At 40.1% G+C, this 57,671-nt stretch carries 62 protein-coding genes (1 of these 62 cut by a window edge); 14 read left to right on the forward strand and 48 right to left on the reverse strand.

The features are described from left to right. Positions 1-265: 265 nt before the first annotated feature. The 11 genes from AC3WTL_RS08230 to AC3WTL_RS08280 all read right to left on the reverse strand — a co-directional run bounded on the left by AC3WTL_RS08230 (position 266) and on the right by AC3WTL_RS08280 (position 13,388). Positions 266-2,182 (reverse strand): stage V sporulation protein D, encoded by a 1,917-nt coding sequence (locus AC3WTL_RS08230; protein WP_252221438.1) that lies wholly within the window; start codon positions 2,180-2,182, stop codon positions 266-268. 98 nt (positions 2,183-2,280) lie between these two features. After that, positions 2,281-4,503, reverse strand: a complete 2,223-nt coding sequence (locus tag AC3WTL_RS08235; RefSeq protein ID WP_252221436.1) for a penicillin-binding protein — start codon at positions 4,501-4,503, stop codon at positions 2,281-2,283. Continuing rightward, complete coding sequence (gene ftsL, locus AC3WTL_RS08240) at positions 4,503-4,868, reverse strand: cell division protein FtsL (protein WP_248346872.1); 366 nt, start codon at positions 4,866-4,868, stop codon at positions 4,503-4,505. Before ftsL ends, AC3WTL_RS08235 begins: the two co-directional genes overlap by 1 nt. A 34-nt stretch (positions 4,869-4,902) precedes the next feature. After that, positions 4,903-5,835 (reverse strand): 16S rRNA (cytosine(1402)-N(4))-methyltransferase RsmH, encoded by a 933-nt coding sequence (gene rsmH / locus AC3WTL_RS08245; RefSeq protein ID WP_048011615.1) that lies wholly within the window; start codon positions 5,833-5,835, stop codon positions 4,903-4,905. Positions 5,836-5,946: 111 nt separating this feature from the next. Continuing rightward, a complete protein-coding gene (mraZ, locus tag AC3WTL_RS08250; protein ID WP_048011616.1) occupies positions 5,947-6,378 on the reverse strand; it encodes a division/cell wall cluster transcriptional repressor MraZ in 432 nt (143 codons plus the stop codon). Positions 6,379-6,656: 278 nt separating this feature from the next. Beyond that, a complete protein-coding gene (bshC, locus tag AC3WTL_RS08255; protein WP_492369277.1) occupies positions 6,657-8,291 on the reverse strand; it encodes a bacillithiol biosynthesis cysteine-adding enzyme BshC in 1,635 nt (544 codons plus the stop codon). 142 nt (positions 8,292-8,433) lie between these two features. Beyond that, the gene (locus tag AC3WTL_RS08260) at positions 8,434-8,820 is read right to left on the reverse strand and encodes a DUF3397 domain-containing protein (protein WP_309486291.1); all 387 of its coding nucleotides are present in this window, start codon (positions 8,818-8,820) and stop codon (positions 8,434-8,436) included. A gap of 10 nt (positions 8,821-8,830) precedes the next feature. Beyond that, the gene (locus tag AC3WTL_RS08265; protein ID WP_197247942.1) at positions 8,831-9,724 is read right to left on the reverse strand and encodes a 2-dehydropantoate 2-reductase; all 894 of its coding nucleotides are present in this window, start codon (positions 9,722-9,724) and stop codon (positions 8,831-8,833) included. Between the two features lie 183 nt (positions 9,725-9,907). Further along, entirely contained in the window at positions 9,908-11,449 is a 1,542-nt protein-coding gene (locus AC3WTL_RS08270; RefSeq protein ID WP_492369278.1) for an acyl-CoA carboxylase subunit beta, read from the reverse strand. 367 nt (positions 11,450-11,816) lie between these two features. Next, positions 11,817-12,029 carry an acetyl-CoA carboxylase biotin carboxyl carrier protein subunit gene (locus AC3WTL_RS08275; RefSeq protein WP_076261491.1) on the reverse strand — a complete coding sequence of 71 codons (213 nt, stop codon included), beginning with the start codon at positions 12,027-12,029 and terminating at the stop codon, positions 11,817-11,819. A 15-nt stretch (positions 12,030-12,044) separates the two neighbouring features. After that, positions 12,045-13,388 carry an acetyl-CoA carboxylase biotin carboxylase subunit gene (locus AC3WTL_RS08280; protein WP_222497091.1) on the reverse strand — a complete coding sequence of 448 codons (1,344 nt, stop codon included), beginning with the start codon at positions 13,386-13,388 and terminating at the stop codon, positions 12,045-12,047. 263 nt (positions 13,389-13,651) lie between these two features. On the opposite strand from AC3WTL_RS08280, the gene AC3WTL_RS08285 reads away from it, so the two are divergent. After that, entirely contained in the window at positions 13,652-14,125 is a 474-nt protein-coding gene (locus AC3WTL_RS08285; RefSeq protein WP_035328746.1) for an N-acetyltransferase, read from the forward strand. 78 nt (positions 14,126-14,203) lie between these two features. Here AC3WTL_RS08285 and AC3WTL_RS08290 read toward each other — a convergent pair whose 3' ends face one another. From AC3WTL_RS08290 to AC3WTL_RS08305, 4 genes are all read right to left on the reverse strand, one after another. After that, on the reverse strand, positions 14,204-14,833 hold the full coding sequence (locus AC3WTL_RS08290; RefSeq protein ID WP_197214799.1) for an RsfA family transcriptional regulator: 630 nt from the start codon (positions 14,831-14,833) through the stop codon (positions 14,204-14,206). A gap of 108 nt (positions 14,834-14,941) precedes the next feature. After that, entirely contained in the window at positions 14,942-15,700 is a 759-nt protein-coding gene (locus AC3WTL_RS08295) for an enoyl-CoA hydratase/isomerase family protein (protein WP_248346867.1), read from the reverse strand. Positions 15,701-15,839: 139 nt separating this feature from the next. After that, the gene (gene rpmF / locus AC3WTL_RS08300; protein WP_009791160.1) at positions 15,840-16,013 is read right to left on the reverse strand and encodes a 50S ribosomal protein L32; all 174 of its coding nucleotides are present in this window, start codon (positions 16,011-16,013) and stop codon (positions 15,840-15,842) included. 118 nt (positions 16,014-16,131) lie between these two features. Then, the gene (locus AC3WTL_RS08305; RefSeq protein WP_048011377.1) at positions 16,132-16,656 is read right to left on the reverse strand and encodes a YceD family protein; all 525 of its coding nucleotides are present in this window, start codon (positions 16,654-16,656) and stop codon (positions 16,132-16,134) included. A 228-nt stretch (positions 16,657-16,884) separates the two neighbouring features. On the opposite strand from AC3WTL_RS08305, the gene AC3WTL_RS08310 reads away from it, so the two are divergent. Beyond that, positions 16,885-18,099 (forward strand): nucleotidyltransferase, encoded by a 1,215-nt coding sequence (locus tag AC3WTL_RS08310; protein WP_248346865.1) that lies wholly within the window; start codon positions 16,885-16,887, stop codon positions 18,097-18,099. A gap of 107 nt (positions 18,100-18,206) precedes the next feature. Here AC3WTL_RS08310 and AC3WTL_RS08315 read toward each other — a convergent pair whose 3' ends face one another. Both AC3WTL_RS08315 and AC3WTL_RS08320 read right to left on the reverse strand, forming a co-directional pair. Further along, positions 18,207-19,217, reverse strand: a complete 1,011-nt coding sequence (locus AC3WTL_RS08315) for a SepM family pheromone-processing serine protease (protein ID WP_163143059.1) — start codon at positions 19,215-19,217, stop codon at positions 18,207-18,209. Beyond that, positions 19,214-20,005 carry a patatin-like phospholipase family protein gene (locus AC3WTL_RS08320; protein WP_197247938.1) on the reverse strand — a complete coding sequence of 264 codons (792 nt, stop codon included), beginning with the start codon at positions 20,003-20,005 and terminating at the stop codon, positions 19,214-19,216. The genes AC3WTL_RS08315 and AC3WTL_RS08320 overlap by 4 nt, the downstream gene beginning before the upstream one ends. Positions 20,006-20,332: 327 nt before the next feature. Here AC3WTL_RS08320 and ylbJ point away from each other — a divergent pair, with 327 nt between their 5' ends. Further along, complete coding sequence (gene ylbJ / locus AC3WTL_RS08325) at positions 20,333-21,550, forward strand: sporulation integral membrane protein YlbJ (RefSeq protein ID WP_048011381.1); 1,218 nt, start codon at positions 20,333-20,335, stop codon at positions 21,548-21,550. A 78-nt stretch (positions 21,551-21,628) separates the two neighbouring features. Here the strand turns inward: ylbJ and coaD are convergent, their stop codons facing one another. The 3 genes from coaD to AC3WTL_RS08340 all read right to left on the reverse strand — a co-directional run bounded on the left by coaD (position 21,629) and on the right by AC3WTL_RS08340 (position 24,480). Next, positions 21,629-22,108: a pantetheine-phosphate adenylyltransferase gene (coaD, locus tag AC3WTL_RS08330; RefSeq protein ID WP_048011382.1), complete on the reverse strand. Its 480-nt coding sequence runs from the start codon at positions 22,106-22,108 to the stop codon at positions 21,629-21,631. 59 nt (positions 22,109-22,167) lie between these two features. Further along, positions 22,168-22,722, reverse strand: a complete 555-nt coding sequence (gene rsmD, locus AC3WTL_RS08335) for a 16S rRNA (guanine(966)-N(2))-methyltransferase RsmD (RefSeq protein WP_163143053.1) — start codon at positions 22,720-22,722, stop codon at positions 22,168-22,170. 354 nt (positions 22,723-23,076) lie between these two features. After that, positions 23,077-24,480 (reverse strand): stalk domain-containing protein, encoded by a 1,404-nt coding sequence (locus AC3WTL_RS08340; protein WP_492369279.1) that lies wholly within the window; start codon positions 24,478-24,480, stop codon positions 23,077-23,079. A 185-nt stretch (positions 24,481-24,665) separates the two neighbouring features. Between AC3WTL_RS08340 and AC3WTL_RS08345 the strand changes: the two genes are divergently transcribed. Further along, entirely contained in the window at positions 24,666-25,055 is a 390-nt protein-coding gene (locus AC3WTL_RS08345) for a DUF7147 family protein (protein ID WP_226619997.1), read from the forward strand. A 38-nt stretch (positions 25,056-25,093) separates the two neighbouring features. Here AC3WTL_RS08345 and AC3WTL_RS08350 read toward each other — a convergent pair whose 3' ends face one another. The 5 genes from AC3WTL_RS08350 to AC3WTL_RS08370 all read right to left on the reverse strand — a co-directional run bounded on the left by AC3WTL_RS08350 (position 25,094) and on the right by AC3WTL_RS08370 (position 27,237). After that, entirely contained in the window at positions 25,094-25,369 is a 276-nt protein-coding gene (locus AC3WTL_RS08350) for a YlbG family protein (RefSeq protein WP_009330926.1), read from the reverse strand. 160 nt (positions 25,370-25,529) lie between these two features. Continuing rightward, entirely contained in the window at positions 25,530-25,967 is a 438-nt protein-coding gene (locus AC3WTL_RS08355; RefSeq protein ID WP_163143047.1) for a YlbF/YmcA family competence regulator, read from the reverse strand. A 59-nt stretch (positions 25,968-26,026) separates the two neighbouring features. Next, positions 26,027-26,458, reverse strand: a complete 432-nt coding sequence (locus AC3WTL_RS08360) for a hypothetical protein (protein WP_226619998.1) — start codon at positions 26,456-26,458, stop codon at positions 26,027-26,029. A 116-nt stretch (positions 26,459-26,574) separates the two neighbouring features. Beyond that, positions 26,575-26,817: a YlbE-like family protein gene (locus tag AC3WTL_RS08365; RefSeq protein ID WP_048011183.1), complete on the reverse strand. Its 243-nt coding sequence runs from the start codon at positions 26,815-26,817 to the stop codon at positions 26,575-26,577. Positions 26,818-26,829: 12 nt separating this feature from the next. Continuing rightward, positions 26,830-27,237: a YlbD family protein gene (locus tag AC3WTL_RS08370; RefSeq protein ID WP_252221429.1), complete on the reverse strand. Its 408-nt coding sequence runs from the start codon at positions 27,235-27,237 to the stop codon at positions 26,830-26,832. 160 nt (positions 27,238-27,397) lie between these two features. On the opposite strand from AC3WTL_RS08370, the gene AC3WTL_RS08375 reads away from it, so the two are divergent. Continuing rightward, complete coding sequence (locus tag AC3WTL_RS08375; protein ID WP_197214790.1) at positions 27,398-27,895, forward strand: PaaI family thioesterase; 498 nt, start codon at positions 27,398-27,400, stop codon at positions 27,893-27,895. A 14-nt stretch (positions 27,896-27,909) separates the two neighbouring features. Further along, entirely contained in the window at positions 27,910-28,284 is a 375-nt protein-coding gene (locus tag AC3WTL_RS08380; RefSeq protein WP_248346855.1) for a hypothetical protein, read from the forward strand. Positions 28,285-28,296: 12 nt separating this feature from the next. Here AC3WTL_RS08380 and AC3WTL_RS08385 read toward each other — a convergent pair whose 3' ends face one another. From AC3WTL_RS08385 to AC3WTL_RS08395, 3 genes are all read right to left on the reverse strand, one after another. After that, a complete protein-coding gene (locus tag AC3WTL_RS08385; protein ID WP_248346853.1) occupies positions 28,297-29,337 on the reverse strand; it encodes a CAP domain-containing protein in 1,041 nt (346 codons plus the stop codon). Between the two features lie 208 nt (positions 29,338-29,545). Further along, positions 29,546-29,977, reverse strand: coding sequence for a CBS domain-containing protein (locus tag AC3WTL_RS08390; RefSeq protein WP_048011188.1), 432 nt, complete (start codon positions 29,975-29,977; stop codon positions 29,546-29,548). Positions 29,978-29,990: 13 nt separating this feature from the next. Then, entirely contained in the window at positions 29,991-30,620 is a 630-nt protein-coding gene (locus tag AC3WTL_RS08395; protein WP_163143023.1) for a CAP domain-containing protein, read from the reverse strand. Positions 30,621-30,853: 233 nt separating this feature from the next. Here AC3WTL_RS08395 and AC3WTL_RS08400 point away from each other — a divergent pair, with 233 nt between their 5' ends. Beyond that, positions 30,854-31,213: a YugN family protein gene (locus AC3WTL_RS08400; protein ID WP_048011190.1), complete on the forward strand. Its 360-nt coding sequence runs from the start codon at positions 30,854-30,856 to the stop codon at positions 31,211-31,213. Positions 31,214-31,307: 94 nt separating this feature from the next. Here AC3WTL_RS08400 and AC3WTL_RS08405 read toward each other — a convergent pair whose 3' ends face one another. Further along, positions 31,308-31,658 (reverse strand): Asp23/Gls24 family envelope stress response protein, encoded by a 351-nt coding sequence (locus tag AC3WTL_RS08405; protein ID WP_163143020.1) that lies wholly within the window; start codon positions 31,656-31,658, stop codon positions 31,308-31,310. A 156-nt stretch (positions 31,659-31,814) separates the two neighbouring features. Between AC3WTL_RS08405 and ytvI the strand changes: the two genes are divergently transcribed. Next, positions 31,815-32,873: a sporulation integral membrane protein YtvI gene (ytvI, locus tag AC3WTL_RS08410; protein WP_248346847.1), complete on the forward strand. Its 1,059-nt coding sequence runs from the start codon at positions 31,815-31,817 to the stop codon at positions 32,871-32,873. A gap of 72 nt (positions 32,874-32,945) precedes the next feature. Here the strand turns inward: ytvI and AC3WTL_RS08415 are convergent, their stop codons facing one another. From AC3WTL_RS08415 to cyoE, 8 genes are all read right to left on the reverse strand, one after another. After that, positions 32,946-34,118, reverse strand: coding sequence for a GNAT family N-acetyltransferase (locus AC3WTL_RS08415; RefSeq protein ID WP_492369280.1), 1,173 nt, complete (start codon positions 34,116-34,118; stop codon positions 32,946-32,948). Between the two features lie 131 nt (positions 34,119-34,249). Then, complete coding sequence (locus AC3WTL_RS08420; protein WP_226620006.1) at positions 34,250-34,717, reverse strand: DUF420 domain-containing protein; 468 nt, start codon at positions 34,715-34,717, stop codon at positions 34,250-34,252. A 228-nt stretch (positions 34,718-34,945) separates the two neighbouring features. Beyond that, complete coding sequence (gene ctaG / locus AC3WTL_RS08425) at positions 34,946-35,848, reverse strand: cytochrome c oxidase assembly factor CtaG (protein WP_197207458.1); 903 nt, start codon at positions 35,846-35,848, stop codon at positions 34,946-34,948. A 180-nt stretch (positions 35,849-36,028) separates the two neighbouring features. Then, positions 36,029-36,364, reverse strand: coding sequence for a cytochrome c oxidase subunit IVB (ctaF, locus tag AC3WTL_RS08430; RefSeq protein WP_048011869.1), 336 nt, complete (start codon positions 36,362-36,364; stop codon positions 36,029-36,031). Positions 36,365-36,368: 4 nt separating this feature from the next. Beyond that, positions 36,369-36,998, reverse strand: a complete 630-nt coding sequence (locus AC3WTL_RS08435) for a cytochrome (ubi)quinol oxidase subunit III (RefSeq protein WP_035328684.1) — start codon at positions 36,996-36,998, stop codon at positions 36,369-36,371. Beyond that, positions 36,998-38,866, reverse strand: a complete 1,869-nt coding sequence (ctaD, locus tag AC3WTL_RS08440) for a cytochrome c oxidase subunit I (protein WP_035328682.1) — start codon at positions 38,864-38,866, stop codon at positions 36,998-37,000. Before ctaD ends, AC3WTL_RS08435 begins: the two co-directional genes overlap by 1 nt. 28 nt (positions 38,867-38,894) lie before the next feature. After that, positions 38,895-39,971 (reverse strand): cytochrome c oxidase subunit II, encoded by a 1,077-nt coding sequence (gene coxB / locus AC3WTL_RS08445; protein ID WP_048011868.1) that lies wholly within the window; start codon positions 39,969-39,971, stop codon positions 38,895-38,897. Positions 39,972-40,082: 111 nt separating this feature from the next. Beyond that, positions 40,083-41,021 (reverse strand): heme o synthase, encoded by a 939-nt coding sequence (gene cyoE / locus AC3WTL_RS08450; RefSeq protein WP_248346843.1) that lies wholly within the window; start codon positions 41,019-41,021, stop codon positions 40,083-40,085. A gap of 634 nt (positions 41,022-41,655) precedes the next feature. Here cyoE and AC3WTL_RS08455 point away from each other — a divergent pair. Further along, positions 41,656-42,633, forward strand: a complete 978-nt coding sequence (locus AC3WTL_RS08455; RefSeq protein WP_163143002.1) for a COX15/CtaA family protein — start codon at positions 41,656-41,658, stop codon at positions 42,631-42,633. Positions 42,634-42,908: 275 nt separating this feature from the next. Here the strand turns inward: AC3WTL_RS08455 and pyc are convergent, their stop codons facing one another. The 3 genes from pyc to AC3WTL_RS08470 all read right to left on the reverse strand — a co-directional run bounded on the left by pyc (position 42,909) and on the right by AC3WTL_RS08470 (position 48,269). Then, entirely contained in the window at positions 42,909-46,349 is a 3,441-nt protein-coding gene (pyc, locus tag AC3WTL_RS08460; protein ID WP_248346841.1) for a pyruvate carboxylase, read from the reverse strand. Positions 46,350-46,528: 179 nt separating this feature from the next. Next, positions 46,529-47,731 (reverse strand): FtsW/RodA/SpoVE family cell cycle protein, encoded by a 1,203-nt coding sequence (locus AC3WTL_RS08465; RefSeq protein ID WP_492369281.1) that lies wholly within the window; start codon positions 47,729-47,731, stop codon positions 46,529-46,531. Positions 47,732-47,987: 256 nt separating this feature from the next. Further along, positions 47,988-48,269: an Fpa/YlaN family protein gene (locus AC3WTL_RS08470; RefSeq protein ID WP_048010616.1), complete on the reverse strand. Its 282-nt coding sequence runs from the start codon at positions 48,267-48,269 to the stop codon at positions 47,988-47,990. A gap of 273 nt (positions 48,270-48,542) precedes the next feature. Between AC3WTL_RS08470 and AC3WTL_RS08475 the strand changes: the two genes are divergently transcribed. Next, positions 48,543-49,040, forward strand: coding sequence for a molybdopterin-binding protein (locus tag AC3WTL_RS08475; RefSeq protein ID WP_222497117.1), 498 nt, complete (start codon positions 48,543-48,545; stop codon positions 49,038-49,040). Positions 49,041-49,128: 88 nt separating this feature from the next. Here AC3WTL_RS08475 and AC3WTL_RS08480 read toward each other — a convergent pair whose 3' ends face one another. Beyond that, positions 49,129-50,460 carry a PhoH family protein gene (locus tag AC3WTL_RS08480; protein ID WP_175609154.1) on the reverse strand — a complete coding sequence of 444 codons (1,332 nt, stop codon included), beginning with the start codon at positions 50,458-50,460 and terminating at the stop codon, positions 49,129-49,131. Between the two features lie 336 nt (positions 50,461-50,796). On the opposite strand from AC3WTL_RS08480, the gene AC3WTL_RS08485 reads away from it, so the two are divergent. Beyond that, positions 50,797-51,402, forward strand: a complete 606-nt coding sequence (locus AC3WTL_RS08485) for a YhcN/YlaJ family sporulation lipoprotein (protein ID WP_197207463.1) — start codon at positions 50,797-50,799, stop codon at positions 51,400-51,402. 77 nt (positions 51,403-51,479) lie between these two features. Here AC3WTL_RS08485 and AC3WTL_RS08490 read toward each other — a convergent pair whose 3' ends face one another. Next, the gene (locus tag AC3WTL_RS08490) at positions 51,480-51,935 is read right to left on the reverse strand and encodes a pyridoxamine 5'-phosphate oxidase family protein (protein ID WP_222497120.1); all 456 of its coding nucleotides are present in this window, start codon (positions 51,933-51,935) and stop codon (positions 51,480-51,482) included. Positions 51,936-52,171: 236 nt separating this feature from the next. Here AC3WTL_RS08490 and AC3WTL_RS08495 point away from each other — a divergent pair, with 236 nt between their 5' ends. After that, positions 52,172-52,372, forward strand: a complete 201-nt coding sequence (locus tag AC3WTL_RS08495) for a YlaI family protein (protein WP_035328651.1) — start codon at positions 52,172-52,174, stop codon at positions 52,370-52,372. 65 nt (positions 52,373-52,437) lie between these two features. Here AC3WTL_RS08495 and AC3WTL_RS08500 read toward each other — a convergent pair whose 3' ends face one another. Genes AC3WTL_RS08500 through typA form a run of 3 tightly spaced genes read right to left on the reverse strand, consistent with a single transcriptional unit; the run spans position 52,438 to position 54,924 of the window. Further along, on the reverse strand, positions 52,438-52,728 hold the full coding sequence (locus AC3WTL_RS08500; RefSeq protein ID WP_492369282.1) for a hypothetical protein: 291 nt from the start codon (positions 52,726-52,728) through the stop codon (positions 52,438-52,440). A 15-nt stretch (positions 52,729-52,743) separates the two neighbouring features. Beyond that, positions 52,744-53,058 (reverse strand): YlaH-like family protein, encoded by a 315-nt coding sequence (locus AC3WTL_RS08505; RefSeq protein WP_035328645.1) that lies wholly within the window; start codon positions 53,056-53,058, stop codon positions 52,744-52,746. Between the two features lie 27 nt (positions 53,059-53,085). Next, a complete protein-coding gene (gene typA, locus AC3WTL_RS08510) occupies positions 53,086-54,924 on the reverse strand; it encodes a translational GTPase TypA (protein ID WP_035328642.1) in 1,839 nt (612 codons plus the stop codon). A gap of 218 nt (positions 54,925-55,142) precedes the next feature. Here typA and AC3WTL_RS08515 point away from each other — a divergent pair, with 218 nt between their 5' ends. Then, positions 55,143-55,328, forward strand: coding sequence for a YlaF family protein (locus AC3WTL_RS08515; RefSeq protein WP_048010622.1), 186 nt, complete (start codon positions 55,143-55,145; stop codon positions 55,326-55,328). 33 nt (positions 55,329-55,361) lie between these two features. On the opposite strand, the gene AC3WTL_RS08520 is transcribed toward AC3WTL_RS08515, so the two are convergent. The 3 genes from AC3WTL_RS08520 to AC3WTL_RS08530 form a co-directional block, all read right to left on the reverse strand. Then, positions 55,362-55,832 (reverse strand): GNAT family N-acetyltransferase, encoded by a 471-nt coding sequence (locus AC3WTL_RS08520; protein WP_492369283.1) that lies wholly within the window; start codon positions 55,830-55,832, stop codon positions 55,362-55,364. Next, positions 55,819-56,619: an inositol monophosphatase family protein gene (locus tag AC3WTL_RS08525; RefSeq protein ID WP_492369284.1), complete on the reverse strand. Its 801-nt coding sequence runs from the start codon at positions 56,617-56,619 to the stop codon at positions 55,819-55,821. Before AC3WTL_RS08525 ends, AC3WTL_RS08520 begins: the two co-directional genes overlap by 14 nt. Before the next feature lie 526 nt (positions 56,620-57,145). After that, the gene (locus AC3WTL_RS08530; protein WP_035328635.1) at positions 57,146-57,340 is read right to left on the reverse strand and encodes a YkzI domain-containing protein; all 195 of its coding nucleotides are present in this window, start codon (positions 57,338-57,340) and stop codon (positions 57,146-57,148) included. A gap of 195 nt (positions 57,341-57,535) precedes the next feature. Here AC3WTL_RS08530 and AC3WTL_RS08535 point away from each other — a divergent pair, with 195 nt between their 5' ends. Next, a protein-coding gene (locus AC3WTL_RS08535) for a YktB family protein (RefSeq protein ID WP_048010625.1) crosses the window boundary here: on the forward strand, positions 57,536-57,671 show its 5' end (the start). 485 nt of this gene lie beyond the right edge of the window; the window shows 136 of its 621 coding nt (coding positions 1-136); it begins with the start codon at positions 57,536-57,538; its stop codon lies beyond the right edge, outside the window.

Consider the following 57,671-nt stretch of genomic DNA (forward strand, 5'->3'; position numbering starts at 1 on the left):
AACCAATCGGGCCTTTACGGGCAGTTTGACCCCCTTATCACCTTTGGTTCCGCTGAGTCTTGAAGTGGGGTCTTACTGCCCGTTAGACTGCGATAAATAAATATAATCAAAACAACATTCTAAATGATGGCGATATATATTGTACAGGATAATTGCTTTTTTAGCTATTTTATATATAGAAGAAGAACCCTGAAAGTATGTTACAGTTTCCTTACAAACAAAAAAAATTCAGGCGGCGCAGAGGAAGCCGCCCTCATTCCTTATCTTATTTATTATCAAAATACAGGCGGATCGTTGAACCTTCTTTTAACTTAATGCCCGGCTGAGGCGTTTGTTTTACCACCGTATCCCCTATCCCGCTGGCATCAATTTTCAGGTTAAGATATAGTTCCCCAAGGTCTTTCTTTGTCATACCTACCATATCAGGAACCTCAATCATTGGGGAATCCATCCATGTCAGCTCTTTTTCAATTTGATTTTTGCGGGGCTTTACACCCATCGCCCGCAGGCTGTCCCCCATGATTTCTCCTACAATCGGAGCAGCTACAACACCCCCAAATTGAACGGTTCCTTTTGGATTATCCACAGCCACATACACGACGAGCTGAGGATCATCAGCAGGTGCAAACCCTATGAATGATACGATATGGTTATTTTCCAGGTACCTGCCATTTTGCGCTTTCTGTGCAGTCCCCGTTTTTCCCCCAACACGATATCCATCAACGAACGCTTTTTTTCCTGATCCTTTTGCCACAACTGACTCAAGCGCTTTGCGGATTTCATCAGATGTTTCCTTTGAAATTACTTTTCTCTTTGCATCAGGCGATTTTTTCATCAATACTTCACCTGTAGCCGGATTTATAAGCTCTTTTGCTATATAAGGCGTATATAATGTTCCGCCATTAACCGCAGCTGAAATGGCTGCTACCTGCTGAATCGGGGTAACGGAAACCCCCTGACCAAAAGCAGTGGTTGCCTGCTCGACTGGACCAACCCGATCGAGATTAAATAGAATCCCTTTCCCCTCGCCCTGAAGGTCGATGCCGGTCTTTTCGCCGAACCCGAAGTCGCGAATATATTTAAATAGAGACTCCTTGCCTAATCTCTCACCCAGCTCTACAAAGCCTGGGTTGCAGGAATTCTGTACTACTTCAAGATAAGTCTGACTGCCATGTCCACCCTTTTTCCAGCATCTCAGTCTGGCACCGCCCACTTCAACAGATCCCGGGTCGTGGAAATGATCCTTTTCCAAATTTACCTTTCCCTCTTCTAATGCAGCTGCCAGAGTAATGATTTTAAATGTGGAACCAGGCTCGTATGTACTCCATATCGGCAGATTGCGGTTGTAGATCTCCGGAGGAACATTTTTAAAATTCGCGGGGTCAAAATCCGGTCTGCTGGACATGGCAAGAACCTCTCCATTATTTGGATTCATGGCAATTGCGATTATTCCATCAGGGTTATATTCCGCCTGAGCTATATCAAGCTCCCTTTCTACAATAGTCTGTATCTTTGAATCGATGGTAAGCTTTAAATCCATTCCATCAACCGGCGGCTTATAGTCATCCGCCATATCGTTCATCCGCTCTCCCTTTGCATTCGCATAAAACTTAACAGATCCCTTTTTCCCTTTTAACTTTTCATCATAATATAACTCAAGGCCCATAAGACCCTGATTATCAATTCCTGCAAACCCCAGAACATGCGATAGGTAATTACCGAAAGGATAATGGCGTTTTGAATCTTCACCAATGTATACTCCTTCAATACCCAATGCACGGATTTCTTTCGCTTTTTCATGGGAAATCTTTCTGCCTTGAGGAATTTTCACACTTGATGCCCTTTTGGTGATAAGCTCATAGGCTTTTTCTTTTGGCATATTCAGTACTGCAGCCAATTTCTCTGCAGCATCTGCAGGATCCTTGATTTGTCTGGGTACAACATAGACAGTTGGAGCACTGACATTTGTAGCCAGCGGAACACCATTTCGGTCAACGATTTCTCCTCTTTCCGGTTCGAAGGGGATATCTCTGCTCCAGAGCTCCTTTGCGCCATCAGTAAGCATATTCCCCAGAAAAAACTGAACATATCCCAGACGCAAATCAATTATAAAAAAGACGAGAATACCAACAAACAACGCTGCAGTCAGCCTTTTTCGAACGGTTACATTAGAAACACGCATGTACGGACGAACCTCCTTAAATTATGGCTCGTTCCAATATATGCTTGTACCAAAACGAATAGAACGCACTGCCGCACATCCGGCAGTACGTTCCCCATTTAATCAAGCACTGCTTCCTCTTCTTCTTGCTGCTCTTCTGATTTGAGGTTCTCCTCATTATATTTCTCAGCAGGGTGCTCAAGTTCGACTATTAAATAGTCACCTTCCCTAAGTACAGAACCGGCTTTCAGATTTTGTTTCATCACATACCCGCTTCCAACAGTATTAAGCTTCAAGTCAGCAAGCTTTGCCACCTTCATGACGTCCCTTAACGACCAGCCAGACATATCAGGCACTGTTAATTCACCATCTGTCTTTAAGATCACTCGTTCGCCTTCAAGCAAATTATACATATTGCCAGGGACCTGCCTTTGTACCTTGGTGCCCTTTCCCAGCACAATAGCTTCAAATCCGGATTTTTTCAATTGTGCCTTCGCTTCTTCAACTGTTTTTCCTTCCACTTCAGGCGCTTGTTCCGAATTTGCCTTTAGTTCTTTTGCCGGTTCTATATTTAAATATTGCAGACTGCTTTTCATTACCGGAGTAAAAATCTTAGCAACAGGTTCTGCACCATTTGTACTGAGGTCAATATCCGGCTGCTGGACCGCTACATAGATGATCAGTTCAGGATCATCTTTTGGCGCCATGCCTAAAAACGAGAAGATAAAATTTTCATGACCTGTTAAATATCCCCCGCCATTTGGATCGGGGATTTGGGCAGTCCCCGTTTTTCCCGCAACTTCATAGCCTTCGATATTATACCTTTTATACCCTGTTCCTTTTTCAGAAGAAACAACTGTTTCCAGGATATCCCTGGCTTTCTTTGCCGTTTCTGCAGAAATGGGATTACCCTTCACCTTCGGCTTTGTTTTTTTCACGACTTCCTTTTTATCGCTATCAACAATACTGCTGATGACATGTGGCTGCATCATTTTGCCGTCATTCGCGATGGCGGTAGCTGCCTGTATCTGCTGAATAGGCGTAATGGCCGAACCTTGTCCGAATCCCGTAGTTACCTTATCAAGCGGCCACTCATAAGCGATCTTTCCGCCCGTTTCATTCGGCAGGTCAATCCCCGTCGGATTTTCAAAGCCGAACTTTGTTATATATTCCCTGTATTTTTCATACCCGAGCTTTTCTTTCACTATCTTCGCAAAAGCCACATTCGATGAACGCTGCACACCTTCAAGGTAAGTAATCGATCCCCAGCCGCGTCCCTGATTATGGTCTCGTATAGCCGGTGAATTTTCCGTCACTTTATAACTTCCTGATTTATACCATTCATTCGGATTAAACTCACCCTCCTCAATGGCAGCAGCCAAAGTAAAAATCTTCATGGTTGATCCGGGCTCAAATGAGTTTTCAATCACTTCATTATGCCAAGTGTCTTCGATGCCTTCCTTTGTTTTCGGATGAAAGGACGGCCTCTGTCCCATAGCCAAAATTTCACCTGTTTTAGCATCAGCGACTACTGCAACCATTTTTTTCGGCTTATACTCCTCGTCTACTTTATTCATAGAATCTTCGAGGAAGGTCTGGATCTTCTTATCGATCGTCAGATACACATCTTTGCCATTTTGAGCAGGCTGGATTTTTTGATCTCCATTAGGAAGCAGATAGCCCCATATATCACTTTCATAGCTGAATTTCCCATCTTTTCCTGTGAGCACCTTATTTAAGCTCTGCTCGAGGCCCAGCATCCCGACTGCATCGGTCTTATTTGTTTTTGATTTTTTCTTTTCAACATACCCGACTAAATGTGAGGCGAAGACTCCATTGGGATAAAACCGCTTGGAATCTGTTATGAAGGTAATCCCGGGCAATTTCATATCTTCTATTTCTCTTTTTGTCTTTAACGGAAGATCGCGGCCCTCTTTTCCAAATTCAACCTGGAATGGTTTTTCTCCATCTTTTGTTTTCTTTGTTAAAATCCTGTAAATCTCTGACTCTTCCAGGTCAATGGCTTTCGAAAGCGCCGCTGCTGTTTTTCCGGGGTCTTTCACATAGTCAGGTTTCATGCTTTTGTCCAGGATTGCTACAAGCTTGTAAGAAATAGTATCCTCGGCAATGACTTCTCCATTTCGGTCATAAATGGTACCCCTTTTGGCCTGAATGGTCTTTTCGCGTTCATATTTCTGCTGAGCCTTAGCTGCAAGTGCGTGGCCTGCTGCCTCACCTGTTGCCTGAATAGAAACAAAGCGAAAAATTAATACAAAAAAGAGCAGGCTGAATATTAAAAATAATATCGCTGCTCCAAAATTGATATTTGGCTGTTTCTTCATTAATCTTCCACGACCTTGACATTATTTCCGCTGAATTTGAGACCCATAGCTTCAGCTTTCGCTTTAATGCGTTCGTATGTACTTAATTCGCTCACTTGCATACTAAGATCTGTATTCACTTTGTTCTGCGTTTGGATTGCTTCTTCTGTTTGCTGAATTTCTTTGTTTACTTCGTAAATGGCCGCCTGATTTGAAACCATTTGCACTGCACCAAAACAAACAATGCCAGTGAAAGCAAGTCCCAGTATTTTCTCGCCGGGGGATAGCCAGGACTTTTTTGTTTTTAATTTCTTCGGGGCCTGTACGGGCTGGGTTTGACCATTAAATTGTTTTTCTTCCTGTATTTTTCGGGCTAAATTGCTCATAATTCCCCTCCTGTAATTTATTTTCTCTATTCGATTAAAGCTTTTCTGCTATTCTCAGCTTTGCGGACCTTGCTCGATTATTATGTTCCAGCTCTTCCTCTGAAGGCAGAATCGGCTTTCTGTTAATTAACTTTAAGATTGGCTTATATTCATCAGGAATAATCGGCAGGCCGGGAGGCAGATTTGGTGTTTCGCTGGCTTTTTTAAAGGCAGCTTTACAAATTCGGTCCTCCAGTGAGTGAAACGTAATTACGCTGATTCTTCCATTGGGATTTAATATGTCAATAGCCTGGTGCAGAGAATCTTCAAATACACCCAGTTCATCATTAACAGCTATTCTAATTGCCTGAAAAACACGCTTGGCGGGATGTCCGCCTTTTCGCCTGGCAGGTGCAGGAATGGCCTCTTTAATAATTTCTACCAGCTGGCCTGTTGTTTCTATTGGAGAAACTTCCCTGGCCGCTTCAATTTTCCTCGCAATTTGCTTTGAGAATTTCTCTTCTCCATATCTGAAGAAGATTTTTACAAGTTCACCATATTCCCAGCTGTTTACTACATCATAAGCGGAAATATCAGCAGCAGTATCCATTCTCATATCAAGCGGGGCATCATTATGATAGCTGAATCCTCTTTCAGGTGTATCCAGCTGAGGTGAAGAAACGCCAAGATCATATAAAACACCATCCACTTTAGAAACACCAAGGTTTTCAAGCTCTTCCTGTAGATACTTGAAATTACTTTTGATAATCGTGATTCTGTCGCCATATTCAGCCAGCTTTTCTTTTGCGTGTGCGATTGCTGTGTCATCCTGGTCAAATGCGTATAGCTTTCCTTTTTCAGACAGCTGGGAAAGAATTAATTTACTGTGGCCTGCTCCGCCCAGTGTACAATCCACATACACACCATCAGGATGGATGTTTAAGCCTTCTACTGTTTCCTTTAATAGTACTGTTGTATGTTCAAACATTGTTGAATGAATCCACCTTTCCAATCAGAGAAGCACAAGACGCATTTTAAGCATCTGGAGCTAAACAAGTATCTTTGTTTCATGGGAAATTATATTACTAAAACATTCCCATTATATATCAAACCCAATCATATTTTCCGCAATATCAGCAAAAGATTCCTCTGATTCTGCAAAATAATCTTCCCAAAGATTTTTGCTCCATATCTCGATCCGATTGGAAACGCCCAGCACTACACATTCTTTTTCCAATTTTGCATATTGCAGAAGAGGGGAAGCTATATTTATTCTTCCTTGCTTATCTATTTCACATTCAGTGGCACCTGAAAAGAAAAAACGGGTAAATGCACGGGCATCTTTTTTAGTTAGCGGCAGGCCTTTTAATTTCTCTTCAAGCTGCCTCCACTCATCCAATGGGTAGCCAAACAAACATTGATCAAGTCCGCGTGTCAAAACAAATGTTTCACCCAGGTTATCACGAAACTTGGATGGCACGATGAGACGGCCTTTATTATCAACGTTGTGATGGAACTCACCCATGAACATACCCACTGCACCCACTTTCTAACTCAAATGTACCACAATCCCCCACTTTCCTCCACATGTTTTTAATTATTCTACCACTACATTTAAAATCCTGCTTCCTATAAGATATTTGCTTTTTATCCGTTCGTCTTTTTATTACATTTTCTTTAAACTCTTTACTGTTTTTACACATGGTTTTTTAAAGGGGAAATCACAGGTAATAAAGAGGTTTCACCTTCTTTTTTATATAAAAAAGGACCTTATCCAAATGGATAAGGTCCGAAGAATAATGGCGAATATTAAATTTTTATGACTTTGTGTGTCCCATCAAAATCAAACGAGAAATGGAGTAATTCTTCAAGAAAATCTGTCCCATATTTATTAAGGTAATACAGAATATTCCACACTCTCTCCTGAGGAATTCCGCCCGGTCTCAGGGAGTTTTCCGCTTTTTCATATTTTTTTATGACCACATCATATTTTTGCTGTATGGATTTCTGGATTTTATTCTCCATGAATTCTATCTGCTTTAATAACAGCTCTTCATTTTTTTTCAACAGTGGAAGAAGGGCACTAACATCTTTTAATGTAAGCTCTTCAATAAGCTTATAATTTTGTATTAACTGATCCTTTGTTTTACGGAACTGGTCTTCTATGCTTTCATTTTTAATACTCTTTAAATAAACTTCCTTCATTGCTTCCGTTCCTGATATGAGCACAGACTGCAAATCAAGTCCTAATTCGCCAAAATCACTTTCTACAGACCGTTCTAAAAAGGTTATATTTAAACGTGGCATAATAGGAGGCATTTTCATCCCAAACCATTCAAATGCCATTTTAAGTTCAGCCCAATAGGCAATTTCTCCAGGCCCGGCTATAAAGGCAAGAACCGGAAACAGGCATTCCTGAGTGATGGGTCTTGTCACCACATTATTGCTCAGTCTTTCCGGATGATTTTCAGCAATCTCCAGAAGCTCACTCATGGTAAACTCATGGAAGCACTCCTTCCCCGTAAATACCTTTTTCTCCTGATTGAACTCCAAAAGAACCCTTTCTTTATGCTTTTCGTCATAATAGAACAGGTTGGCAGCATTTTCACTTAAATCAATGGCATTTGGAAATCCCGCATTCTTCAGGTTATGCTGCTGGCTTTTCACACGGTTTGTAATTTCTTCAAAGCCTTTAATCTGTTTGCCAAAAATACTGCTTTCAAGTTTGCGGAGCCTTGGGTCACCGGAATCAACCAGAAGAAGCCCTGTTTCTTTAAATAAATGCATGATAATGCCGGCAAAGAAATCCACATAGGTTTGGGAATGCATAATTTTTTCTTCCAATATCAAAAGGAGATTTTTTGTATGTTCTGTCTCTCCAAAAGTTTCAATGATGTCTTCCACCCATGCCCTGCACTTTTCACGGTTCAAAGGGATATTTGAAACCATTTTCTTCTCTAATACTTTTTCAGGATAAGTCATTTTTTCCATTTTATTATTCTTCTCGATAAAAATGTGATTTACTTCCTGATAGTCATGATCCTCGCCGGCAATCCAGAAAACAGGTACAACGGGAATGCCCAGCTTACTTTCCTGCTGTTTTGCAAGATGAATGATTGAGATGATTTTATGTATAGTATAAAGAGGTCCCGTCAAAATCCCTGCCTGCTGCCCTCCGATAATCACTGCACTATTTTCTTGCTTAAGCTTATTTAGCGAGTCATAAACTGCTGGGGAAGAAGGAAAACGATTCATAAACTCTCCAATATATTGAGAAAGTTCATTTCTCATAAACGAACGGCCCTTTAGTTCAGCTAACCTTGCTTTATAATCAGAATCCGAATTATAACGATAGTGAAAAAACTGCATAAGTTCTTCTGTTTGTGCAATATAATCTGTTGCAAACCGGTTTGTTGCCGGTAATGAGAGATTAAGAATCTCCATTAATGAACTTCCTTTCTCATAGCTGATCATTTTGATTTTCATCTTATGAGTATAGCATTGTCTTAATTGAAAAGAAAAAAACTTTGCTTACCTAAAGGCTTCAATTCTAAATGTTAAATTATAATATTTATAAACCTGTTTATTAAGGTATGAAAACAACGGAAGTTACCCTTTGAACCAGACCGATTAGCATCAAGATAATATAAGCTGTTAGATAGAGCAGGAAATTAAATCTCCAGAATCCTTTAAATAAGACACGCATATTAATTTCATGCTTAATTCTCCAATGAATGATAATAAAAATGACAGCTGTAATGAGCAGGGATAGAATAATCATCCATAGAAAAGATTTATCCCAGATAACGATAATTAAGTAGTGAACCGACAATATAAATAAAAAAGTGCTGACATCCAAGGCAATATGTACCGACTTTTTATGTTTTTTTGTAATTTGTTTGCTGATAATAAAAACAGCCAGATACCCGAGCAGCGGTATGGTCACCAGCGTTGCAATCAGGCTTGAGAACACAGTGTTCAACTTATTTCCCCCTCTCCCTGCCTTTAATCTGACAATAAAGACTTTCTGTATAAGGAGCAGACATCTTCTTCATTTCAGCTTCCTTGAGGATATAGCCTAAAATAGCATCTATCTCTGTTTCCCTGCCTTCTTCAATATCCTTAAGCATTGAGGATCTGTTCATCCCTGTTTCCTCACAGACACTTTTCACATGGCTTAAAGCAGCTGCTTTATCAGTGATATTTAATATGGCACTTACTTCGTCAAACAACTTTAAAAACAGCTGATAATAATATTTATTCGAAAGCAGTTCACCATTTCTAACACGGAGAACTGCAGTGAGAGGGTTTATCAGACTGTTGACGATTAATTTTTGAATTAGCATTTCCAAATAATCCCCAGCGAAAACAAATGGAAAAAAACAAGATGCCGAATCGGATATTTTCTTCAAAAAATCCATATCTCCCTTTAATGCTGCCACTTTTGTGACTCCTACCCCAGTATGTATCACAGTGTCAGGCGCTGTCTTTAAGGCACCATGCTCAACACTGCCCACAAAAAGGTTATCAGCTTCCAGCATTTCTGCCCACTTCAAGTGCCCCATCCCATTTTGCAGAAACAAAAATGATCCGGATTTGCAAGCATCCATCTTCAATAAATCTATTGTCAAATCGGGAATACTGTATTGCTTAACTGCAACGATTGTTAAATCCTCTTCCCCCTTCCACTCACTAAAATGGCATGACTTAACGCGGGTACTGCTGCGGATTCCATTTCTCTCGATTGTAAGTCCGTTTTTGCGCAGCTTATTCAGCTGAATGCTGTTTCTCACATAGATACGCACATCATGATTTTCATTTAAGTAATGGGCAAACAGAAGGCCGACAGCGCCTCCTCCGATAATAGCTATTTTCATAACAGACTCCACCATTTTTACTTTTTAAACATATTTTAACAAAATAAGATAAATTCATGGGTAAAAAGGAATATTTTTAACATGAAATCTAATAGTTATTTCTTAATTCCATTTTCCATCAGCTAAATCCTTTAAAAAAATCCCTTTTTCGAAAATCGAAAAAGGGATTTTTAATGATGAGTATTAAACCGGATAAACCGGATGTTTCCGGACACTAAATGTCAGTTCTTTAGTCTCATAAAGTGTAAATCGATTAATTAAAACATTTCTTAAATCTGAAGGTGCAATAATATCGTCAACAATTAATTCAGAGGCAAGCTTGTAGATATCAATTGTTTCTTTATATTCCTGCTGTTTTTCCTGAACATACTTAATCTTTTCTTTTGGATCTTCAATCGCATTGATTTTATTGGAATAAACAGCATTTACTGCTGCTTCAGGTCCCATTACTGCAATTTGTGCTGTTGGCAATGCTATGCAGCAATCAGGCTCAAATGCCGGACCAGCCATTGCATACAATCCGGCTCCATATGCCTTTCTGACAACAACAGAGATTTTCGGAACTGTTGCAGAACTCATGGCAGCAATAAGCTTGGCACCATGACGGATAATTCCGGCTCTTTCAACCTTCGTCCCGATCATGAATCCAGGGACATCCGCCAGGAATAACAGCGGAATATGGAAAGCATCACAAAGCTGAATAAACTTCGCTGCTTTGTCCGCAGAATCCACAAATAAAACGCCGCCTTTAACCTTTGGCTGGTTGGCAATAATTCCTACTGGCCTTCCGCCTATTCGGGCAAGTCCGGTAATCAGTTCCGCAGCAAAAAGCTTCTTAATTTCAAAAAAGCTGCCTTCATCAATCAAGGAATCAATACACTCATACATGTCAAATGGGGCATTTTGATTTTTTGGGATGATTTCTTCAAGGGCACGGCCGGATTTTGGCATGACGGCTTCCAGCCTCGCAGGTTTTTCTTTAAAGCTTGCCGGGAAATATGCCAAATACCTTCTTGCTGACTCAATAGCCTCTTCCTCACTATAAGCAAGGACATCACCACATCCGCTGACAGAACAATGCATGCGGGCGCCGCCCATTTCTTCCAGGGTTACCTTCTCCCCGATAACCTTTTCTGCCATCCTTGGTGATCCAAGATACATAGAAGCATTTTGATCTACCATAATAACAATATCACAAAATGCAGGTATATAAGCTCCGCCGGCCGCAGATGGTCCAAAAAGGAGGCAAATCTGCGGTATCATGCCTGAAAGCTTTACCTGGTTATAAAAAATTCTTCCTGCTCCGCGTCTATTCGGAAACATTTCAAGCTGATCCGTAATACGGGCACCGGCAGAGTCAACCAGGTATAGAATCGGAACTTTCAACTTCTCTGCTGTCTCCTGAATACGGATGATCTTTTCAACCGTCCTCGCACCCCAGGAGCCGGCTTTTACTGTTGAATCATTCGCCATTACGCAAACAGTCTGTCCGTTTATCTTTCCAACTGCAGTAACAACTCCATCTGCAGGAAGGTCATTTTCCTGGCAGTTCGCAAATTTTCCATCTTCCTCATAGAATCCGTCATCAAGCAAAAGCTCAAGCCGTCTTCTGACAAACAGTTTATTTTGTGCTTCGTTCTTTTCATGATATTTTGGATGTCCGCCCGCTTCTATTACCCTGCTTCTTTCCTGGAGCGTCTCAGTTAATGTCTTTGCAGTAGTCATTCCCATCCTCCTCAAATATAAAGTGAAACTTCAATCAGGGAGGCCTTATCCCCTGATTGTTAGTCGCGTTCTAGTGTCGCTAAGATCTCCGCTAGCGCTTCGATCAATCGACACTACGAACCCGATTGGTTCAACTAAGCCTCTGCCTGCGCGTCGGCAAGTTTCACTGTATCTCACCAATCGGGCCTTTACGGGCAGTTTGACCCCCACTTATCCTCCTTTGATTCCTCTGAATCTTGAAGCGGGGGTCTTACTGCCCGTTAGACTGCGATAAATTTCAAATATAGCCAATAACCTGAATTGCAGATAGTTACACGGAGCAGACGGGGCTTAGCTGCAGCCCCTTGCCATGTATGTCCCTTCTTACTTATTCAAATACAACCAGCACATCGCCTTCATTCACAAAATCACCTATGCTGACCTTCACTTCAGCAACTTTCCCAGCAGTTTCGCTTTCGACTGGAATTTCCATTTTCATGGACTCAAGCATTAGTACTTCCTGTCCTGCATTAACCTCCTGGCCCGCTTCGACCAACACATTTAATACAGTACCTGCCATTGATGATGTAATTTCTTTCATTGTAATTTCCTCCTTTTAGTTAACGGCAAAAGCCTTCTGGGTTAGATAGGATGTAGAATAATTTCCATTACGGAAATCTTCATCTTTTAAAATTTCCTTAAATAATGGGCCATTCGTTTTAATACCTTCAATTTTCAGTCCATCAAAGAATTGCAGTGCATTTTTGATTGCTTCATCCCTTGATTGGCCATAGATAATGCATTTTGCGATCATAGGATCATAAAATGGGCTGACTGCCGTATTTGAAGCATATCCGTAATCTACTCGTATTCCCGGAGTATCTGCCCATTCAAATTTTGACAATTTTCCAGGAGAAGGCATGAAGCTTACAGGATCCTCTGCATACAGTCTAAATTCAATCGAATGGCCCTGCTGCTCTATACTGTTCTGTTCAAGTGGAAGCTTTTCCCCTCTTGCTGCAAGGAGCTGCCATTCGACAAGATCAAGTCCGGTTACTTGTTCAGTTACGGGATGCTCAACTTGAAGTCTTGTATTCATTTCAAGAAAATAAAAATTCTCCTGTTCATCTACAATGAACTCAATAGTACCGGCATTCTTATAATTGACTGCTCTGGCAGCAGTCAAAGCTGTATCAAACATCTTTTGCTTTGTTTGCTCTGAAAGGAAAGGAGATGGTGACTCCTCCACTACCTTCTGATGTCTCCTCTGTATAGAGCAATCCCTTTCAAATAAGTGGACGATATTCCCATGATGATCACCAAACACCTGTATTTCAACATGTCTGGCATTCTCTATATACTTTTCTACAAAAACCTCATCAGAACCAAAATAAGCTTTAGCACGGGCCTTGGTTGAGGCAAAGGACTTAGCGAGCGCTTGCTCATTTTCACAGCGCACCATACCAATTCCCCCGCCCCCACTACTTGCCTTCAGCATGACTGGGTAACCCATATCATCAGCAAGCCTGCATGCTTCCTCGAGGGTGGAGGTTCCCTCTCCGCTACCGGGGACAACCGGCACTCCTGCTTCCTTCATTGTTTTGCGGGATACAATTTTATCCCCCATCAATTCAATCGTTTCCGGATCCGGTCCAATAAAAGCAATCCCTGCATCAATTACGGCTCTTGCAAAGCCGGCGTTTTCGGACAAAAAACCATATCCCGGATGAATTCCATCTGCCTTTTCCCTTTTGGCAATCTCTAGAATGGCATCTGTTTTTAAATAAGATTTACTGACAGGCGGTTCACCGATATGGAAAGCATATGTAGCTTCTTTAACAAATGGCAGGTCTTTATCTGCATCAGAATATATGGCAATAGTTTCAATTTCCATTTCACGGCAGGTTTTTATGATTCTTAAAGCAATTTCTCCCCTGTTGGCAATCAGAATTTTTCGCACAATCTGGCCCCTTTCTACTTGTATTAATCCTGCAATAATATATATTTCTACAATCTTCTGCTTATTTCCTGCTATTTTTGTAAACGCTTTCTGATTTTTATAAAAAAACTAAAAATATATTAAGTTTTCCATATGTGCAGAATTTTTTGTTTACTTGTTATATAATAATAGACAAAGAAGAAACCTTTCAACTTTAAGGAAGGTATTATAAAGCGTTTACATCCGCAGATGTCCTACACACCGATGGCTAAGGGGGAGATTTTATGAACTATAAGGTTGAAAAATTAAAGGTAAATTATAAAACTCTGGAAGAGTTTAAGAAATTTAAAGAATATGGATTGCAGGAGCTTTCCATGCTTGAAGACCTTGAAGCTAATATTATCGAAAACGACAGTGAGTCTCCATTTTATGGTATTTATTTTGGGGATAAGCTTGTTGCACGCATGAGCCTTTACCAGATCGAAGCAAGATTCGACCGCTATTTCGAACCTGCACAGGATTATTTAGAGCTATGGAAGCTTGAGGTTTTGCCTGACTATCAAAACAAAGGCTATGGGCAATCACTTGTAGAATTTGCAAAAGGATTTGGACTTCCTATTAAAACAAATCCGCGTGTGAAATCAAAGGCCTTTTGGGAAAAGATGGGATTTGAACCCGTTCATTATGATATGGAACGCGACCTGGGAGAGAACCCGCTTGCCTGGTTCCCTGCTGGTGTTAAAGAACAAACTCATTAAGCAGCTGTCTTCTACTATAAATGCATAAAAATAAGCGGACAAATTTCTGTCCGCTTATTTTTATGCATTTACAAGCATCTATTTCTCAACCTTTTCAGGCTTTATTTCGGGATTTACAGTAAAATTCAAGTTTTTGTGGCGGCTGACGTCCTTATGCCCAACAAGCTTTCTTGCACTTTCCATAATCTCTACCAGTGCTTTGTAATCCTGTTCCAGCGTATTCAACTCATTAATTAATTTCTCATTTTCCGCAGCCAGATAGTACATTTGCTTCTCCAGCTCCTGAATGCGTTTCAAAGCACAGGGATCTTCTGCAGGTGCAGGTTTCTGAGCATTCTCATATAAGGCTTTTAGAAAGCCCACTAATTCATTAAACTCGATTTTCCTATTAATTGCCTGAACTGTGTTTTCGCTTTTTTCCGCCTTTTCCTCAGGAACTGCATGAAGATCTTGTTCACTTCCAGCAGCCTGCGGGTTTTTCTTCATTTCTTTTCTCTGCTTTTTTGCCAATTCAATACCTGATTTATATTGTTTTCTTACATAAGAATTCCAGCGAAATCCGCAGGCAGCCGCGGTTCTGCTTAACTGTTTGCCAACTTCTTCAAATGCCTGAAGCTGAGTTCCTCCTTCACGTATATGACGGAGCACAACTTCTGCAAGAAGCAAATCTTCATCTTGAGACCAAGCATCCTGACGGGTTGAAGACATCAGTGTATCCCTCCTAGTGTTTTTCTTTATACATATGCCAATGCTAGAAAAGATAGACTGATATCATATTATAAAATGTAACTTTATTCATCCCCGCAAAGAATACGCTTATGGCTTATTCAGGAAGCTGTCAACTTTGGCATGGTGTGCTTCTCCTTCCCATAAAACCGAACAGCGGCGCACTTCCTGGTCAATTCTCTCTTCTAAGCCTGCATTCGCCCACTTATTTACAAGAAGATCTTTATAAGCTTCCAATACCGCACTCTCAAGTCTGAGCATTCTTTCCAGAAAACTCAGACACCCATCGGTTGAATCCCCTTGAAAGACTGAATGTACGAAACCTAATTCTTTTAATTCCCCTTCAGTATATAATTTTCCTTCCATCAGCATTCTCATCGCATTGGCAGGAAGCATCTTTTCCATAATAATGGAACCGCCGCCCCAGCCGGTTGTAATGGCTAAAGTTCCCTGAATGAAACCTGCTTTTATTCCCGCTTTAGCAATTCGGTAATCACATGCAGCAGCCAGCTCACAGCCTCCGCCGACAGCTGTTCCATTCAATATGGCAATAGTTGGTTTACGCAAGAATAGCAATTTTTTTAAAAGAGCAGCCATTCTGCTTAGCATTCCAAAGGCTTCATTTTCTGTCTTTAAACTGTGAAAGGAAGATAGATCCCCTCCTGAGCAAAAAGCCTGGTCTCCCTCACCCGTAATCGCAAGCACCTTAACTGATTGCTTACCAGCCATATGAATTGCGGTCTCCAGACCATCCATAACCTCATAGTTTATGGCATTTCTTTTTTCAGGCCTGTTAATCCTGAAAATTAACAGTCCATTCTCATATTCTTCAATTATGTAAGGTTTCATGGGTGCCCCCTTAAATTTTGATTAAACTATTTTTAATATTAGCAAAAAAATAGACAGGCTTGTACTTATAATGATTATATCGATGCTTTAAAACGACAAAAGCACAAGAACTAAGTTCTTGTGCTTTGTATCTAAAGGATTAGTCGTTAACTACTTCTTTTCCTTTGTAAGTTCCGCAAGCTTTGCAAACGCGGTGAGCAAGTTTCATTTCACCACAGTTTGGGCATTCCACCATACCAGGAACCTGTAATTTAAAATGGGTACGACGTTTTCTCTTCGCAGTTTTAGATGTTCTTCTAAAAGGTACAGCCATTCTTCCCACCTCCTTAAAGAGTATTAGAGGATGTCCATAGGAATTGGACAAACCCATTAAGAAAGTTATGAAGGCCAGAGCAAGCTGGTGTCTTCAAGTGCTTCTTGTTTTTCTTCCGTTATGAATCGGAAGAAGGATCATTCTGATCAAAAAATTGAGCAAGTCCGGCAAGACGAGGATCTACTTTATCCTGTTTATCCTGCTCATGAATGACCTCCCAATCCTTACCGGATTGCGGAGCTCCCTCTTCACTGCTGTCTTCGCAGAAAACTTGCATTGGGACTTCGAGTAAAAGGATCTCATGAAGGATCGGATTTAAATCAATCACATCCCCTTTTACCTGGTGAACTTCCTCTTCAGTCTCATAATCGGGACCTTTTAAGAGGAAAGTTTCAGTTGTTTCAACATTAATTGGATAATTTACGTCAACTAAAGTACGAGAACAAGGCAGTATTAAATGACCCTTTATAGTTAAATGAAAGGTCACTTTGGCAGAATCGATATCCGCACGGCCAGTCACATGCATTGGTGATGCACCGCGTATTTCCGGATTCAATTTCATGACCTCATCAGCATTGACAGTTTCATCAATGGGAAAGTCCTTGCTTCGATATTTTTGTAACTGACTTAAAGTCCATTTCATACGAATCACCCCAAGGCAACAAAGGTAATTATAGCCTTCCTATAATTATTTGTCAATATTTTTTCTTTACACTATAATGTAGCTAATATCATACTATTGAAGGCTTCTTTAGTAAAAGTTTTTTTGCGGGATTTAGAGACTTTGTCTACTGTGCAAGGCGCTCCCGCTTTTCTTTTAATACTTTTTCCAATACATATCTTTTTAAACCTTTTCGAGGAGTATGTCAATATGAAAGCAACAGGTGTAATTGTAGAATATAATCCTTTTCATAATGGCCATGCCTTCCATTTGGAGCAGGCCAAAAATATTTCAGGTGCAGAAACCATTATTGCGGTCATGAGCGGCAACTTTCTGCAGCGAGGAGAACCAGCGTTAGTTTCAAAATGGAAACGGGCAGAAATGGCACTAAAAGCGGGTGCAGATATTGTATTTGAACTTCCCTACCAGTTTGCTGTTCAGCAGGCAGATATTTTCGCAAGCGGAGCAGTATCCATACTCGAAGCAGCCGGCTGCAGCAGCTTATGCTTCGGGAGTGAATCCGGCAATATGGAAAGCTTTCACCAAACGCTGTCATTTCTCGGAAAACATCATGTTGCCTACCAGGAAAAGGTCAGAGTACACCTTGATGCAGGAGTCAGCTATCCAAAAGCAGCATCCTCGGCATTCCTTGATTTGAACCCAGAAGATGAATTGGTTGACCTTTCAAAACCGAATAACATTCTTGGGTTTCAATATTTAAATTCAGCCCGCAGGATCAATTCATCTATGCAGCTGTTTACAGTTGCAAGAAAAAGCGCAGGATATCATGACGAACAATTTTCTTCTGAATCTATAGCAAGTGCGACAAGCATAAGAAAAGCACTTTTTACCGGGAAAGGAGAAATCGAAGGCATTCGCCAATATGTTCCGGAAACTACATATCAGGGTTTACTTCAATATAAAAAAGAGTTTGGTGCATTTAATCAATGGGAACAATACTGGCCATTTTTAAAATTCCGCCTGATTCATCTAAAGCCGAAACAGTTAAGATGCATTTATGAAATGGAAGAAGGCCTGGAGCATAGGTTTTTATCAGCAGCAATTCAGGCAGAAAGCTTTCAGCAATTCATGGAAAAGATCAAAACAAAGAGGTACACATGGACAAGGCTGCAACGGGCTTGTGTACATATCCTTACGAATACAGAAAAAACAGAGATGCCCAATAAACCATTAAAAGCCGAATATCTTCGTCTTTTGGGGATGTCCAAGAATGGCAGGAAGTATTTAAACAAGTATAAGTCTGACTTAAAGCTTCCGCTGATATCAAGAATTTCATCACACGCTGCACAGCAGCTGCATTTGGATATCAAAGCCTCACGGGTATATGCAATGGGCATAAATGCTCCTGAGGAACGAAATCTTATGCAGCAGGAATTTAACCAGCCTCCCATTATGGCTGACTAAATTCTGATGTGCCTTCTCTTTTCAAGACGAATAGCTGAAGATAAAAAAGAAAAGCCAGCGGCATCTCTCGATTGCCGCTGGCTTTTTGCTGCCGGCTGCAAGTTTTTTTAATCCAGGTTTCTTAAATATTCCACTGCATCATCAAAAGTATCCACCGGAACGATTTTCATATCGGTCTTAATATCCCTTGCTGTTGCAGCAGCTGCTTTGTAATTGGAGTCTTCTGCACCATTTTCATTAGGCGCAAGGAAAATTTCTGCTCCTGCTTTGTCTGCTGCTACTATTTTTTGCTCGATCCCGCCTATTCTCCCGACTGTCCCTTCGGAATTGATTGTTCCGGTACCGGCTATTTTATAGCCTCCCGTCAAATCTTCTTTTATTAGCTGATTGTAAATTTCAAGAGAAAACATCAGTCCGGCAGAAGGGCCGCCAATTTCTTCACTGTCAATATTTACAGCCGGTTCGACCTCTATTTCTTTGTCGTCAACGAGAGTGATCCCCACGCCAGGTTTTCCTGTTTCTTCAAGTGTTATTAAAGGAATCGAGGTTTCCATCGTTTTATCCTGCCGTTCAAAAGTTAGTGTTATTTCACTGCCCTCCTGCTTATTGGAGACAGCGCTGATAAATTCATCTGAGGATTTGAACTCCCTGCCGTCCACTTTAAAGATGCGGTCACCTGCCTGAAGTTTGCCGTCAGCGGGCATATCAGGCAGCACATTAAGGACATATACGCCATTATAAAGATACTGAATGGGCAGGCCGGCTTTTTTATAGGCAGTTTCAATAGCAGCCAGTTTGGAAGTTGCCATCATATGAAGCTGCCTTACATTATACTCTTCATCTGTTTCATTTTCGGCCCGTATTTCTTCCACAGGATACAATTCCTGATACTTGCTGAATTTGGCAGCCATATATGCATATATATTCGCCCGGCCCATTCTTACAGTAGTCAGCATGAAGCTTCCTTGTTCTTCATAGCCGTTTTCCACCTCAATAATCGGTTCGAGTTCTTTTGCCATACCCGGCTTTGATACGTAATAAGGCAGATAATAAAACGAACTGGCCACAAGGATAACTGCCAAAATCAAGAAGGAACGGGTATAAAATTTGCTTCTCATGAATCAGGATGCTCCTTCCATTTAGTTATGTAATGATAAATACTGTCAATATGCTTTTTTGCTTCTTCTTCACCAATTTTGATGATTTCTTCAATGTTTGTAAATGCGCGGGAGCTATACATTTCCACCCTGGGTTTAATCATAAAATCAGAAGCAATTTCCCGGTGACTGACAAGCTCCATCTGCATGATATCCAGACTTTGCATGATTACGTCATAGATTGAGGTGATTTCCGCATTTGTTTTTACATGTGAAACATCGATAGCGATGACGATATCAGCTCCCATTTCCTTAACAACTGACACAGGAACCCTGTCCACTACTCCTCCGTCCACTAGAAGACGGCCATTTAATTTTTCAGGCACAAATATACCCGGGATGGATATGCTTGCCCTAACAGCATCAGAAATGGGCCCGCTTTTAAAAACAATTTTTTCACCAGTCATTAAATCTGTGGCCACAACATTAACAGGAATATCGAGGTCCTCGAGGTTTTTTCCATGAGTAAATATACGGATCAGTTCCTTTACTCGTTTCCCTGCCACAAAACCCATTTTAGGAACTGTAAAATCTAAATAATACTTCCTTTTAAATGCTTTGGAAAGCTTATATAAACGATCAACATCCAGCCCCGCCCCATAAAAGCAGCCTACCATGGCACCCATGCTGCTGCCGGCAATATAATCAATCGGTATGCCGGCCTCCTTGAAGACCTTGATTGCACCCAGGTGGGCGAATCCCCGAGCTCCTCCCGAACCAAGTGCCAAACCTATTTTCGGACGCTGCAAAAGACTCCCCCCCTATTAGCCAATGGCTGATTCGAACTTATGCTTATTCTATTCTTTTTATTTCCAAAAGAAGCATACAATAAAAATTTTCAGCTGAAAATTCACATATGCCTGTACCTAATTCTATGGTCTATTTTAAAGTTCTATGAGTATATTGAGTTATATGGGGACAAGACTTGACAGCACAGACTTTATAGCAGTATACCTTTGTTCCGGATTCAGAAAAAATAAATGAAAAGGCCGGAAAAAAATAGATGCAAATGATTCTTTATTTTACCATTGTTTAAATTCATTTCACAGTCAGTTCAACTTGAGGGAGGCTTGTCCGTGTTTCGTTCCAAATTAAAAACGGTTACTCTTGCACTCTCTGTAACCTTAATGGCCATCTCATTAATTTCATTTCCCCAGGAATCGGTTGATGCATCCATCAGGGGATTAGATATGTGGTGGGAAATCGTCTTCCCTTCATTGCTGCCTTTCTTCATAGTATCAGAAATGCTGATCGGCTTTGGTGTAGTGAAATTCATTGGAGTACTTCTTGAACCTTTGATGAGGCCTCTTTTCCGAGTACCTGGAGTTGGCGGGTTTGTCTGGGCAATGGGTATGGCTTCAGGCTATCCGGCCGGGGCAAAACTGACCGCAAGATTGCGGCAGGAGGGACAGCTCTCAAAAACAGAAGCAGAGCGCCTGGTTTCCTTTACTAATTGTTCAAATCCTTTGTTTATATTCGGTGCCGTTTCGGTTGGTTTTTTTAATAATGCCAAGCTTGGTGTGATATTGGCTTTGGCACATTATCTGGGTAATATAACCGTCGGTTTATTAATGAGGTTCTATGGAAAGAAGCCCAAGCAGCCTTCCCATGGTGCAAGGACGTCAAAACCATCTTTAAGGGCTGCCTTATCAGCTCTTCATCGGACAAGAATAAAAGATAATCGTCCGATAGGCAAGCTTCTTGGTGATGCAGTCATGTCTTCCATCCAGACACTTCTGATGATCGGCGGATTTATCATTTTATTCTCTGTTATTAACAAGCTCCTATTTCACATTGGAATCACGGCATTCCTTGCTAAAGGTTTAGAAGCCGTATTGTCAATATTCAGCCTGCCAGCAGAATTAAGCATCCCATTCATCTCAGGTTTGTTTGAAATAACACTTGGCAGCCAGATGACAAGCCAGGTTCAGCAGGCAACATTAATGCACCAGGTCATCATTGTCAGTTTCATACTCGCTTTCAGCGGATTCAGCGTACAGGCTCAGGTGGCGAGCATCCTGGCACAAACTGATATTAACTTCAAGCCTTTCTTCTTCGCAAGAATTGTTCATGGCTTTGCAGCTGCATTTTATGCATTCATTCTTTGGCAGCCAATTTATGAACGCTATTACAATACAGAGCAGCCATCCAATGCCATTCCAGTCGGCTTTTTTGAGAAATACTCGTTTCTCGGTAAATTAATGGATGGATTCGTCTCATCCGGACCGATTATTACTATACTCGCACTTTCAGTTTATACATTAATGCTCGCCAGGCGTTTGGATAGGAAGTAACAGCAAAACGGGTACCTATCAGGCACCCGTTTTGTTAAACCCCATACAATCAGCAGGTAAGACATCTCCGCTGATTAATTATTGAAACTTGTTTTTTAGAGCTTTTTCAACAATGTCAGGAACTAGTTCTGATATGTCCCCGTTGTATTTTGCCACTTCTTTCACAATACTTGAGCTTAAAAACGAATATTGATTGTTAGTCATAATAAAAAAGGTTTCCACTTCATCATTTAAGACTCTGTTCATGGATGTGATCTGCATTTCATATTCAAAATCAGAAACTGCGCGAAGGCCTCGAATAACAGCATTTGCATTTACCGATTTTGCATAATCCATCAGCAGCCCCTGAAATGAATCGACTTTAACATTCTTAAGATCCTTTGTAACTTCCTCTATCAGCTGAATTCTTTCTTCAACACTAAAAAGAGGGTTTTTTGAAGAATTATTTAATACAACTACATAAACCTGTTCGAATACCTTTGCCGCTCTTTTAATAATATCCAGATGGCCGTAAGTAATTGGATCGAAGCTGCCTGGACAAACCGCGATGCCTCCCATTGTTATCCCCCTGTCATGTTCTTATTATGTATATTTTCCATTAGCTTTCCCAGTATGTATTATTCAGCCCAGCTGTAAATAGAGATTGAAATTATCCCATAATTTTCATGTTTCTGCTGAACTAGTCTTCCAACAGTTTCAGGGAGCTCCACATCTGATCCATGTTCGCATAGAATCGTTCCCTGATCCGAAAGCAGATTATTCTCATCAATTACATTGAGAAGCTTAAGCAGCTGCTGCTTTCGGTATGGCGGATCGAGAAATATATAATCAAAAGCCAGATCTCTTTTTAAAATTGCCTTGAGTGCACGATCCGCATCATTTCGATATATTTCCGCCTTTTCTTCAAAATCGCAATTCCGAATATTTTCATGGATGGTCTGAATGGCCTTTCCGTCCCTATCCACAAAAATGACCTTCTCTGCTCCTCTGCTCAGAGCTTCAATGCCAAGGCCGCCGCTGCCTGCAAATAAATCAAGCCCTTGGCCACCGTCAAAATAAGGCCCAATTATATTAAAAATAGCTTCTTTTACTTTATCAGTAGTCGGACGGGTTGAGCTGCCCGGAACAGCTTTTAATATCTTTCCTTTTCTAGTTCCCGATACCACTCGCATACGATCACCACTAACCTGCAATATTTCAATTTTCCACACTGTCGAAATGGAAAACTGTTTTTTTCTATCCTATCCTACCATATCTTACAATTTGTAGCCAACCGGCAATTTGTAAGCGAAATCATCCGCTGGAAAAAAATATAGCAGGATGTGTATATCCATGAGGATTGTGGAAATAATGTAATTAACAGCATCTATTCAAGGATGTTGTTGCCAACCGCGGAGAAGACTTACGTTTCCCCATAAGTTCTTCCTCCGGTTTCTCCTCTCCCTTTGCCTTCTATCCTGAAAAGGATATAGAAGGACCCTGCAGTTAACTGCAGGGCTTTTTATTTTGTATTTATTAAGGTACTGTTAGGGAGTCAGGTGAATCCCGACTTCTCTTTCTTCAGCAGTCACTCCGAAAAGTGCTTTAAACCATTGGATTTCCATCCATACAGTTCCGTTTTGCCTGGTTAATGGATTCATAAGCAATCCATAATCTTCTTCATTATAGATAAAAACATTTTTATTCAAATAAAACCGATAACTGTTCTTCCCTTTTGACACAAGCAGCGTTTCCTCACCGGAAAGGACCTTGACTTCATATCCTAATGCCTGCATCGCGGCTGTAAATGGCAGAAAGATCTTCCCATCCCTATATACTAAATTTATGCTCGCCTTCTCAGCACCAGATACCCATAAGTTTTTTTCTTCCTGAAAATACAGCGGGGCAAGCGGTGCTTCGTTATTGATATTCATCGTGAAAAATTGCGTGTGAAGACCTTTAGCATTGCCTAAAAGCTTGTCCAGCTTTTCTGCATCCAGAGAATCCGCCTGGAATACATTAATAAGATAATTTTTTAGTTCATCTTCGGTCAACTCTCCCTGCAATTCCTGCAGGGCTATTCTTCCTTTCGTTGAGCCGGGTTTTAAATCCAATAATCCTGCTGCGAATGCATCAATAATCCAATCAGGATAGCCATCTGCAAATTTTCTCTGAAACTGCAAAGCTATAAGCTTTTTTTCCAGCTCGCCAACTTTAATGTGTGGAGGTGCAATCAGGATATTTTCATCCATATATTCAGGATAGCGATCGGTAAGGATAATCGACATAAATGGAACATTCCCGATGTCATTCAGTTTTTTAAAATCCAAGCTGGCTGCCCGAATACCTGCTGTGTATGCATCTGTGTTGTTTATAGCTGTCTTCAAAAGCGGTTCCGCTTGCCAGTAAAGTGATGGAACATTTCCATAGCCCTCGAAATAATAATAATCGATATGATCTAATTTCTTTTGGGCTTTTAGCTTGATTCCCGCAGCCCAGGACCCCTCTCTTTTGAAAGAATCCGAAATTGATATGGACAAGCCTTCAGCCTTTATTCCGGGAATTTTAACAAACCAATCCGTTAACAAGAATGCTTTCTTCTTTTCATTTATCGGTACAGTATACTCAAATATCATCTGATCATCAGCAGAAAAAAATGTATAATGACTTTCGTCTGCTGAATCACAGGCTTTTCCGGTTCCAGTTTTGCAATTCCATTTAAATAGGGTGTCAGGGATATCAAGCCTATATCCTTTTCGGGCAACAAGTCCGTTTAACTTTTGAGTGATTTTTAGCTCTTTCGGATGCGTTTCAACTATGATTTCCTGTGTAATCGCCCGGGAACTCTTCTTGGCAATCGCATGCTCAGAATAAGCCTGCCACTGCCACAGCACCATACCTGAAATAATTCCAGACAAAATTAAAAAAATAAATAAAGATGCCTTCCACATTGCTATGCCCTCTTAGTCATTTTTCTTTTAACCTAACAATACCAAAGGGAAGGTCATCAGTCACATTAATTTTTATTAATTTTATGATTTTTTTCCATTCTATTTTTATGCTGAAAATGATAAAGTATGGATGGACAAAAATCATTTAATAAGTGAATGCTATGAGTTTTAAGGAGGTTCTAATTTTGATACAGCGTTTTATAGAAATTGGCGAGGGATACTCAGATATTTATGAATTAATTGAAATTGCGCGGGCGAACAAGCATCGATTGTCCCACATGGCCGCTTTCCATACGAGCATCAATAATAGAGAAATGACATCCCTGGCAGTCATATTGAAGCCGACAGACCCGGGAGAATTTCAGCCGTTATATATTTGCCGTGAAGGGATTCCGAATCCAAAGTCAGTGCCAAATAAAAGGTATGATTTATTCGAGGACGCTGCGAAAGAAATGAATAAAGAAATTATTCAGCTGACAGTAAAGCCTTCTGCTATTTTTAATGAAAAGGAATTATATTATCAATATTTGATTGGAATTCTAAGGCTTAATCATTTTATTGCACCTTTGCAATAGATGAGAAAAAAAAGGCATGAGCTTTTGCTCACGCCTTTTTATATTCCCATCTTATAATCATATTCTTTAGCCTTGTCCGGTTTGGAATTTTCAAATTCCGTTTTAAGGAACGGCTTATAGGATGGTTCAACTTTTTTAACAAAAGAATATGAATTTATCTTCTCCATAATTGTTTCCGTATCTGCAAGATCACAGTATAGCACTACATATTTGAGCCGTTTTGAAACATAATGAACATTTCCAAATCTTCTTAACATTTTTGCCTGCTTTAAAGAATAAAGCCATACGATTATACCTTGCCTTTGACCAAGCATATAGTTTTCCCCTTCAGTGATCGTTTGTTTTATTTAGTCTAGCATAGAAAAATAACTGTTTTCAATGGGAAGGTTCAAACTGCATAATTTATTTAAAAAGAAAAAACCAGCATTAGCTGGTTTTATAAACGATGCCTCGGAACAGAGTACTTACTTTTGTCTAAGAACAGCCACAGCTGCCTCCAGAACCGCAGCCTCCTCCGCAGCTTGATTCAAAGAAAGGATTGCCGGTGGGGACTTTAATGTGTTCGGATACAGAACGTCCTATCAGCATGCTTACCTCATCCAAGAGGGTTTGCAGGCCGGTCTCTGCTCTTCTGAATTCCGCCACATGGATATCCATGTCCATGTCGCGCTTCAGCTCTCTAATAGACATCATCACCCTCTTATACTCTGGATGATATTTGCCAAATCGCTGAACTTCTTCATACAGTTCTTTCATTTTGATAAAATCCTGTATCTTCCTTTGAGTTTCCCGGCTGTTCTTTAATTTATATAAACTTTTGCGGTAATGTTCCGCTTCCTCAGATTCTATAATCATCGCTGCAAGTTCGTCAGCTTTGTCCAAAATAGCCATTCTTTCTAATGTAGCAAGCAAAATAGCCCACCTCCGTTTCTTATTTTATCATGAAACGGTTTAAAGCTAAAGCAAGTAGACTAAGGGATCACCACAAGAAAATCTTTTTTTAAAGAGGCTTCAGCACTGTTGCCTTTAACAAGTTCCAGTCCGATTCGATGTTTTCCTGAAGGAAGCCCTTTGATAATAAAAGCAGCTGAATGGATTTCATCCTTCTTCTTTCCGTTAATATACAGGATAATTTTTCCTTTTTCTTTGCTGCTCTGCTTTCTAAAGGACACATCCTGCACAATACATTCAACAAAGACATCTTTTCCTTTTGTTTGATGTCTTACAAAAAATGGATCCACGGCAGAACTTTCCATACCCGAAACTTGCAATAGCTGTTCTGCTTTAACTGCATTCACCGTAAAATTGGCTTCCGCTTTTGTTTCGGGCTCAGGAATATCTTTCTGGCACGCTGCAAGAACAAATATTACCAGCAATATAAAAATGTATTTTTGCCTTTTCATTATTTTACACTCCTTTAGGATGTCTTCCGTAACGCTCTAATAAAGTTAGTGTTTGCCCGGCTGCTTATTTTTACTCTATAACAAATAAAAAGCTCTCTCCTGTGCGAGAAAGCTTTCTAATTGGATTGAGAATTCATGGCCTGAAACATGCTCATCATCATGGAGGCCATTTGCACTCCATTCGTGAATTTTTCAACCTGATGGGGGATTGTTTTTTTATAATAGTGCAGTGCGGCCACTTCCAGAGATTGAATTTCGTTTGGATTTCTGCTCAGTTTTCTATACCAATAAGGCTGCTCACGGATAAATTGCCTAAGATCCTGCTTTTGTTCAAGATACTCGACGATATCTTTTCTCATTTGATTGACCCCTTAATCCTTTTTAAATGTAAAAGGGCTGCTTGATTTAGTCATACTTGGCTTTGAGCCTCCTGATGGTTTCTGGCCGCCGCCCTGGAATTGCGAAATAACCCCTTGCACAGCTGAAAGTGCCTGGCTGAGATTACTGATGTAACCCTGCATTTGATTCGCATCCATTTGCTTAAGGGTCCCCATAATGCTGCCCATCCAGTCACTTTTTTTCTCTTCTGTCTTTTGTGTATTATCTTTGTTTTCTCTATAGGAATCCCACCTTGAATCTTCTTCCCCAAGCAAATACCAATCCTCATATAATTCTTGCCACGTTGCATTTCCATCCCTGACTTCTTTGATGACCCGGGGATTCTGTTTAACAAACTCTTTAAACTTTTCAACAGAGGGATGAAGCTTCGTTTTGGTCATGAAATATCACCTCGTTCTAATGCAAATGCCTATAATACCATATGAATATGAATGAAAAAGGTGAATATTTATGTCTGCTTTAATTGGTCCATTAAAATTCAAAAATTCAGCCATTAATGGTAATATATGAATGCAGAAACATATTGAAAGGTGAATAATAATGAATCGAGATCTTATGGAATTATTTGATCAGTGCACCAGGAATGCGACTGACGAAGAATTAACTGCTTTAGAATCCCTGCTTTTAGGTTTTCATAAAAAACAAACCGGCAAAAACAGCTCTTATATTGGCGGACTGCTCCATATGGAACGGCACATAACTGAAGAGGAATGCATACTGACAGTTCCTTTAAGTAAGATCGTCAATAATCCGCTAGGAATTCTCCATGGGGGAATAACCGCTACAATTATTGATTCTGCAATGGGAACACTTGCGGCTTCGCTGCTTCCTGAGGGTTTTGGTGCAGTTACGACACAGTTGAATATTCATTATCTTGCAGTCGGCAAAGGGGAATACGTAACATGCAAAGCGACAATTGACCATAAGGGAACAAAAAGCATGGTATTATCTGCAGATGTACTCCGTTCTGATGGAAGAAAAATTGCACAGGCAACAGGCAGCTTTTTTATCATCGAAAAGAAAAATGTAAATAATTAAAGGCAGGTGGGAAGATGGTCACCGCTATCGTTATTCCAATTATTTGCCTTTATTTTTATTGGCTGACAAAAAAGGAAATGCGGGAAGGTCATGAGAAGTGGGAGAGCCTTGCAGATGTTCCCGAGGAAGCCATTATTTCAGGCGAAGTCATCCATCTTAGCGAGAGCAGGCAGCGCTATAATTACAGCCGCTATGTACATGTTCTTGAACTGACCGTCCGAACAAAGGGCCTCAAGCATTCAAATATAAAAAAAATTACTCCTTTAATGACTAATGCTTCAATTCCTTCTGTCAAGATCGGTGATTCTGTCCACTTGTATGGAAATTGGAAGGATGACTATTTTCAGGTTGGGCGGATTCAGATTGCTAATAGTAAAAAAGAGCCTTAATATAGGCTCTTTTCACTTTTTACCTTCTCCATCAGCTTTTTTTATGAAATTTTGCGTATAATGCTTTTTATAAACTCCAACTCCAAGATGGGTAAACTCTTCTTTCAGCAGACTATCCCGATGGCCTTTGCTGTTAAGCCATCCTTCAACAACAGCGGGAGCATCTGTATAATTTGCAGCTATGTTTTCCCCCGCAGCCTCATATGAGACCTCCACAGCTTCAAGCCGGTCCGCCAAATCGCCGTAAGTTTTAGAAGTATGAGAAAAGTCTTTTGTTTCATACATATCTTTGCTATGAGCTAAAGCTGCCGCTGCAGTCAGATCATCCCATTTCAGCGGCTGTATATTGTGTCTGACTCTTATAACATTGGTAATGTCGAAAATTTGCTTCTCTTTCGCTCTCTCCACTTCGTCTTCAAAAGCAGGAGAAGGCAAAGGGGGCTCCAATAATTCACCACGGTAAACCATTTCATACGGGCGAAGCTTAATTAAAGTGGCTGCATCCATTAACCTCACGCTGGAAAGCGTCCCTGTAAATCTATCTATATTAAGCTGTGCATAGTACTCACCAACCATAACAAGCGGCCTTGTATTAAGGTCATCTTCAGATAACTCGAAACGGTATGAGCTGTCTTTTACTTTGAGACTGAATTCCGTTTCAAAAAAGACGGATGAATATAATTCACCAATTGGCTGCCCTATTTTGAAAGGATAAATGTCTGAATCTTCGCCTGTCGCAAACAAACTAACCACTTTATTATTGCTGACGCCAGCCTGAATATACTCAGTGCCGCTTTTATTATATATCCACCAATCGTATCCATAAAAAGAGGGATCTATTCTGGACGGCTCTCCCAAACTTTCTTTAAGCTCCCCAGCTGATTTTCCCATTAGTGAGGCCACACCCTTTTCAGGAAACCCCGTATTGGAAGATAAGTTATTTTCCTTATTATTTATATCCTTTATTGTATTTTCCTGACTGACAAGGATCTCCCCTTTATCTTTACGCCCAATATCGATGTAAAAACCTGCTGCCAGAAAAATGCAAATCAATATTAAAATTCGGAAAAGTGCTCTCAGAGAACCGTACCTCCCTTCTTTTACTCGCTGTATTCAAGCAGGCGTAATGCTAAATGGAATCTAAATAAATTATTGCAAATATACTATTAATCATACCATTAGGTGTATTGTTTATCTATTATTTTCAATTAGTTCTGTAACAGCATTTGCTGCAAAAAAAGAACACCCAGATGGTGTCCTCTTAATGCTGTGCTTCAGTTTCGTGTTTAGAAATATCAGTAAGAGCTTCTCCAGCCTGGTCATCTGTTAAATGACGCACGGCAAAGTCACCTAGTGATACTATCCCCACAAGCTTGTCACCTTCCACAACAGGAAGCCTGCGGATTTGATGTTCTGCCATCAAGCGGGCTGCTTCCCGAGACTCTGTATCCCTCGATACAGTTACTAAATGGCTGCTCATAATATCTTCTACCTTAGAAGAAGCAGGGTGTTTTTCTGCTACACAGCGAAGTACGATATCCCGGTCAGTTATCATTCCGACGAGTTTATCATTATCCACAATCGGGATAGCCCCTACGTTTAGTTCTTTCATCTTAACTGCCACTTCATAAACATTGTCCAATAGAGAACAGCTTTCAACCTCGTCTGTCATAATATCGCGGATTTTTTCCATTTTTTATCCTCCTTTATTTTTCAACAATGAATATGGTCCAATAGTGACCGTGCAGGCCTCCTTGACTATATCCGGAGCCAATATGAGTTGCCTTTTTGTTTAGAATATTTTCCCGGTGGACTGCGGAATTCATCCAGGCATCAAACATTTCATCAGCTGTTTTATAGCCCGCCCCGATATTCTCCTTTACGGTCCGAAAAGAAATTTGCTGATTCCTTAACATTTCTGTAGGATTTCCATATGTAGGAGAATTATGTGAAACATATTGTAATTTCATCATATCCAAAGACTTTTTTTGGGCAGCACCATTCAGCTTCAAATCTACAGACAATGGCTTTAGCCTTAATTCTCTTCGTTTTTCGTTGGCCAGCCTCATAAGTTTATTTTCATTTTGATCCATTTTGGGCATAGCAATCTTCTTTCCATGGTCGGGAATGATAATAACTTCACCAGGAAAAATTAAATCAGGATTTTCTATCTGAGGATTGCTATTAATAATTTCCTGCAGATCTCTCTGGAATCTTAGCGCAATTTCCCAAAGTGTATCCTTTTGCTCAACTCTGTAATCAGCTGCAGCACCTGCAGGCTGTGGTGTTAATAATATTATAAAAAAGAAGAGACTGATGGCTTTGTATTTCTGCAATTGACGCTTCCCCTTTCACAATTTGGCAGCTGCGAGTTCCAGTTGCTTAAGATATGCCAGCCAGGCGTTAAATTACGGCAGTTCAGCTAACGTTCTTTGAGAGAAGGATGTTTTCTTGCATGAATCCGTTGCAAGTTACGCTTTTTTCTACTATTATTAAATTTGAGATAAACTTGTTAAAATTATGCATGGATCGTTCAACAGAACCATGGATGTTTTCAGGAGGGACAATTATGAAGTTTGAAAACACAGGTCTGGAAAATAAAAAAGCAGACTTAACCCGCTTAGATGAAGTAATGCTTTCTCACGGCCTGGTCCGCGAAGGGCAATGGGATTATGAAAGAGTTACATATGACCGTAAATTCGAATTAAAAGAGGGTGTTTTTTACCTTCGTGTATTTGGATATGCGGCTGAAGGAGATGTAGGAGCTCATAGAGCAACTATCCAGCTTATGACACCGCTGCTGGGCAAACATTATTATCCGCATGGGATAGAATACGGTGAAGGCGAAAGCTTCCCTAAATCATTAGTAAGTCAGTGCGAAAAAACTCTAAATGAGATAAAAGCAGAAATTGACCAATTCGCTGAGTAATTTCAACCTGTATTAAAATTGAATTTATTTTCTGCATGGAAAAGACGCATGAACATCATGCGTCTTTTTTACATAAACTTTAGACCTTTAAAATTTAGTTCTCTGAAAGAGCGCTTCCTGCATATATAATTTTTTGGACTGAGAGATCCACTCTTTTAACCTCCAGTCCAGTTAAATGGACAATTTCATCCTTGATTTCTTTCTGAATCCGGAGAGTTTCCTCCAAAATATTTTTTCCATTTACTATGTTAAGCTTAATTTTTAAATATACTTCAGTGTTACTAAAAGTGATGGAAATAGGGTTTTTTTTTCTCTTAAAGAAAGTGAATCTTTCATGCTTAAGAGGAATAACACTCTTTCTTTCCTCCAGGCTGGATTCTACGATTGCGGAGATTATATCACTGGCTGCCTGAATCGTCTCGAAGTCAAGATGGTCGTTATGCATCTTCCGTTCACTTCTTTCTTTACGATTTTTTATATAAGGGCAATAATCTCTCAGCTTTAAATCGTTTTATTTTTAGTTTTTATGATATTTAATGCATACTATAAACAAAGTGTTACGGTCTTTTGTTGGTTAACAAAATTGGGAAGGGGATTTATTTTGTCTGCAATATTCACAAAACGCTTTTTATTAATATTGATTGCTGTAATTCTTATAACTGTACTTTTTTATTTCATTTTGCCTGTTTCTGTTCCTCTGGTTATTGCTTTTATTACAGCATTAATCCTAGAACCAGCTGTGAAACTGCTGCAAATTAAAATAAAAATAAGCCGAAGAATATCTGTGCTGATTACTTTTCTCGGATTTGTCCTCTTCATTGGATTATCAGGCTACTTTATTACGACAAAAGTAATAACTGAAGCCATTAAACTTGTTGAAAATGCTCCTATTTACATTAATGATATTACAAAAGCATGGCTCAGGGCAGAAGCGGACTTTTCCAATGCTGCCAAAGACCTTCCTAAAGACCTTGTTAATGAAATAAGTATCCAGATTCAATCCTTTTTGAATAAAACGAAGGATGACCTTGTCGCATACGTAGATATTGATAGCTTAAAAGCACTTCTGACAAACATCCCGAACTATCTTGTCAGTTTCATCGTATACTTGATTGCCTTATTTTTGTTTTTAATAGATCTGCCGCGATTAAGGAAAGGTTTGTATAATCACCTTACAGAAAAAACTGCAGATAAAGTCAAGTTTATGACCTCACGGCTTTCTTATGTCGGATTTGGCTTTTTCAAGGCTCAATTCCTTGTAAGTGTAATTATCTTTATCGTTTCCCTGATTGGATTATTATTTATCAATCCAGAAATGGCATTGATCATGTCTATAATCATTTGGGTTATTGACTTTATCCCTATTATTGGCTCCATTGTCATTGTTGGCCCCTGGGCAATGTTTCATTTACTGACAGGAGATGTAGCTATGGGGACACAATTGGCAATTCTTGCAGCCGTCCTCTTAATTATCCGCAGAACAGTTGAGCCAAAGGTAATGGGCACCCATATAGGGCTATCTCCGCTCGCCACGCTAATAGCTATGTATCTAGGGCTGAAACTCATTGGGATACTGGGCTTCATCATTGGCCCATTACTGGTCATCGCCTTTAATTCTGCAAAAGAAGCAGGACTTATTAAGATGAATTTCAAAATATAAACTTAATAAAAAAGTAAAAAAGCGTCCGCCTGGACGCTTTTTCTTTCCTGCATACATCTCAACTGAGTTTCCTTAAAAAAAGTCATAGAAAAAGGACTTTTGCACAGGAATTTTTCTTTCAAGTATTTCTGCATCATTTCTTGGACCTTTAATTTCACCTAGATCATATAACTCCATTGGCCTCTTATAGCCAATTATAATCGCTGAAAGGGCATTGATAGACATATGCAGACCTCGTGCTGGAGGGTTTATGCATTGGCTTCCTACTTTCTCTTTAAACACCCTGACACCTTCGTCAGCAATTAGGTAGCTTCCATTATTCCATGGTGCATGGTGATCCTCAATATGCAGAAAGACATTTTCACTATTTTCATTGAAAGAATATTGGCCGAGACACTTTCCAGCATTGACGATTCTCCCCATAAAGTACGGAAAAACCTCCATTTTTAAATTAGGCTGATTCAGGTAATAAGGAAATGGATCGTGTACTGATGTAATGATCTTTACTTCCTCAACCATTGAATCATGCTGACAGATAAAGTTCCATAAATTCACTCTGGCTTCCTGATTTAGAGCTGCGAATTCTTCGATATCCATTTTATTGTCTTTTACCTTAAATAATATATAGCCCTGTCCTTCACCTGAGTCGTTAAAATACACCGCAATCTGGTAATCAGAATACACAAAGTTCTCCCACCAGTATGAGTCTCTTACAAGCCCTCCTGAATAACGCTGCATATATTCCTTATAAATCTTTTCGATGGTTAATGTGTGCTGGTTCTTAGTAAATCGCTTAATGGTCCCTGAAGGTTTTCGCGTCATTTTTAAATCTATTTTCTTAATAAGCGTTTTCTTATATTCAGTGAATATCTCCCATCCGTATTTCCGATAGAAAGAAATATCAAATGGATGCAAAAATGAAAAGAGCTGATTCTTATTATTCATCTCGGCTAATGCGTGCTTGATCAGGCTGCTTACATGCCCTTTTCTTCTGAATTCCGGATATGTTGCCACACCAGCAACACCTCCCATATCCCATTCAAAGCCATTAATATGAACTTTCAGGGGGATAATGTGAAGTTTGGCAGCCAAACTTTCCCCTTCCCAGATACCAAAAATGGCATGATTTTTTAAACGTTCCATCCTGGCCGGGATGTCAGCTTCAGGCACATTGTACTGGAAGGCATACATGGAAAGCTTCATGGCCTCAAGATATTCATTCTCTGTTAATTTACTTACCGACACAAAATTCACTCCCAATTAAATATCATTATAACTATTCGCCATATACTTATTAAGTCCTTTTAATTAAGAAGCGGATAATTTTTTGGGCATAAAAAAATACCGCTAAACAGCCAGCGGCATCTCATAACCTGTTACGTACCCAGGATTGCTTTTATAACTGATGTGGTTTCTCCTCCATGGTAGAAAACATACAGCAGCAGATAGACTGCAACACCTGTTATGCCAGTAAAAAACCAGACCACACTGGTTATCGGTCCCAATTTCCTATGTGTTGCCACTTTATTTTTATAGCCCGTATATAACGAGATAATTCCTAAAACTGCCCCAACAGTTGCCAGGGTAATATGGAAAATTAAGAAAATCGTATAATAAATTTTTATATCATCAGGGCCGCCAAATGCAGTATTCCCAATAAAAACAGTTCTGCTGGCATAAATGATAAAGAAAATAACAGCAAACACAGCAGCCAAAGTCATTGTTTTCTTATGAGCCTCAAGCTTTTTTTTGCTGATTTGTACCCAACCAATCGCAACCGTTATTGCACTTAATACAATAAAGGTCGTGCTTATGGTAGGGAGTATAGGTAATGAGTATTCCATAAATTCTTCCTCTCTCCACTATCAGTTTAAAATTCATCTACACGGTGTTTTTTATCACAAGGTTCATTTTATTAAAGTGTACTATATTTTTCAACAAACTGTATGAGCTTTTAACAAAAGTTCCTTAAATGTTCAATATTTATTTCATTCCATGTGATCATTATCATTGCAACATACATTTTTACTTTATCAAAAAAATAAACTCCAGCCTCTGACTGGAGTTTATTTTTATTTTACTAAATGCGGATTTAGTATTGCTTCTTCTTCTGAAGGCGTAATTTCCTGTTCTTTTTTGTACCATGCATAGAAGATTTGCGCAAGAATAAAGCCATATACAATTTCCTGAATAATCTTCATGATGACCCCGCCAAGCTGCTGATCGTGTATAAGTGACATTGAATTGAACATTTCCGGCCCGCTAAGATTCAGGCTTGCCAGTGTCGCAGAAGGAACACATAACTGAAGGGCCTGTGCCCATGCATTTGGATCAGAATATGTGCTGTACATTGGTGTATCTGCAAAAATGATCAGAGCACATGCAGGAGTCAATAAAACACCATTTGCAAAAATGTATCCTACCTTTTTCAAGCCGTCCAGTGACTCCATTTCAGGAAGCTCATTAATAGTCGGCCACCACATAAAGATTGCCAGAAGAAACAGGCCAGATGTATATACAGTATGAAACATCATATCCGTTTTTACCACGTCAAAAACATCTGGTATGTGGTATATAGAAAATACTCCATTAAACAGGATAATGGCGATTAATGGCTTTGTAAAAATACTGAATACAGGTTTAATAGCTTTGTGATTAACCACTCTTCTCCACACCCACTGAGGGATTCCCATGACTACAAGGGGAGGAACAACTAAATACAGGATAGCCATCTGTATCATATGGGCATAAAACATTAAATGGCCCATCAGGTCCAGCGGAGAGCCTTTGATCGCATACAACACAATCATAGCGATTGTAAAATACACACCCTGCCTTTTAGTTAATGGCTCACTATCATTGAATTTTCCACGATACTTTACTGTTAACATAAAGTAGCCTGCAAGAATCACTGCTACAAATAAAAAGAAATATGGACTCCAAAGTGCACGGAAACCGAATATTTCCAAAGACATGCTATCACCTCATTAAATAATGCTCAACCGGCCTTATACGTTCCCAATACTAAGCGATATTGACAAGTACTATTATACTCTCTTCAGTCTGCAATCTCAATAAATCGGAAATTGGGTATTAATTGCAAATACTTCATTACATAAAAAGAAAATCGGCCAACAGCCGATTTTCTTTTAAACTTACCACCAAATAACAGTCAAGAAAGCAATGATTGTGATAAATCCGACAAATGCTCCTGAGTATAAGAACAAAGACGGTGCTTCATGACCTTTGTGGCTCATATGCATGAAATAATATAATTGGAAGACTACTTGCACAAGAGCAAGAATCAGGATGAACGGCACTATAAACCATCCGGAGAAACCTTCATAACCTGCTGCTACGAACGCAACAATTGTCAGGAAGATCATTAGTGCAAATGTGATAACTTGATGTCTCATCTCTTCTGCACTTTTTTTACGTCTATATTCAATGTCTACTCTTGGGTTACCTGAGTTTGGTTGTTGATTGGCCATCAGTTTATCCCACCATTCCCATTAAATATACTACTGTGAAGATGAATACCCAAACAACGTCGATAAAGTGCCAGTATAGGCTGGCTACATAAAACTTAGGAGCATTGTAAAGGCTCAATCCTCTTTTGCTGTTGCGGATCATCAAAGTAGTGATCCATAGTAAACCGAATGCCACGTGAGCACCATGGAATCCAACTAACGTGTAGAAGGCTGAACCAAAGGCACTGCTTGTGAAGCTATGATGGAATTCATGCACATAGTGATTGAACTCGTAAATTTCCAAACCGAGGAATCCAAGTCCAAGCAAAACAGTAATTCCAAGCCATAGCTGCATTTTTTTGAAGTTGAAGTTCTTCATGTGATACATAGCATATACGCTTGTGAGCGAGCTGGTTAATAGCAGCATTGTCATAATAAATGCCAGTGGTATTTCAAACAAGTCTTTCGCAAGAGCCATGTCACTGCTAGGTACTTTGTCTTTTAAAGCAAGGTAAGTGGCGAATAGGGAGGCGAATAAAACCGTCTCTCCCCCAAGGAAAAACCAGAAACCTAAGAATTTGTTCTTGGCTTCGAGGGTTTGCTTTTCAGGCGACGCAGGCCATGTTTCATAAGTCATTTTTTGTTCAGTAGCCATTATGCCTTAACCCCCTTATCATTAGTGTCTTCCAAATCTTCTTTATGAATGTGGTATCCATGATCATCTTTGACAGAACGCACAAACATGGAGCCTAGAGTAATAAGCATACCCACGATTAGTACTGGGATACCCCAGCTGTGTTCTGCGCGGTACATTGCACCAAATGCAGCAACAAATAAACCGAAAGAAATCACAAATGGAATGAACGAGTTGTTTGGCATATGGATATCACCAAGCGGCTCAGCAGGCGACATGCCTTTTTTACCTTCCATTTTCTCAAGCCAATATGCATCAAGGCCGCGAATGAGCGGAAGCTGCTTAAAGTTATAGAATGGAGGCGGTGAAGGAATGGCCCACTCTAATGTACGGCCGTCTCCCCAAGGATCATTGCCAACTTTTTCATTTTTAACGCTGGTAATAACAATATTTATTAACAAGATGATTACTGCAGCTGCCATGAAGAAAGCACCTACAGTACTTACCATATTAGACGTTTCAAAGCCCTGTCCTGGAAGGTAAGTGAAAATACGGCGCGGCATTCCCCAAAGTCCAAGGAAATGCTGGATAAAGAATGTTAAATGGAATCCAATAAAGAATAATACGAACGTAATTTTTCCAAGGAATTCGTTTAACATTGTACCGAACATTTTTGGCCAGTAAAGGTGAGCACCTGCAAAGAGTGCAAACACAACACCGCCGACAATAACATAGTGGAAGTGAGCAACTACAAAGTAGCTGTCATGGTACTGGTAATCCTGTGCAGCAGATGCCAGCATTACACCAGTTACACCGCCGGCTACGAATGAAGGGATAAAGGCAATAGCCCAAAGCATCGGTGTTGTGAAAGTGATGCTTCCGCCCCACATTGTAAATAGCCAGTTAAAGATTTTAATACCAGTCGGTACTGCAATTGCCATTGTTGCAACAGCAAAGATCGCGTTTGCAATCGGCCCCATACCAGTTGTAAACATGTGGTGAGCCCATACCATGAATCCTAAGAAACCAATAAGAACCGTTGCGAATACCATTGAAGAGTATCCGAAAAGGCGCTTTCTTGAGAAAATCGCAAAAATCTCGGAGAAAATACCGAAAGCCGGCAATACCAAGATGTAAACTTCAGGGTGTCCAAAAATCCAGAAGAAATGCTCCCAGATAATTGTATTACCGCCCATAGCAGGATCAAAAAAGTTAGATCCAAACATACGGTCGAAAATTAACAGGAATAGTCCTACTGTTAAAGCAGGGAATGCAAATAAAATCAATGCTGATGTAACAAATGTAGCCCAAGTGAACATCGGCATACGCATGTATGTCATACCAGGAGCACGCATGTTAATGATGGTAACAAGGAAGTTGATCCCCCCGATTAACGTACCCGCACCTGATATCTGCAGTCCAAGTGCATAGAAGTCGATCCCATGCCCTTCAGAAGCAATTGATAGAGATGCATAAGAAGTCCAGCCTGCATCAGGAGCGCCGCCTAAGAACCATGAGAGGTTCAAGAAAACTCCTCCAAAGAAAAACAGCCAGAATCCTAAAGAATTCAAGAATGGGAATGCAACGTCACGCGCACCGATCTGAAGTGGCATAACAGCATTCATAAAAGCAAAAATCAGTGGCATAGCTGCCAAGAAGATCATGGTTGTACCGTGCATAGTTAAAATTTCATTATACAATCCGGCACTTACAAAGTCATTATTTGGTACTGCAAGCTGGATACGGATGAACATAGCTTCCAATCCGCCAAGCAAGAAGAAAAATCCGCCAGCTATAAGATAAAGGATTGCGATTTTTTTATGGTCAACTGTTGTTAAGTAATCCCATAAAACCGCTCCGAAACCTTTTTTTTGTGCTAAGGTACTCACAATTTTACCTCCCTTTTCAAAAAATCCCCTATTGTTCCATAACTTTCAAGCCCATTAAATATTCTGTCAGGGCATCGAGCTCTTCTTCAGACAATTCACCATAAGTACCTGTCATTTTATTGCCAGGTTTGAATGTTTCCGGATCTCTTAACCAATCCTTAAGATCTTCTTCAGTATGATCAAGGATACCGGCAATACGGTCACGATCACCGAAGTTTGTTAAGTTAGGAGCTAAACGGGCTGCTTCAGGAGCAGTGTTTGCCGGTGTTACAGCATGACAGCCGATACAGCTGTTATTGAAGACTTCCTGACCAGCTTGAGCCAGGTCTGTCTCTGCTTTTTTAGGTTCTTTTACTTCTGCCATTGCAGTTGCCCATTGATCGAATTCATCACGTGGAACCGCTTTAACTTTGAAATCCATTAATGCATGGGAAGGACCGCAAAGCTCAGCACATTTTCCATAAAAGTAATTGTCCGCATCAGCAGCCTTTTCACTGTCAAACTTCAGCCAGAACTTATTCACGTTGTCCGTGTTCGTATCCAGCTTACCGCCTACAGCAGGAATCCAGAAGGAGTGCTTAACATCAGAAGCAATAAGATTGAAATAAACTTTTTCATCCGTTGGCACAACTAATTCCTGGCCAGTGATAATTTCCTGGTTTGGATATTCGAATTCCCACCAGTATAAGTTTGCACGCACATTAACAACAAGTGCATCTGTTTTGCCTTCTTCATTCTTCTTTTCCATTGGGCCTACATCAGCAAGCTTAAAGGTAGCTGAAACTGTCGGTACAGCAAGAATAAGAAGCAAAAGAATAGGAATAACAGTCCAAATGATTTCCAGCTTGTGGCTTCCTTCAACTTGTTTTGGAATTCTGTCGTCCTTGCGGCGGAATTTAAAAACAACAATAAAGAAGATTACTGTTACGACCGCAATTACTCCTACCATTATTACAGTACTTAACACCATCAAATCAAATTGTGTCTGCGCCACTTCGCCGGCAGGTTTAAGCGTAGATAAATACGGTTTGCCGGAGCAAGCGGAAAGAATGAGCGCCATCATTGCAAACAGAGAAAAAAGACGCCACTTTGCAAGCCTTTTCATAGCTTAATCAAACCCCTCTTTCGTAAAGATTTCATTTTTTGAATTGTTTGATCAAAAAATATGGATAAATCCCCTCTCGTTATAAACGAAAAAAGGAATTTCCTAACTAAGTTAAATAAGTGTGATGATTACCATGGCTACAAACATGATGGTCAGATATTGCAGGGAGTATACAAACATTACTGTAGCCCATTTAATATCATCATTAAACTTCCTTGCATATATCCCAGTCAATAACCAGCCGATGTTTAAAACCCCAGCAAGTATTATGAATGGCAATCCAAGAGATGGCATAAGAAACGGCAGCGGCAATAATGCTGCAATCCAGATATAAATATGCCTTTTAGTGGCGTTAAACCCTTTTACTACTGGGAGCATCGGAACTCCAGCAGCCCGGTATTCCTCTACCCTTCTCATAGCCAGTGCATAGAAATGTGGAGGTTGCCAGATAAACACGATAGCGAACAGCACCCAAGCCATAGGGTCAAGATTGCCATCCGCAGCTGCCCATCCAATCAAAGGTGGAACTGCCCCTGAAATGCTGCCTACAATCGTATTGGAAACAAATCTGCGTTTCGTCCACATTGTATATAAGACAACATAGCTGAAAACACCAATTAATCCAATTACAACTGCTGTTACTGTTGTAAACATTAAAAAGGCCGTACCAAGGCCAATAAGCAGAAAGCTCAAAAGTGCCACCTTGCCCGGGTTCACTTTCCCGGTAACAGTTGGCCTCCCTTTTGTCCTTTCCATTAATGGATCAATGTCGCGGTCAATATAATTATTTAAGCTGCAGGAGCCTGCAATAATCAAAGAGGAGCCGATTACTGTATATAGAACCAGATCCAGATTATTGAAAAATCCTTTTCCTGAAAAATGCAGTGCAAGCCAAAGACCGGTGAAGGTTGTAATCAGATTGGAATTTACAATGCCAATTTTGATAAGAGCAAGGAAGTCCTTCCAAACTGTAGTCTCAGGTATATCTTGCTGAAGGCTTCGCTCTCTGTTCTCAATAGCAGCATCACTCAAAGCCCGTGAGTCAGACATATCTTTTCCTCCTTAATTCCTTATCGCGAACATTACACCTACTATAAAGTATAAATGCACTGAAAGCCATATTCACGATAAAAAACGAGGGGTGAACCCTGGATGAATAATAACCATACTAATAGTTTTCCTACCATTAATAAAGTAGTTAAACTGTTTACTATCTAAATGAATCTAAACCATTTCTCTGTATATTAAATCACACTTTAAAACTCTTTTGTGAATTTTTTTAGAATAATTTATGACTAATTTGTGTCAAAGTCTAAATTCACTTAAAGAAAGGGTTTATTTTTGAGATAATAAAACTGTTTCAGAAAACTACGGAGGAATAATATACTCACTTTTATGTATTTTGGTTTACTTTCCGCGACAGGGGACATCCATTTTATACCCCCTTTATATTTCTAGCAAACTCTATTATAAGTTTCAACCTTTTTTACTATAATTAACTTTATAATTTTTATAACTGTTGTAAAAAGCTTTTTATTCCTGTACTATCGAAAAAGTAAATGGACGCACATTCATATATGGCTTTTTATAGAATCTTTGTTAAGATAGATAATGGACAAATACGCAGTAAATCAATTATTGACACTATTATTAAACCTAGAATATTTAAAGAAGGTGAAAGGCTTTGCAACGATCTTTAAAATGGCTTGCTGTTCTTACATCAATCGGCATGCTTTTGGTTTTGCTGGGCGGTGCCCTTGTAACGAAAACGGAATCAGGTATGGGGTGCGGGAAATCGTGGCCGCTTTGCAATGGCGAGCTAGTTCCCACCGATATTACTCCTGAACTGATTATCGAACTGGCACATAGACTGGTTTCAGGCGCTATCGGATTTATGGTTCTTATATTATCGATTTGGACATGGAGAAAAATAGGACATATTAGAGAGACAAAGTTTTTAGCGCTGACTTCGCTTTTTTTCCTAATCCTGCAGGCTTTAATTGGCGCTGCCGCAGTAGTCTGGGGGCAATCTGATTTTGTGCTCGCCCTTCATTTCGGGATATCTTTAATATCATTTGCTGCTGTACTGCTCCTGACTTTGCTTATTTTTGAAGTTGATAAAAAATTCGAGGCAGAAAAGCTTATTATCGATAAAAGAATGAGGAAACATATTATTGGAGTTTCTTTATACAGCTATGCTGTTGTTTACACCGGCGCACTTGTGCGTCATGTAAATGCCAGCCTTGTATGCCGTGACTGGCCGCTTTGTATAAATGGATCTTTCGCACTTCCCGCTAATATGTACGAATGGGTGCAAATGGGGCACCGGGCTGCCGCGGGCTTAATTTTCATATGGATTGGTTACATTACCTATCTGGCTATTAAACATTACAAGGACCAGAAGGTAATTTACTGGGGCTGGATTATTTCATTTATCTTAGTATCACTCCAGGTTGCCGCTGGAGCATTGGTTGTTTTAACCAGACTTAACTTGTATATAGCTCTTGCACACGCCTTCTTTATTTCCTGCTTATTTGGAGTATTAAGCTATTTTATCCTCCTGTCTTCACGAAGCAGAAAAAATGAGCTTGCTGTTTCAGCTGTTAAGGAAAAAGAGAAAAATGATGAATCTGCTCTCCCTACTTTTACTTCCATTCCATAAATACAATAAACAAAAGAGCTTCGGCATTTGCCGAAGCTCTTTTGTTTAGACTCTTTTCGTATAAAAAGTGTTTTCACCTATCAAAGTTCTCCGTTGATTTCCGCTCCAGGCTGCTCAGGGAACCGCGGGGAGGGCGGTGAGCCTCCTCGACGCTCCGCGTCTGCGGGGTCTCACCTGTCCCGCTGCTCCGAAGGAGTCTCGCACCTTCCGCTCCAATCAACTCAGTAAATAGAATAATACACAAATAGCAACAAACCTTACGAAACAGCTATTGTTTATTTTGACAACTCTATCAGCAAGTCTCCAGTTTGAATTGCTTCACCATTTGAGACGAAAATATCCTTTACAGTTCCAGAGAATGGTGCCTGTACAGTGGTTTCCATCTTCATAGCCTCTGTAATCATTAAGTGATCGCCTTTTTCGACTTTTTCACCTTTTTCTACAAGTAACTTGATGACAGTTCCCGGCATGCTGGCGGCAATATGGCTTTCATTATGCGGATCAGCTTTTGCCTTGGCTGCTGCTGTAGCTTTTATGCTTTCATCTTTTATACTTACTTCCCGAGGCTGACCATTTAGCTCGAAATACACAATTCTTGTGCCGTCAGCTTGAGGCTGCCCTATCGAAACCAATTTAACTATTAATGTTTTACCTGTTTCAATTTCAATTTCCACTTCCTCACCAAGTCTTAGACCATAGAGGAATGTAGGGGTATCAAGAACAGAAATATCACCAAATTGATCGCAGGTCTTAATATAATCCATAAATACTTTTGGATATAGTGCATAGGCAATTGCGTCAAAGCTTGTAACTTGTCTGCCTAATTCTTTGAAAAGTTTTTCTTTTAAAGCATCGAAGTCTACATCTTCAAGAAGCTCTCCCGGTCGGACTGTGATTGGCTCCCTGTCTTTCAATATAACCTTTTGCAGTTCAGCCGGGAATCCACCATACGGCTGCCCCAGGTAGCCTTCAAAAAGCTCAACAACTGAGTCTGGAAAATCCAAAGATTTTCCTTTATTCAAAACATCCTGTTCTGTCAGCTGATTCTGGACCATAAACAACGCCATATCACCAACTACCTTGGATGAAGGTGTAACTTTAACAATATCACCAAACATTTGGTTCACACGGGAATACATGTCCTTAACTTCATCCCACTTATCCCCAAGGCCAACTGCTTTAGCCTGCTGCTGAAGATTACTGTATTGTCCGCCAGGCATCTCATGCTGATAGACTTCTGAATGAGGAGCTTTCATCCCGCTTTCAAAGTCCTGGTAATATTTGCGCACATCTTCCCAATAGTAAGATAATTGCTCGAGCGACTGGATATCAATTTTTGGCTGCCTGTCATTTCCCTGCAGCGCGTAAAATAAAGAGTTAGCACTTGGCTGGGATGTTAAGCCTGCCATTGTGCTCAGGGCCGTATCCACAATATCCACTCCAGCTTCAATAGCCTTTGCATATGTGTAAATTCCATTACCGCTTGTATCATGAGTATGAAGATGAATTGGAATGTCAACAGTTTCTTTCAATTCAGAAATAAGAGTGTATGCTGATTGCGGCTTCAATAAACCAGCCATATCTTTGATGGCCAGTATATGAGCTCCCTGATTTTCCAGTTCCTTTGCCAAGTCTTTATAGTATTTAAGATTGTACTTCGTTCTGGCAGGATCCAGAATATCACCTGTATAGCACATAGCTGCTTCAGCAATTTTTCCTGTCTGGCGCACAGCATCGATTGCGACTTCCATCCCTTTAACCCAGTTAAGGCTATCGAAAATCCGGAATACATCGATGCCGGCGTAGGCTGATTTTTCTACGAACTCTCTTATTACATTATCCGGGTAGTTTTTATATCCGACTGCATTCGAAGCACGAAGCAGCATCTGGAATAAAACATTTGGCATTTTTTCCCGCAATGTCAGTAATCTATCCCAAGGATCTTCTTTCAGGAATCTGTAAGCAACATCAAAAGTTGCACCGCCCCACATCTCAAACGAAAACATATCCGGAAGCAATTTTGCTGTCGGCTCTGCTATATGCTTCAGGTCATTAGTTCTAACCCGCGTCGCGAGCAGAGATTGATGCGCATCACGGAAGGTAGTATCCGTGATCAGGACTTCTCTTTGTTCTTTAATCCATTTAACAAGCCCTTCAGGACCTTGATTATCTAAAATTTGCTTTGTTCCATCCTGGTAATCTGTACTGTATTTTAATCTCGGTACTCGAGGCTCTTCAAATACCGGACGCTTCTTCTTTTCAATTCCCGGAAATCCATTTACTGTTACATTCCCGATATAATTCAGCATCTTCGTCCCGCGGTCTTTCTTTTTCGGGAATAAGAATAGCTCAGGAGTTTCATCGATAAATGATGTATCATACTCACCTATTAGGAATTTCTCATGTTTTACAACATTCTCAAGGAAAGGAATATTTGTTTTAATACCCCTGATACGAAATTCCTGAAGGTTCCTCACCATTTTTGATGCTGCCTGCTGGAAAGTCATTGCGTGCGTAGAGAGTTTAACAAGCAGGGAATCATAATAAGGTGTGATTACTGCCCCCTGAAAACCATTTCCCGCATCAAGCCTCACGCCGAAACCGCCGCCTGATCTATATGCCATTAACCTGCCAGTATCGGGCATGAAATTATTTAAAGGGTCCTCTGTTGTTACACGGGATTGAATGGCATAGCCATGTACATGAATATCTTCCTGTTTTGGAACACCAACTTCTTTGCTGTGCAGCGAGTAGCCTTCAGCCACCATGATTTGTGTTTGTACAATATCAACACCTGTTACCATTTCAGTGATCGTATGCTCAACTTGCACACGCGGATTTACTTCTATGAAATAAAACTGATCACCTGAAACCAGGAATTCCACAGTTCCTGCATTTAAATAATCTACATTCTTCATCAGGTTGACAGCAGCCTGGCAAATCTCGTCTCTCAAATTCTCCGGGAGGGAGACGCAAGGTGCAACTTCAACAACCTTCTGGTGGCGCCTTTGGACTGAACAATCTCTTTCATACAGGTGAACAATATTTCCTTCATGGTCACCGATGATTTGAACTTCGATATGCTTTGGTCTTTCTATGAATCTTTCAACATAAACCTCATCATTCCCAAAAGCTGCTTTTGCCTCTGATTTGGCACGCTCATATGATTCCTTTACTTCTTCAAGGTTCCTTACGATGCGCATGCCTCTTCCGCCGCCGCCCAGTGAGGCTTTAATGATAATTGGGAAGCCATGATTTTTGCCAAAGCTAATCACTTCGTCAAGGCTTTCTACTGGACCATCACTGCCAGGTATAACCGGAATTTCAGCAAGCTGGGCTTGAGTTCTTGCCTTAACTTTATCACCAAACATATCCAGATGCTTTGAAGTAGGACCGATAAATATGATACCTTCTTCCTCGCACCGTTTTGCGAACTCAATATTTTCAGATAGAAAGCCGTAGCCCGGATGAACGGCATCAACATCACTGGTTTTTGCTATATCAATGATTCCTTCAATATCAAGATAAGCATCAATCGGTTTTTTGCCCTCCCCTACCAGATAAGCTTCATCCGCTTTATAGCGGTGGTAAGAACCGGAATCTTCTTTCGAATAGATAGCTACCGTGCGAATATCCAGCTCCGTGCAGGCGCGGAATACACGAATGGCAATTTCTCCTCTGTTGGCTACTAATACCTTGTTAATTCTTCTGCTCAAACAAAACACCCCGTCTTTATGTATTTTTTGGCAATATTCTGCCAAATCTAAGTTGAGGCCGGACGGGTATTCCGCTAACCGGCCATAATAACTTCGATTGGCTGCCCCTGATGGAAGCAATTATGTAATCAGCATTAGCTGATTGATATATAAATAAAGCACTGTGAATTTAACTGTGCTTATTTATGAATAGAAAATGTTTTTTCGGAAGCCATCTCAATGGATTCCGGATTTGTCTCTTCATGTTTATTTTTATATTTCTTTTCATAATTGACGAACATAGAGACATTCACTAGAATTCCCATTGCAATCGAAAGCTGAAGCAGGGATGACCCTCCATAGCTTATAAAAGGAAGTGTAACACCAGTGAGCGGCATAACACCCGAAATTCCCGCAAGGTTAATGAACGCCTGAATTCCTATCATGGCGGAAATCCCGATAGCAAGCAAGCTGCCAAAAGCATCTTTACACTTTAAACTGATAAAGATTCCCCTTAGTACAATGTACCCGAGAAGCAAAATGACAAAACCTACTCCGAATGCCCCGAGTTCCTCAGCAATTATAGCCATAATGAAGTCTGTATGGGCTTCAGGAAGATACCCAAGTTTTTGTATACTCTCACCAAGGCCCAGCCCTTTTAACCCGCCTGCACCGAGGGCAATATAGGAATTCGAAAGCTGGTATCCGAACTCCGATCCAAAGGGATCTCTAAATGCTTCTACCCTCCCCAATCGATAAGGCGCAAATATCTTATCTTTTAATAGAAGGATAAAAGGAGAAGCCAGCAATACACCGAAAAGCCCCAATTTAAATATGTTCTTAAAATTCATGCCTGAAGTAAAGATCACAGCTCCAGCCACAAGCAATATAATCATGGCCGAACCAAAATCTGGCTGTACAGCAACCAGGATTACGGCAAGAATAAGATAAGCAAGCGGGGGGAGAACTCCTTTGTTAAATTCATTAATATAGGGTTGCTTCTTTGCATAGACAGCAGCCAAATATATAATGACTGAAAGCTTGACAAACTCTGCAGGCTGAAGGCTTCTCTTGCCGATCTCAAACCAGCTCATAGCTCCGCCCGCTACTTTTCCAAAGATAAATAACGCAATCAGGCCGAATAACGAAAGAAACACCATCGGAACAAGAAATTTGTTGCTTTGCATAGCTTTGTATGGAAATAGAGCGACAAAAACGAAAACAATGCCTGAGATAATTAAATTAAGCTTTTGTTTATTGTAGAAAAAATCGCTATCCTGATCATAAATCTGCACAGCTGTAACCATACTTGCACTGAAAACCATAATGAGTCCAAAAACAGCTAACAGGGCTACAGCTATTATCAGGGTATAATCATATGATTTTAATATTTTTTTTAACATCCAGCCCTCTTCCCTTATCTTCTAAGTTTATTACTTATTCTACTATAGTATTAAATATCCTGCTTTGAAGAAAAGAAAAGTTAATTTAAATGTAACACAGCAAAGAAAATAATTCTATAATTATGTTATACTATTTTTAAATTAAGTTATACAATATTGATTATTCTTTTCTTTTGGATATACTAATACCATTACATAATAATACGGTTATAAAAAAACTCAAACAATCTTTGGAAGATGTTTGAGTTTTTTATTTTTATTTTTTTACTGAAGCTTCGTGGAGCATGGACAGCTCCCTTTCCAATTCTTCTAAAATAGCCTTGCCTTCAGTCTCTTCAATTAATCCGAGACGGACAGCAAAATCTATTTCTCTGGATAAGCCAAACATCTGGGTATCAAGTACTTCCTCATATAGAGGGCATTGAGGCATGGTTAGATTATCCATTTGCACCTTTATTAACTTTAATATTTTAGCAGCATCTGCCTTTAAAAGGGCATTTGCTTTTTCTTTGTGATCAATAATCATGTCAGAAGCCAACTTTCAATCCCTCCATTTCCGAGCGATTATCCTATCTATAAATTTTATACTTAAGCATGGAAAAAAGCAAGGATAATAAGGGATTCGATAGAGAAATGATTCCGGCATCAATTCATAACCCACTAATAAGGCATGTCATCAATCATTAATTCGTTCTGTTCATTAGCGACTTTAACCAAATAGCACTTGGGCCTGTATGACAAGCGCCTTAAAAATCTGTATACTTAAATCATACATATATTTAGAATAAAAGCTGCTGCCAGGAGGTTCAATATGGAAAATATTATTGCTTTCAAAGGAAACGTAAAATATCAAATCACCTTAGATCCGGGAGTCTGGATATTTGATGACCGAAGGGTGGATTTGACAACATACTTTATGCATGAAAATATCAGAAAAAACGAACTTGAGGAATATACTAAAGCAGTCTCAAAGCATTGGGATAGAGAAATCATGGAAGGCGCAGTTTTTCCTCCAACACTTAAAACAGAAAAGAAATTTGAAAAAGAAAAGGTCCTGACAGGCACATTCGGTATACCTTTTAAACCATTCCTAATGAATGCAGAGCCGGATGAGAGCGCAGAAATCGTTGTTATTGAGAGTGAAGATGGTGAAACCAGTTTGACACTATCTGAAGCCGAGGAATTAATATTGGGGTTCTCAAAGGATGGAAAACCGTTAAAAGAGGATGGGCCAGTTCATGCCTATCTTGGGGATGGCAGCAACTATAATTCCCCCATAAGAAGAGTGAAAGCATTCAGAGTGGAATGACCGGAGAGGGCGATTTGCATCGCCCTTTTTCTTCGCAGTCTCTTCCCCGGCATGAAAACCTCAGAATTCACAAACTCTGTCATGCAGGCTATAACAGATCAGCAGCAAGCTGGGCCAAGCCAGATCTCTCACCTTTAACAAGTTTGACATGACCTGAGATAACCTGATCTTTAAATCGTTCCACGACATAGGTGAGACCGTTGTTATAAGCATCCAGGTAGGGATGGTCAATCTGCTCGGGATCTCCCATCAGTACAATTTTACTCCCTTCCCCTACCCTGGTTAATATGGTTTTTACTTCATGCTTCGTCAGGTTCTGAGCTTCATCAATAATAATGAATTGATCCGGTATGCTTCTGCCTCTGATATATGTCAGGGCCTCCACCTCAATCGAGCCCATACCTGCCAATATGGCGTCCAATTCACCTGGCTTTTTGACATTAAACAGGTACTCCAGATTATCGAAAATCGGCTGCATCCACGGTCTTAACTTTTCCTCTTTTTCACCCGGAAGAAATCCCAAATCCTTGCCTACAGGCACAATGGGGCGGGCGACAAGCAATTTTTTGTACTGGCCATAATCTTCTGTCTGCATTAAGCCGGATGCCAGCGCCAAAAGAGTTTTTCCAGTACCCGCCTTGCCGATAAGCGTAACAAGCGGCAGGTCGTTTCTCAGCAACAGCTCAAGAGCCATTGTCTGCTGCACGTTCCTGGGCTTGATCCCCCATATATGGTCATGATCAAAAATGAGTTTTTTCACTTTCTTTCCACTTTTGTCCACAATACCAAGTGCAGACGATGATGAACCAAGCGCATCTTTCATCACCAGAAACTGATTCGGATAGAAAGGATGATTTGCTATTTCAGATAGCGGCAGTTCTCCTTTTTCATAGAAACGGTTCATAATATCGAGACCTATATATACCTCCAGAAACCCGGGATATAAATGATCATTTTCAACTACACGATCACTTAAGAAGTCTTCTGAAATTAGCCCGATAGCATCCGCTTTAACTCTGACAAGGGCATCTTTGCTTACCAGGATTACCGTTCGTCCATTTTCTTTTGTCTCTTCTTCCAAGGATAAGTTTTTTGCAACTGCCAAAATCCGATTATCATTCGTTTTTTCTACAAAGATCTCCTGAAGTTCATGAAATGATCTATGATTTAACTCAATTCGCAGGCTTCCGCCATTTTCAAGAGGTATTTTCTCATGGAGCTTACCCGTCTCCCTCATGCTGTCAATCAGCCGGGATACTTGCCTTGCGTTCCTCCCAATTTCATCCATATACCTTTTCTTAGAATCGACCTCTTCCAGAACTACAGCCGGAATAACTACTTCATTATCTTCAAATGAAAATATGGAATTAGGATCCTGCAACAAGACATTGGTATCTAATACGTAAATTTTACTCAATATGATGCCTCCTGCTCCTCTTGTGTCTTGATAAAGCGAATTACAAAAGCGAGGTCCCCTGCATGCAGATTTGCAGTTTCATGAAAAAGATCACCTTCATTCCTGATGGATTATAATCCTGTTGTTTTATATTATTCAGCCTTCGAAAGATGTTGATTAATTAGGAAGAAAGGCTTTCTTATGAAGTGGACAAATCTATCTTGGTAAAAATATATGTAATGCCGAATAAAGATAGAAGAAATTTTGCACAATAACATTAAACAATCCTCAATATTCCTGAACCTGAAAAAATTCAAGCTTTCATTTTCAGGAAATTTTGATGTCCCGGAGGTGTCAAATATGAATAAATGGCTGCTGTTATGGATGACAGGATTACTATTAACAGGGTGCGGCATGAACAACAATCAGGCCCAAGACCATCAGGAACAGAAAAATATCAACACCGTAAATGTTAAAAATAGTACAATACAGGAAGTTGACAGGGAGACTGGACAGCAGGTTTCCAGGCATCTCGTCAATTTGGCTGTCCGAGTTCCCAATGTCAATGATGCAACAGCAGTTGTACTTGGACGCTTTGCAGTAGTTGGAGTAGATGTAAATAAAAATCTCGACCGTTCTGAGGTCGGATCAATCAAATATTCAGTTGCCGAAACCCTTAAAAATGATCCTCATGGTGCAAGAGCGATTGTAGTGGCTGATCCGGATATTAATGCCAGGCTTCGGGAAATAGCCGCTGACATTCAAAACGGAGAGCCACTGCAGGGAATCATGAATGAACTGGCAGATATCGCCGGCCGGCTAATGCCTGAAGTCCCAGCCGACCTGGTTGATCCTAAAAAGGAAAACGAGAAAAACGCAACCGAAGATCCAAAGAAAAAACTCAACAATGATCAGGAAAAACAGCTTGAACACAAACAGGAAAAACATTCGAATTATTATAAGTAAAAGTGTCACCACCGATGACATTTATTATTTAGCGTAAAAAGGCTGTATGAACAACAAAAGCTTAGTTCCCTGGGGAACTAAGCTTTTTTCATTGCCTCCATAACCTGTTTGTCCAAACGGGCTGCTGCGTCTTTATCGTATGTTTTGTCATATTGAGGTTCCACAGTGATTTTAGAGCCGTAAAACATGACATCACGGACTTCCTTCACAGTGATGGCCATAAGCGCAAGCTTTAAAGGTACACCTTCCATCTTTTCAGCCTTGACCGATGCTTCACCTGCGATGGAGTATGTAGATTCATTCGCGATAATATTCAGAACAACTTTATTATTGCTATTTATGTTTTGAACAATTCTCGAACGGTTATCAACTGCAAAATATAATGTTTCGTCATCTTTTGCCAGTATCCATGAAATCGCATTGACATTAGGCCCGCCAGTTTCAAAGTCAATAGTGGCAAGTGTGACGAAACGTTCCTTTTGCAGTTCGTCATATAATGGTTTGATTAATTTCGGTTCTACCTGATTTGCCATTCTTTTCCCTCCTTTATTAATTTCATCATAGTATGATAACGCTTTTCTTTCAACTTATAACATCTCTTCTTCAAGTTTGATTTAACCTGCAGCGCTTTCTATACTAATATAAACTAACACATGAAACCCGATACGGGTTGACCGTAAAAAAATTTATTTGCCGCAAAGCATTCGAATCAGACCTTAACTTATACTATAATGGTAATAACAACAGTTAAAACAATATGAGGTGTCCCATGCGAGTAAAATGTGTACTATGTGATAAAATTGAATCCATTGAAAACGAGTCCTTGCAGGCTAAACGTCTCCGCAACCGCCCGATTCACACATATATGTGCAGACCATGCGAAACAAGAATTACAGAAAAAACACAAAAAAGAGCTGATACTGGAAACTTTAAGCTATATCGGAGCAAAGTCCAGGAGGAAGAATGGTGAACTGCACACCATTCCATGAACAGCAAAAAAGCCGCCCCAAACATTTTGTCTGGGGCGGCTTCTTTTTAATCCTCCGGATAATTTACATATTTTTCAGGTTCACTTTGAATCTGTTTAAGCATTACTTCTATCAATTCACGGGGAAAACGGCTCTTATTCCGTTCTTCCCCCTTAGTGTATTGCACATAATACATTACATCATCTTTTTCAAAGTGGATATCGGAAATATTATGCTCTTCCGAAAGGATCTCAATGAACATTCTTTCAGTGTCTGCTGCTGCTGTGTCATCCGGACGATCCTCACAGACAATTTTTATCGTCAGCCAGTTATACAGTGAATCCTGCAAAGACTTCATCCCAGCATCTCCCTGTTATTCCGCCTTTGCCTGTTCCTTCTTTTCCTGGTTAAGGCGGATTTTGTAAATGATTAAGATTAATGCAGCCACAACAAGACCTTCTGCTACAGGAAGGAATACTCCAAGAAAAGTCAGCATCGTACAGCCTAAAATCAAGAAAGTGTATATCATAGCTGATTTTAATATTGGGAGTTTCTTGGCAAACCCTAATTTAAATACCAATATTGACAGCAGAACAATTGTTATATAAAGAAGCCACATTCCAGTTGTGGGATTCTCATCGACTTTGAACAAAGCAGCAAAAAAAGACAGGCGCTGTGATACATCCATATCCTTATCTCCTCCCCCTTCTTAGTCTTAGTTAGTTTCAGCGTATTTCTTCTTCTTGGCCATTCTTTCTCTTTCATTCTTATCAAGAAGTTTCTTTCTCAGTCTGATCGACTCAGGTGTTACTTCAAGCAGCTCATCATCATTCAAGTATTCCAGAGCTTCTTCTAGTGTCATAATACGCGGCTTTTTAATTACATTCGTCTGATCCTTATTAGCAGAACGGATGTTCGTAGCATGCTTCACTTTAGTGATGTTGACTGTAAGATCATTTTCACGAGTATGCTCTCCTACAATCATGCCTTCATAAATTTCAGTACCCGGCTCAACGAAAATTGTTCCTCGGTCCTCAACTTGCATAATTCCGTATGTGGATGACTTGCCGCTTTCCATAGACACTAGGACACCTTTGCTGCGTCCGCCGATTTGACCTTTAATTTCAGGCTGGTAGCTGTCAAATGTGTGATTGATAATACCATAGCCACGGGTTAGCGTCATAAATTCGGTGGAGTAGCCAATCAGTCCGCGGGCAGGGACATTGAATGTCAGTCTTACTTGACCATTGCCGTTATTGACCATATCAAGCATTTCACCTTTACGGGTACCCATAGATTCAATAATTGAGCCAGTATTATCTTCCGGCACATCGATTTGAACACGCTCTACAGGTTCACAGCGAACACCGTCAATTTCTCTAATAATTACTTCAGGCTTAGAAACCTGCAGTTCAAAACCTTCACGGCGCATATTTTCAATCAGGATCGATAAATGCAATTCCCCACGTCCGGATACAACCCAGGCGTCAGGTGAATCTGTATTTTCAACACGAAGACTTACGTCCGTCTCAAGCTGTGCACGAAGTCTTTCTTCAACTTTTCTTGAAGTAATATATTTGCCTTCTCTTCCCGCGAATGGACTGTTGTTAACAAGGAAAGTCATTTGCAGTGTTGGTTCATCAATCCTTAGAACAGGAAGTGCTTCCTGATGCTCGACAGGGCACACAGTTTCCCCGACGTTAATGTCTTCCATTCCAGAAACGGCAATAAGGTCTCCAGGATAAGCTTCCTGGATCTCTTCACGCTTCAGTCCGAAGAAACCAAAGATCTTTGTAACCCGGAATTGCTTAACAGAGCCATCAAGTTTCATTAAAGCAACCTGCTGTCCGACCTTGATTGTCCCCCGGAATACCCGGCCAATTCCAATTCTCCCCACATAATCATTGTAATCAAGAAGTGCCACCTGGAATTGAAGCGGCTCTTCACGATTATCAGCCGGTCCAGGAATATGTTCAATGATTGCTTCATAAAGAGAATGCATGTCATCATCCTGCTTGTCAGGGGTAACACTTGAAGTTCCCGAAATAGCGGATGCATAAATAACCGGGAATTCAAGCTGATCTTCATCTGCACCCAGTTCAATAAACAAATCGATTACCTCGTCAACAACTTCTGTTGGACGGGCAGATGGTTTGTCAATTTTATTTACAACAACGATTGGCGTAAGTTTTTGTTCCAAAGCCTTTTTAAGAACAAAACGCGTCTGCGGCATACATCCTTCATATGCATCGACAACTAATAATACGCCGTCAACCATTTTCATGATCCGTTCAACTTCTCCGCCGAAATCGGCATGTCCTGGTGTATCCAGAATGTTGATTCTTGTATCTTTATATTTAACTGCAGTGTTTTTAGCTAAAATCGTAATACCGCGTTCTCTTTCCAGATCGTTTGAATCCATCGCACGCTCTTCCACGTGCTCATTTGAACGGAAAGTTCCGGACTGTTTTAAAAGCTCGTCAACCAATGTTGTTTTACCATGGTCAACGTGGGCTATAATCGCAATATTTCGAATATCTTCTCTTAATTTCAAAAGATTTCCTCCTATTTATCAAAACTGAATCAAATTCATTTTTCAACATTTTTCACAACTGATACATTATATCACAATTACTATAGAAACCTAAAAACTTTTTGTGTAAAATAATGTAGAGAAGGATATATTTCTGAAAAATTATACTGCCGGGCAGTATATTCTCTACATATTTTTCACCAGTATTTAACTAAATTAATCCTCTTGGGAGTGAAATTATGAAGAATATCAAGTGGCCTTTATTAGCCTTTGCGATTGGAGCAGCTATATGCATGATGGGTATTGGCGTTGCGGTGGCTGAAAGAAGCATATTTGGGATTATCCTGTCCATCATCGCTTTAATATTTGTGATGGGATATGGTTTTAAGACTAAGAAGAAAATGAGAGAAGAAGGTTTGTTATAATGAAAAGCTGCAGTGATTGGCTGCAGCTTTTTTTCATATTAATGGACAGACCATTATTAAAAATTCCCCGCCATCGTCGGAAGTCTCCGACTTAAACTGTTCAAATCCGGCATCAGATAAAAAGTAAATCCATTTGGTCCGATTTTCAGGGACACCCGCAAAGAAAGACTTTTCGCCTTTTTTCTTTAATTCAGCGGCCAACAGTTCGATAACCGCTGTTCCGATTCCCTTTCTTCGCATATCTTTTTTAACAAGGATCGTACCGAGCCACGGCTTCCGGTTAGAAGGGGATAAATTCACATGGAAAGTAACGGCTGTTCGTTCTCCGTTAATACGCCAAATCTTCCACTCTCCATTCAATTCCTGATGCCTGGCCATATAATTGCACAGGTTATTCCCGCATTTTTCTTCTTCTTCCCAATCAGTGCTGTCCTTAATGACTTCTAAAAAAAAGGGCTGGTCTTCCTCTGTGAACTTGCTGCTTGATATGTTACCAATTTCCATTTTTCAAGTATTCTTTCATAATTTGCTGATGCAGCCCTGGCTTAGAGACAAAAACAGAATTGTTTTCAAGGTAGTTCAGCTTCTCACCTTTAACGGTTGTCGCAATTCCTCCCAATTCTTCAATCATAATCACACCAGCAGCGAAATCCCACGGAGCCAGACGCATGGTTATGTATGCATCAACTCTCCCGGATGCTATATATGCCATTTCCATTGCTGCTGAACCATAGGACCGTGTTCCCCTTGCATTTCTTACAAGTGGAGCCAGCAATGATGGATCAATCCTTCTATTTTCGGTAACCCATGTGGCATTCAATCCAATGATGGCTTTTGACACATCCGTTTCCTTTAAGGGAGGAATTTCCAAATCATTCATGAATACACCATGCCCCTTCATGCAATGATATAACTCGTCATGAACTACATCATATATTAATCCGATTTTGCCTTTTCCATTTTCATAGATGCCGACAGAAATGGCAAAGTTTCTCTGCTGATGCACAAAGTTCATTGTTCCGTCAATCGGATCAATAATCCAGACGATTCCATCCAGGTCATTTAGCTTATCACCAAAACCTTCTTCACCAAGTATCCGGTGCTCAGGGTATTTTTCATTTATTTTCTTTATGAAGAATTGTTCTGTTTCCTGATCTATATCTGTCACTAAATCATTCGCATTTGACTTGGTGGTTATGGTCAAAGTTTTGCTGAAAGAATTTTTAATATTCCCGCCCGCCTCTTTAATCAAGGCTTTGGCATATGTATGAATCTCACTCCAATTTGTCATGGGACAGCCCTCCACATAGTGATAGCATTAAAATATTTCTAGCTTAAATGAATTAGCAAGGTTCTTCAAGTTATATACTCTCCAATGGTAGGCGTTATCATTTCCGGGTGAATAATTATTTGCCGAGGACAAGCCGTCATTTGTTCATTTGGCTCTATTTTGAAAGATAGTGTTTTGTTTATGAATCCAGCCCGCTGATTTCCGCTGCAGGCACGCAGCGAACCCGCGGGGAGGAATGCGAGCTTCTTCGGCTTCGTCTGCGGGTCTCACACTTCCCTCTCCTCCCGCAGGACATTGAATAAGCTCCTCGAATAAAAACCGCACGAAGGAAATGCGTCATCATTTTCGAGGAATCAAGTGCCTGCAGCGAAGATCAACTCAGTAATTAAACTTGATTATTAAGCAACAAATTTACGAAAATAACCAAAATAATAAACGAACTCCTCATAGCATCATGGAGTTCGTTTCTAATTTTTCCTTCTTATTTGCATTTTTTCTGCCTTTTCTCCTTTATCGACAATTCATCTTAAAGTGCTTTTAATCTAAGAAGTTCCTGCCTGATTTTTTCCAGCTTTAGTTTAGATTGTTTTTGAAGGTCTTCATTTTTTTCTGACATGGCATCAAACAAAGTAGCCAGCTCATAGTCCATTTCCAGCCTTAAAACCGCTGTTCTTTCCCTATCACCATTTTTCTTTTTCACTGTATTCATTAGTTGTTTCATTAGACAGTACACCCCTTCCAAAAGTGTTTAATTTTCTGACTATTTTTACTTTTATCATATGAAGGACAATTCTCAGTTGCAACTAATTTGTGCGATAACCTAAAACTTTATTTCGCCTATTCTATAGGGCTTTAAATTTTTGGATTGCTCCCGGTTATGCTACAATATTTGACAAAGCATACAGGAGGTCAGCTTATGTCTTTTTCCGGTTTCACAAACGATGATTTTGATGTCTTTAAAATAGATGGATTGGATGAAAGAATGGACAGGTTAAAATCTGTTATAAGGCCTAAATTAGAAGAATTGAGCCACCATTTTGCACCATCCCTCG

It is taken from the genome of Cytobacillus sp. EB106-05-05-XG126, from assembly GCF_058791715.1.

Bases quoted from the DNA above. Each gene is read 5' to 3' on its own strand.
- mraZ (WP_048011616.1), bottom strand. From the start codon at position 6,378: ATGTTCATGGGTGAGTTCCATCACAACGTTGATAATAAAGGCCGTCTC.
- AC3WTL_RS08435 (WP_035328684.1), bottom strand. From the start codon at position 36,998: ATGGCTACTGAACAAAAAATGACTTATGAAACATGGCCTGCGTCGCCT.
- AC3WTL_RS08310 (WP_248346865.1), top strand. From the start codon at position 16,885: ATGAAAGCAACAGGTGTAATTGTAGAATATAATCCTTTTCATAATGGC.
- AC3WTL_RS08365 (WP_048011183.1), bottom strand. From the start codon at position 26,817: ATGAGAAAAGATATCGTCGAGTATCTTGAACAAAAGCAGGATCTTAGG.
- AC3WTL_RS08405 (WP_163143020.1), bottom strand. From the start codon at position 31,658: ATGCATAACGACCATCTTGACTTCGAGACGATTCAGGCAGCCAGTGAT.
- AC3WTL_RS08525 (WP_492369284.1), bottom strand. From the start codon at position 56,619: ATGACAAATTGGAGTGAGATTCATACATATGCCAAAGCCTTGATTAAA.
- coxB (WP_048011868.1), bottom strand. From the start codon at position 39,971: ATGAAAAGGCTTGCAAAGTGGCGTCTTTTTTCTCTGTTTGCAATGATG.
- cyoE (WP_248346843.1), bottom strand. From the start codon at position 41,021: ATGTCTGACTCACGGGCTTTGAGTGATGCTGCTATTGAGAACAGAGAG.
- rsmD (WP_163143053.1), bottom strand. From the start codon at position 22,722: ATGCGAGTGGTATCGGGAACTAGAAAAGGAAAGATATTAAAAGCTGTT.
- AC3WTL_RS08380 (WP_248346855.1), top strand. From the start codon at position 27,910: ATGGTCACCGCTATCGTTATTCCAATTATTTGCCTTTATTTTTATTGG.
- AC3WTL_RS08360 (WP_226619998.1), bottom strand. From the start codon at position 26,458: ATGAAAAGGCAAAAATACATTTTTATATTGCTGGTAATATTTGTTCTT.
- AC3WTL_RS08515 (WP_048010622.1), top strand. From the start codon at position 55,143: ATGAAGAATATCAAGTGGCCTTTATTAGCCTTTGCGATTGGAGCAGCT.
- bshC (WP_492369277.1), bottom strand. From the start codon at position 8,291: ATGGAGATTCTTAATCTCTCATTACCGGCAACAAACCGGTTTGCAACA.
- AC3WTL_RS08290 (WP_197214799.1), bottom strand. From the start codon at position 14,833: ATGTCTTCAACCCGTCAGGATGCTTGGTCTCAAGATGAAGATTTGCTT.
- AC3WTL_RS08350 (WP_009330926.1), bottom strand. From the start codon at position 25,369: ATGCTTGGTCAAAGGCAAGGTATAATCGTATGGCTTTATTCTTTAAAG.
- rpmF (WP_009791160.1), bottom strand. From the start codon at position 16,013: ATGGCTGTACCTTTTAGAAGAACATCTAAAACTGCGAAGAGAAAACGT.
- AC3WTL_RS08530 (WP_035328635.1), bottom strand. From the start codon at position 57,340: ATGAAACAACTAATGAATACAGTGAAAAAGAAAAATGGTGATAGGGAA.
- AC3WTL_RS08370 (WP_252221429.1), bottom strand. From the start codon at position 27,237: ATGACCAAAACGAAGCTTCATCCCTCTGTTGAAAAGTTTAAAGAGTTT.
- ctaG (WP_197207458.1), bottom strand. From the start codon at position 35,848: ATGTCTTTGGAAATATTCGGTTTCCGTGCACTTTGGAGTCCATATTTC.
- AC3WTL_RS08375 (WP_197214790.1), top strand. From the start codon at position 27,398: ATGAATCGAGATCTTATGGAATTATTTGATCAGTGCACCAGGAATGCG.
- AC3WTL_RS08495 (WP_035328651.1), top strand. From the start codon at position 52,172: ATGCGAGTAAAATGTGTACTATGTGATAAAATTGAATCCATTGAAAAC.
- AC3WTL_RS08465 (WP_492369281.1), bottom strand. From the start codon at position 47,731: ATGTTAAAAAAAATATTAAAATCATATGATTATACCCTGATAATAGCT.
- AC3WTL_RS08475 (WP_222497117.1), top strand. From the start codon at position 48,543: ATGGAAAATATTATTGCTTTCAAAGGAAACGTAAAATATCAAATCACC.
- coaD (WP_048011382.1), bottom strand. From the start codon at position 22,108: ATGGGAGGCATCGCGGTTTGTCCAGGCAGCTTCGATCCAATTACTTAC.
- ctaF (WP_048011869.1), bottom strand. From the start codon at position 36,364: ATGGCCAATCAACAACCAAACTCAGGTAACCCAAGAGTAGACATTGAA.
- AC3WTL_RS08295 (WP_248346867.1), bottom strand. From the start codon at position 15,700: ATGAAACCTTACATAATTGAAGAATATGAGAATGGACTGTTAATTTTC.
- AC3WTL_RS08500 (WP_492369282.1), bottom strand. From the start codon at position 52,728: ATGAAGTCTTTGCAGGATTCACTGTATAACTGGCTGACGATAAAAATT.
- ftsL (WP_248346872.1), bottom strand. From the start codon at position 4,868: ATGAGCAATTTAGCCCGAAAAATACAGGAAGAAAAACAATTTAATGGT.
- AC3WTL_RS08420 (WP_226620006.1), bottom strand. From the start codon at position 34,717: ATGGAATACTCATTACCTATACTCCCTACCATAAGCACGACCTTTATT.
- AC3WTL_RS08390 (WP_048011188.1), bottom strand. From the start codon at position 29,977: ATGGAAAAAATCCGCGATATTATGACAGACGAGGTTGAAAGCTGTTCT.
- AC3WTL_RS08485 (WP_197207463.1), top strand. From the start codon at position 50,797: ATGAATAAATGGCTGCTGTTATGGATGACAGGATTACTATTAACAGGG.
- AC3WTL_RS08275 (WP_076261491.1), bottom strand. From the start codon at position 12,029: ATGAAAGAAATTACATCATCAATGGCAGGTACTGTATTAAATGTGTTG.
- AC3WTL_RS08520 (WP_492369283.1), bottom strand. From the start codon at position 55,832: ATGGAAATTGGTAACATATCAAGCAGCAAGTTCACAGAGGAAGACCAG.
- AC3WTL_RS08230 (WP_252221438.1), bottom strand. From the start codon at position 2,182: ATGCGTGTTTCTAATGTAACCGTTCGAAAAAGGCTGACTGCAGCGTTG.
- rsmH (WP_048011615.1), bottom strand. From the start codon at position 5,835: ATGTTTGAACATACAACAGTACTATTAAAGGAAACAGTAGAAGGCTTA.
- AC3WTL_RS08315 (WP_163143059.1), bottom strand. From the start codon at position 19,217: ATGAGAAGCAAATTTTATACCCGTTCCTTCTTGATTTTGGCAGTTATC.
- AC3WTL_RS08265 (WP_197247942.1), bottom strand. From the start codon at position 9,724: ATGAAAATAGCTATTATCGGAGGAGGCGCTGTCGGCCTTCTGTTTGCC.
- AC3WTL_RS08285 (WP_035328746.1), top strand. From the start codon at position 13,652: ATGAACTATAAGGTTGAAAAATTAAAGGTAAATTATAAAACTCTGGAA.
- AC3WTL_RS08505 (WP_035328645.1), bottom strand. From the start codon at position 53,058: ATGGATGTATCACAGCGCCTGTCTTTTTTTGCTGCTTTGTTCAAAGTC.
- AC3WTL_RS08340 (WP_492369279.1), bottom strand. From the start codon at position 24,480: ATGTGGAAGGCATCTTTATTTATTTTTTTAATTTTGTCTGGAATTATT.
- AC3WTL_RS08305 (WP_048011377.1), bottom strand. From the start codon at position 16,656: ATGAAATGGACTTTAAGTCAGTTACAAAAATATCGAAGCAAGGACTTT.
- AC3WTL_RS08490 (WP_222497120.1), bottom strand. From the start codon at position 51,935: ATGGCAAATCAGGTAGAACCGAAATTAATCAAACCATTATATGACGAA.
- AC3WTL_RS08270 (WP_492369278.1), bottom strand. From the start codon at position 11,449: ATGACTACTGCAAAGACATTAACTGAGACGCTCCAGGAAAGAAGCAGG.
- AC3WTL_RS08400 (WP_048011190.1), top strand. From the start codon at position 30,854: ATGAAGTTTGAAAACACAGGTCTGGAAAATAAAAAAGCAGACTTAACC.
- AC3WTL_RS08235 (WP_252221436.1), bottom strand. From the start codon at position 4,503: ATGAAGAAACAGCCAAATATCAATTTTGGAGCAGCGATATTATTTTTA.